Below are 55,308 nucleotides of genomic sequence, written 5' to 3' on the forward strand. Positions count from 1 at the left end.
GGCGGGACGGGGGCGGGCGCGGCGGGCGGAGCCGCAGGAACCGGCGGAGCCGGGGGCACGGGCGGCACGGCCGGCGGCGCGACGGGTGCCGTGGCCGCCTGGGCCGCCGCGGGTGCCGCTTCCTCCACCGTGACGCCGAAGTCGGTGGCGATACCGGCCAGGCCGTTGGCGTACCCCTGGCCGACCGCGCGGACCTTCCAGCCGCCGCCCCGGCGGTACAGCTCCACGACCACCAGCGCGGTCTCCGGGCCCAGCCGCGGCGGGGTGAAGACGGCCAGCACGGCGCCGGTGTCCGCGTCGCGGACCGTGCCGGTCGGCTCGGTGCCGGCGAAGGTCGCGCCGGGCGCGTCCAGGCTGGCGGTGACCACGACCTTGTCGATGTCCGCGGGCACCGCGGCGGTGTCGACCGTGATGGTGTCCCCGCCGTCCGCCGTGCTGTGGCGCACTCCCGGGCCCGTGGGCTGGTTGTAGAAGACGAAGTCGTCGTCGGAGCGCACCGTGCCGCCGGCGGTCAGCAGCAGGCCCGAGACGTCCAGCCGGACGGGGGCGGTGACGGTCACCGCGGCCCGCGCGGCGGTGAGCGGGAGGTTCGAGCCAGGAGTCATTGCGGTCATGACACGCCTAACGGTCGGTGGGCGGAGGCGGTTCCCCGTACCACCCGTCCCGGTTACCGCCGGGGCGGGCCGCACGGCCGGTCAGCGGTACGGGTCAGCGGCGGGCCCTGGAGTTGCCGAAGAGCAGCCGGTAGGCGATCAGCAGGACCAGGGCGCCGGCCACCGCGGCGATCCACATCGACGGGTCGTAGAAGTCCTTCGGTATCGGGCGGTGCAGGATGCGGGTGGAGAGCCAGCCGCCGATGAACGAGCCGGCGATCCCGATCAGGGTGGTGCCGACCAGGCCGCCCGGGTCCCGCCCCGGCAGCAGGACCTTCGCGATGACGCCCGCGATCAGGCCCAGGAGGAGCCAGCTGACGATACCCATGTGCGTTACCTCGTTCCCGCGTTGTGTGGCGCGCCCGCCCCGGTGGCCGTGCCCCTTCGGGCCGGTACCGGGCGGGCGGTGTGCCCTCAAGGACGCCGTTGACCAGGGGTGGGGTTCCGTACGGCGGTGGAATGCGGGGGAACGGGCTACTTCTGCCATATGGGCGGATTGGTGCGTGCGCCAGCCGGGCGCGCCGCTCCCGTCTACCGCGCGGGCCCGCCCGCCCCGGAGTGCCGCGCCCCCGCCGTCGTCTGACTGCCCGTCAGGTGGGCGAAGGCCACCACATTCCCCAGGTACTCCTGGCGGCTCCGGCTGAAGCCGCCGCCGCAGGTGATCAGCCGGAGTTCGGGGCGGCGGGCCGGGCCGTAGACCTTCTCGTCGGGGAAGTCCCGGGCCTCGTAGACCTCCACGGCGTCCACGGTGAAGACCGCGGTGCGGCCGTCCGCGCGGGGGATCCGCACCGTGCTGCCCTTCTTCAGCGCGCCCAGCCGGTAGAAGACCGCCGGTCCGGCGCGGGTGTCGACGTGCCCGGCGACCAGCGCGGTGCCGGTGGCGCCCGGCGGGGTGCCCTCCGCGTACCAGCCGGCCAGGTTGCGGTCGCCGGGCGGCGGCGGGGCGAGGCTGCCGTCCGCGGCCAGCCCCAGCCGGGTCAGCGGGGCGTCGATGCCCAGCGACGGCACCACCACCCGCAGCGGTGCGGCGGCGGGCAGCGGCGGGACGGCCGGGGCGGCCGGGCGGCGGCCGGTGAAGCCCTGGGCCGCGGACGGCTGGGGCGGCGCGGTGTCCCGGCTGCCCTCGGCGATCAGCCATGCCCCGGCGCCGCACGCGGCGGCGCTCAGGGCCGCGACCAGCGCCCCGGCCAGCCGCGTCCGGCCGCCCCGGGGGCGCCGGGGCGCACCGGCCGGCCGGGCGCGGTCCCGGGTCAGTACCGGCCGCCGGCCCGGCGCCGGCGGACCAGCCAGACCCCGCCCACCGCCGCGGCGGCCAGCACCCCGGCGCCCGCCGCGATCTCCTTGGTGCCCAGGCCGTCCTCGCTGGTGGAGCCCTCACCGGTCTTCATACGGCCCTTGGGCGGCATGGTCGGGCCGGTGCTGCCGCCGGACATACCGGGGTGCTCCTTGCCGGGCATCGCCGGGCCGGGCTTGGCGGACGGTGACATGCCCTGGCCCGTACCGGCCCGGCCGCCGGGGCTCATGCTCGTACTCGGGCTCGCGCTCATGCCCGGACTCGCGGAGGCGCCCGCGGCCGTGACCCGGACCGTGCCGGTGATGTCCTTGCCGTCGGCGCAGTTCCCGCCGACCCCGTAATTGCCGGGCGCGGTACCGGGTTTGACGGTCAGCTTGGCCGTCAGCGCGCCCTTGGTGGCGCCCGGCACCAGGGTGACCTTGCCGCCGCCCAGGGTGCCCGCGTCGACGCTCGCCGTGCGCCCGGTGCCGCAGCCGGTGGTGGACAGGGTCACCGTGGAGCCGGGCGCGGCGGTGGCCGGGGAGACGTCGATGGCGCCGAAGTCGCCGGCGTACGCCGCGGGGGCGGACAGGCCGAGCGCGGCGGCGGACAGCACGGCACCGGTGAGCAATCGCGTGGAACGCATGGGAACAACCTCCGCGAAGCGCGGACGTGGCACAGGTGCGCCACAGGAAGTCGGTGGAGTTCCGCGCCTCCTCCCACGAGATAAGCGCCCAGGGGGCGGGCGGTCCTGCTGGCCTACGGTGAACGGGTGAGCGGGGCCGCCCCGGTAGGCCGCACGCGCCCCACGGGGACCCGCGGCCCCCGGCTCACCCCGGCCGGACGAATCCGCACTCGTACGCCGCGATCACCGCCTGGGTCCGGTCCCGCACCCCGAGCTTGGCCAGCACCCCCGCGACATGCGTCTTCACGGTGGCCGGGCCGACGCCCAGCCGCCCGGCGATCTCCGCGTTGGTCAGCCCGGCCGTCATCAGCCGCAGCACCTCGCCCTCCCGCTCCGAGAGCCGCTCCCGCAGCCGCCGCGCCGCGTCGCCGGCGGCCCGCTCCCCGGCGTACCGGGCGGCCAGCGCCCGCACCGCGGCCGGGAACAGCAGCGAATCGCTGCCCGCCACCAGTCGCACCGCCTGGACCAGTTCCTCGGCCCGGGCCCGTTTGAGCAGGAAGCCGCTGGCGCCGGCCCGCAGCGCGTCGTAGACGTAGGAGTCGTTCTCGAAGGTGGTGACGACGAGGACGCGGGGCGGGTCGGGGGTGCCGGCGAGGATCCGCTCGGTGGCCCGGATGCCGTCGATCCCGGGCATCCGGACGTCCATCAGCACCACGTCCGGGCGCAGCGCGCGGACCAGCGGCACCGCCTCCGCGCCGTCCGCCGCCTCGCCGACCACCTCCATATCGGGCTCGGCGCCCAGGATGACGCCGAGCGCGCCGCGCACCATCCGCTCGTCGTCGGCGAGCACGATCCGGATCACCGCGCGCCCCCGTCCGCGCCGGCGGCGGCCACCGGCAGGCGGGCGGTCAGCCGCCAGACGCCGTCCGCGGCGCCGGCCGAGGCCGCGCCGCCCAGCAGCCGGGCCCGTTCGGCGATCCCGCGCAGACCGCGCCCGCCGCCGGTCCGCTCCGTACGCCCGGGTCTCGCCCCGGCCACCGGATTCTCGATCCCCAACGCCAACTCCCCGTTCTCCAGCTGTACTTGTACGGTCACCGGGACCGGCCCGGCATGCCGCAGGGCGTTGCTCAGCCCCTCCTGGACGATCCGGTACGCCTCCCGGGAGACCACCGGCGGCACCGCGGCCAGGTCCCCGGAGAGTTCCGCGGTGATCCGGACGCCCGCCGCGCGGGTCCGGTCGAAGAGTGCCGCCAGGCCGTCCAGCGCCGGGGCGGGCGCGGCCGGGCCGGTCTCGTGCTCCTCGCGCAACAGGCCCAGGACGGCGTCGAGTTCGGCGACCGCCTCCCGGGTGGTGTCCTCGATGGCGGCCAGCGCCTGGCGGGCGAACTCCACATCGCGGTCCAGGACGCGGCGGGCCGCCCCGGCCTGGAGGGTGACGGCGCTGAGCGCGTGGCCCACCGCGTCGTGGAGTTCGCGGGCCAGGCGGTTGCGGGCGGCGAGTTCGGCGGCCCGGCGCTCGGCGGCGGCCAGTTTGTCGGCGGGGGTGGGGCCCAGCAGGACCGGCGCCCAGCGGGCCAGCAGCGCGCCCGCGCCCCAGGCGGTGCCCACCACCAGGGCCAGCAGCGCCGCCCCGGTGAGCGGCGCCGCGACCCCCGCGAAGGCGGCCGGCCAGGTCAGCCCGGGCGCGTCCGCGCCGAACGGCACCGCCAGCAGCAGCAGCGCGGCCGGCGGCCCGGTCAGCGTCATCCCGCTGACCACCCCGCCGGCCAGCAGATGCGCGGTGAACCACAGGGCGCTGCGGCGCCGGGCGGCCCAGGACGCGGCCGGCCCGTCCGCCAGCCGGCCGCCGGGCACCGCGCACAGCGCCCGGACCGCCGCCACCTCCAGCGGCCGCAGCAGCGGGAAGAGCAGCCCGGCCAGCGCGGCCACCGGCAGCGCGCAGCCGAACGCGGCGAACTGCCAGACCGGCACCCGCAGCGGGTCCGCGCCGTCCACCAGCATCGGCAGGGTGGCTGACGCGAGCAGGTAGAACGGCATCAACAGGGCGCCGCCCAGGATCAGATGGACCCAGCGCCGGGCCACCCGGCCCGCGGTCAGCCGCACCGGACGGCTCCGGGCGCGCCGCCGGTCCGCTCCGCGCCGCCGGTCCGCGTCATGCCGTCCGCCCGCACGGTGACCTCCCCGTATGCCGGGCCGTCCCCCCGGCCGGTGCCGTCCGCCGCCCGTACGGTGAAGAAGTGCGCCCCGGCGGCGGCCACCAGCGTCCCCACGATCATCTGCACAGCGTAGGTGAGGTTCATCAGGGCGGTGGGCAGGGACGGATCGCCCACCGGGGCCGCCAGCGCGGTCAGCAGCAGCCAGCCGCCCCAGCCGGCCAGCGCCCCGGAGCCGGTCCAGGCCGCGGCCAGCGGTACCAGCAGCGGCAGCCGCCCGCCCCGGCGCCGGGCCCCGCCGCCGTACGCCAGCAGCCCCGCACCGGCCACCGTGACCAGCGTGAACAGCGCGAACCCGGCGTCGGTCAGCCGGTCGTCCAGGGTCCGCGCGGCGATCCGCACCGCGGGCAGCCCGGCCGTCCCGCCCGCCGCCCACCACACGTACAGCGACGCGGGCAGCAGCGCCAGTACGGCCACCGCGCCCGCCGTCAGCCGGGCCGCGGACCGGGCCGGGCCGTCCGGCAGCGCGCCCAGCGGCCCGCGCCACAGGTGCCCCCAGCGCTCCCGGGCGTACCGGACGAACAGCGCGCCCAGCGCCAGGCCCTGCACGATGAAGCCGGTGTAGACGACCGTCCACACCCACGGCGCGACCAGCGCGTCCGCCCCGCCGCCGTGCGCCCCGGTCCCGGTCCCGCCGGTGAACGCCGCGCCCACCGCCTGGACGGGGAAGACCACCGCGATCGGCGCCAGCAGGCCCGTCGCGCACCACATCGGCACCGCCAGCAGCCAGCCCGGCACCCGCCGCCCCCACGGCCGGGTCAGCAGGAACGCCAGCACGATCACCGCGGCGTCCATCAGCACCGTGAGCCCGTTGAACGCCATCAGGGTGCCGCCGTCCCGGCGCAGCGGGCTGGCGGCCGGGATGCCGAGGTGGCCGCCGCCGAGCCAGACGGCCTTCAGGGCGAGGTACGGGGCGCAGGCCGCGAGGGTCACGGCCCGCAGCACGGCCGCCGGGAGGCGGGGAGTCCGGCCGGTGCGGAGTGGCGTTGTCGTCATGTCCGCCAGCCTGGCGCCGGGCCCGCCCGCCCCGCCTCCGCCCGCCCGGGGATCCCGCTCCGCCGCACGGCGGAGGCCGGCCGCCCCCGGGGACGAGGGGGCCCGCCTCTGGGGACGAGGGATGCGGCCCCGTTAGCGAGCGGCGCGGCCCCCTGGGGCCACGGCCCGGTCGGGTCAGAGCCGCCGGGTGGCCAGCGCCAGCCGGTCCCGGGCGTCGAACAGCGCGTCCTTGATGGTCTGCTCATGGGCCGGGGTGAGCCGGGCCGCCGGCACCGAGCAGCTCACCGCGTCCCGCGCCGGGGTGCGGTACGGGATCGCCACGCCGAAGCAGCGCAGCCCGAGGGTGTTCTCCTCGCGGTCCACCGCGAACCCCCGCTCGCGGACCGTCCGCAACTCCTCGATCAGGCGCTCCCGGTCGGTGTGGGTGTGCTCGGTCAGCGCGGTCAGCACCGGCGGCAGCAGCGCCCGCACCTGGTCGTCGGTGTACGTGGCCAGCAGCGCCTTGCCCAGCGCGGTGGAGTGCGCGGGCAGCCGGCGCCCGACCCGGGTGAACGGGCGGAGGTAGTGCTGCGACTGCCGGGTGGCGAGGTAGACGACGTCGACGCCGTCGAGCCGGGCGAGGTGGATGGTCTCGGCGGTGTCGTCGGAGAGCCGGTCCAGGGCCGGCCGGGCGGCGGCCACCACCTCGTCGCCGTCGAGGTACGAGGTGCCGACCAGCAGGGCGCGGACGCCGATGCCGTAGCGGGTGCCGGTGGCGTCGGTCTCCACCCAGCCCAGCTCGACCAGGGTGCGCAGCAGCATGTACAGGCTGGACTTGGGATAGCCGACGGCTTCCTGGACGGAGGCGAGGCTGTGCATCCCGGGGCTGCCCGCGAAGTATTCGAGCAACTCCACCGTCCGTACGGCGGACTTGACCTGCCCGCCCCCGCTCCCGTCAGCCGCCATCGCCCTTGACCCCTCCGATCGGACAGCCATAGAGTCCCAGGAATTCATCATCCGGGACAGCGTTCAGCATAGAGAACGGTGGCCCGTGGGCGGCAGGGTTCGCGCGGCCCCGACTCGCCCGGGAGGGACGCATGGCGACAGCGGCGGACGCGGCACCGGCGGCACCAGTCTGGAGCGCCGGGCCCGCAACGGGGAAGCACCGGGCGCCGGTTGCGGCCGAGCCCGCGGCGCGGGCGGCCCGCGGCGCCGGGACCGCGCCGTGATCCCCGCCCCGCGGGTCCGCCCCGCCACCCCCGCCGACGCCGAGCCGATCGCCGCCCTGCACACCGCCGCCCGCGCCGCCTACCTCCGCGGCCGGGTGCCGGACGCGCCGTTCGACACCGCCGCCGAGCACGCCCGCTGGCGGGACGCCTGGACCCGGCTGCTGCACGGCGACGACACCCCCGCGCTGTGCGCGGTCCGCGACGGCGGCGTCATCGGCGCCGCCGCGTACCACCGCACCGCGCCCGCCACCGTCCAGCTGCACCAGCTGCACGTCGACCCGGCCCACTGGGGCACCGGCGCCGGCCGCGCGCTGCACGCCGCCTGCCTGGGCGCCTGGCGCGCCGCCGGCTTCTCCCACGCGGTCCTCGACGTGCTCTGGCACAACCACCGCGCCCGCGCCTTCTACGCCCGGCTCGGCTGGCACCCCGACCCCGCGCGCCGCCCCGCCCCCGACGCGACCCACCTGGCGCTCACCCTGCCCCTGGACCCGCCGGCTCCCGCCGCGCCATGAACTGCACCCGCCCGGCCGTGCGCCCCTCCGGCAGCCGCACCACCCCCCGCCGCTCCCGCACCACCGCGAACCCCGCCGCCGCCACCAGCCCCCGCAGCCGCTCCGGCGGATGGTGCCGGAACACCCCGCCGTCCTCCGCCTCGAACACCCCGTACGTCCCGTACCGCGCGGCGAACCGCTCGTACCGCTCGCGGTGGCAGGCGTCGTCCTGGAGCGGCACATCGCTGAGGTACAGCACCCCGCCCGGCCGCACCACCCGCGCCAGCTCCCCGACGATCGCCTCCTGGCCGGCGTCGTCCGGGACGCAGGTCAGCACCGCGAACAGCAGCGCCGCGTCGAAGCTCCGGTCCGCGAACGGCAGCGGCAGGCCCGGCCACCGCAGCAGCGCCAGCCCCGGGTGCTCCCGCCGCCCCCGCGCGATCAGCGCCGCCGACCGGTCCACCCCGCGCACCGCGCGGTACCCCAGCCCGGCCAGCTCGGCGGTGATCCGCCCGTACCCGCAGCCGTAGTCCAGCACCCGCGCGGACCGGGGCACGAACTCCGCCAGCAGCTCCGCGTCCAGCGGATGGGTGAACGTCTTCGCGGCCCCGGTCGTCTCCCAGAACTCGCCGGTATCGGTATCGCGCGGTGATGGCGTGCCCATATCGGGACGGTACCCCCGAAATCACCCGCCCCTGAGGCAGCCCGGCCCCGCGCCGGGAATACCCGCCCCCGCCCCGCCGTTGCACCCTCCCGTCCACCCCGGCCGGCACCGCCCGGCCGCCCCCGAGGAAAGCACAGCACCCCCCATGCGCGTAGAAATCTGGGCCGATATCGCCTGCCCCTGGTGTTACATCGGAAAGGCCCGGTTCGAGGCCGGGCTGGCGGCGTTCGCGCACCGCGACGAGGTCGAGGTCGTCCACCGGTCCTTCGAGCTGGACCGGGACGCGCCGCCGGCCGCCGGCGTACCGGTCCTGGACATGCTCGCCGCGAAGTACGGGGTCAGCCGCGCGCAGGCCGAGGAGATGGAGGCCCGGGTGGCCGAGGCGGCCGCCGGCGAGGGGCTGGCCTACCGCTCCGACCGGGGCCACGGGAACACCTTCCACCTGCACCGCCTGCTCCACCTGGCCAAGGCGCACGGCGTCCAGGACGCCCTGCTCACCGCCCTGTACCGCGCCAACTTCGCCGAGGCCCGGCCGCTCGCCGACCCGGACGTGCTGGGCGCGCTCGCCGAAGGCGCCGGGGTCCCCGCCGCTGAGGCCGCACGGGTGCTGGCCGACCCGCAGGCGTACGCCGCCGAGGTCCGGGCCGATGAGCGGGCCGCCGCCGAGCTGGGCGCCACCGGCGTCCCGTTCTTCGTCATCGACCGCCGCTACGGCATCTCCGGCGCGCAGCCCGCCGACGTCTTCCGCCAGGCCCTGGAGCACGCCCGCACCGAGTCCGCCGGACCGTCCCCCGCCGCCGCGGACGCGGACACCTGCGGCGACGGGAGCTGCGCGGTCTGAACCGGCCGGGCGGCACGGATCGCCGGCCGCCCGGTCCCCAATTCCTCAGGCGCGGCACCGGTCATAGGTGAGGAAGGCCGCTCCGCCCTGGAGGACGGTGTGGTCGCTGAGCTCCCAGAGCCGGGGGTCGAAGTCCGCGGCGCGCCCGAAGAGCGGTATGCCGGCGCCGAGGGTGAGCGGGCTGAGCTTGACGACCAGGCGGTCGATCTCCCCGTACAGCGCGCCGGCCAGTTCCGCGCCCCCGACCAGCCAGATGTCCTTCCCGCCGGTCCGCTTCAGCTCCCGCACCGCGGCCACCGGGTCGCCGGCGACCAGCTCGACGCCCGGGTCCGGGCTCTCGGTCAGGGTCCGGGAGAAGACCAGGTGCCGGAGGTGGGGGAAGGCGTTGGCCACACCCGCCGCGAGGCCGGTCTCGTAGCTCTTGCGCCCCTCGACGACGGTGTCGAAGCGGGTGCCTTCGGCGGTGACGCCGAGGGCGGTCCGGGCCGGTCCGGGCAGGGTCTCGGGGTACTCCTCGACGAGGTGCCGGATGTAGCACTCCGCGGGGGACCAGAAGCCGCCGGGGCCGGTGGGGTCCGAACCGTCGGGGCCCGCGATGAAACCGTCGAGCGTGGTGGCGACGAAGTACACGAGCTTGCGCATGGAGGCCCTTCGGTGGTCGTGTCGTTGGTCGTGCGTGGGGGGGCGGGGGCGCCGGGCGGGGGCCCCGCCGGCCGGTCGCGTGGTCAGGAGGCGTCCGGCGTCGTCCACTCGACGAACTGGACCACGACTCCGCTGGGATCGGTGATCTGGAAGAGCCGCTCGCCCCACGGCTCCTCGCGCAGCGGCATGGTGATCTCCACGCCCTCGGCGCGCAGTCGCTTCTCCTCGTCCTCGATGCCGGTGGTGGTGAAGGCGAGGATCAGGCCGGAGGCGTGCCGGTCGCGCTGGTCGGACCACCATCGCCGAGATCGCCGCCTCCGCGCGGGTCGTCAAGAAGACGGTGACCAACTACTTCGCGCGCAAGGAAGACCTGGCCCTGGACCACCAGGACGCCTTCACCGCCTCCCTGGCCCGCACCGTGACCGAGCGCCGGGCGGGCGAGTCGGCCCTGGCGGCGCTGCGCCGCGCCTTCCGCGACGCGGCCGCGGCCGCCGAACCGGTCGCCGGCTTCTCCGGCCCCGACTTCGCCCGCATGGTCGCCGACAGCCCCACCCTCTCGGCCCGCCTGCGCGATCTGCACGACCTGCGCGAGGCGGCCCTGGCCGACGCCCTGGCCGAGGCCACCGGCGCGGCCCCCGGAGACATCACCCCCCGCGCCGCCGCCGCCCTGCTCGGCGCCGTGCACCGCACCGAGCCCTCGCTCGGCGACTACGCCGCGTCCTGATCCGCGCGCCGCCCGCCGCCCACGCACCGTGGACGCCGGCCGGATGATCCAGCAGAGTGGGGCCATGCACCCCCTCATGGCAGTGGGCGGCGGCGAGTTCGCGCCCGAGACGGTCTATCTGAACTCCGCCTCCGCCGGGCTGCTGCCCGCGCGCAGTGCCGCCGCGGTGCGCGACGCGCTGGCGGAGGCGGCGTCGTACGGGACGATGGGGCGCGACTACTTCGGGCCGGCGGAGCGCGCCCGGCGGGCGTTCGCGCGGCTGATGGCCGTCCCGGAGGAGCGGGTGGCGGTGGGCAGTTCGGTCGCGGTGCGGTCGGCGTTCGTCGCCGCCACGCTGCCCGGCGACGGCGAAGTCCTGGTCGCCGAGGGCGACTTCAGCTCACTGGTCAACCCGCTCGCGGCCCGGCCCGGCCGCCCGGTGCGGGCGGTGCCGCGCGAGGCGCTGGCCGACGCGGTGCGGCCCGGTACGGCGCTGGTCGCGCTGAGCGCGGTGCACGCGCTGGACGGCAAGATCGCCGATCTGGACGCCGTACGGGAGGCCGCCCGGGCGCACGGGGCGCTGACGTATGTCGACATCACGCAGGCCGCCGGGTGGCTGCCGCTGTCCCTGGACGGCTTCGACTTCGTGGTGTGCGGGGCGTTCAAATGGCTGCTGTGCCCGCGCGGGACGACGTTCACGGTCTTCGGCGGGGAGCGGCCGGGGCCGGGGTGGCCGGAGCCGGTGCACGCGGGCTGGGTCGCCGGGGAGGACCCGGGGGAGTCGAACTACGGCGTGGTGGACCGGCCGGCGGCCACCGCCCGCCGCTACGACGAGCCGCACGCCCACCTCTCCTACGTCGCCGCCGAGCGGTCCCTGGGGCTGCTCGCGGAGATCGGGGTGGACACCGTGCACGCCCATGACACGGCGCTGGCGGAGGAGTTCCGGGCCGGGCTGGTGGCCGCCGGATTCACGCCGCGGCCCGCGCCCGGCTCGGCGATCGTCTCCACGCCGGGGCTGGCGGACGCCGCACCGCGGCTGGCCCGGGCCGGGGTGCGGGTCGCGGTCCGCGGCGGACTGCTCCGCGCCGCCTTCCACCTCTACAACTCCCGGGCGGATGTGGCGCGGGCGCTGGAGCTGCTGGTCCGGTGACACGGTGATTGCCGGAGGGTTTCCGCAGGCCAGGCGGGTGCGGGCCGGAGGCGGGCGGCTGATCTAATGGCCAAAGCGCCCGCTCGTACGCCGAGTTGGCGCCCCCTGACCCCCAGCCGAGAGGCCGCCCGTGACCACCGCGTTCGACCCGATAGAACTCGCCGGCATCCCGCTCGCCAACCGCATCGTGATGGCCCCCATGACGCGGAACAGGGCGACCGAGGACGGCGTCCCCACCCCGTCCATGGTCCGCTACTACACCCAGCGCGCCTCGGCCGGCCTGATCATCACCGAGGCCACCCAGACCGAGGTGGCCGGCCGCGGCTACCCGCTCACCCCCGGTCTGCACACCGCCGCGCAGGTGGCCGGCTGGCGCCGGGTCACCGACTCGGTCCACGCCGCCGGCGGCCGGATCTTCGCCCAGCTGTGGCACGGCGGCCGGATCGGCCACCCGGTGCTGCTGCCCGACGGGCTGGTGCCGGTCGGCCCGTCCGCCGTCCGCGCGGCCGGCCAGGGCTTCACGCAGCACGGCCCGACCGACTTCGTCACCCCGCGCGAGCTGACCGGCGAGGAGATCCGCGCGACCATCGCGGGTTTCGCGGCCGCGGCCCGCAACGCCATCGAGGCCGGTTTCGACGGCGTCGAGATCCACGGCGCCAACGGCTATCTGATCCACCAGTTCCTGGCGCCCAACGCCAATCTGCGCACCGACGAGTGGGGCGGCTCCGACGCGGCCCGGGCCCGGTTCGCGATCGAGGTCGTCACCGCCGTCGCCGAGGCGGTCGGCGCGTACCGCACCGGTCTGCGGCTCTCGCCCGGCAACCCGTTCAACGACATCGCCGAGCCCGACCCGGAGGCCACCTACACCGCGCTCATCGACGCGGTCGCCCCGCTGGGCCTGGCCTATCTGCACACCTGCGACGTCCGGGACGGGGAGCTGCTGGCCCGGCTGCGCAAGCGGTTCGGCGGGACGTTCCTGCTGAACCCGGTCACCGAGGGGCGGCCCACCGGCCCGGAGGAGCTGCCGCTCGTCGAGCGCGGCGAGGCCGATCTGCTCGCGTACGGCGCGCTGTTCATCGCCAACCCCGACCTGCCCCGCCGGCTGGCGGCCGGCGGCCCGTTCAACACGCCGGACCGATCGGTCTTCTACGGGGGCGACGACCGGGGGTACGTGGACTACCCGACGCTGGACGGCAACTGACGATACGTCAGCAAAGGTCACGGAGAACACGCGGCGGCCGCCGCACAGCCCTCCCAGGGGGCCGTGCGGCGGCCGCGCGCCGTACGGGACGGTCCGCCGGCGGTCAGCGCACCGGGGCGCGCCTCACCGCACCGGGGTGAACGGGGCCCGCGCGCCGATGTACTCCGGCCGCGGGACCGGCGCCGCGAACGGCTCGACCGCGGTGTTCTCCATGCTGTTGAAGACGATGAAGACATTGCTGCGCGGGTAGGGCGTGATGTTGTCGCCGGAGCCGTGCATGGCGTTGCAGTCGAACCACGTCGCCGAGCCGGCCTTGCCGGTGAACAGCCGGATGCCGTGCGCGTCCGCCATCTTCGTCAGCGCCTCGTCCGAGGGGGTGCCGGCGTCCTGCATCTGGAGGGACTTCTTGTAGTTGTCCTTCGGGGTGGCACCCTCGCACCCGACGAAGTACCGGTGCGACCCGGGCATGATCATCAGGCCGCCGTTGGTGTCGTAGTTCTCGGTCAGCGCGATCGAGACCGAGACCGTGCGCATCCGGGGCAGCCCGTCCTCGGCGTGCCAGGTCTCGAAGTCCGAGTGCCAGTAGAAGCCGGAGGCACCGAAACCGGGCTTGACGTTGATCCGCGACTGGTGGACGTAGACGTCCGAGCCGAGGATCTGCCGGGCCCGGCCGACCACGCGCGGGTCGGAGACCAGCTTGGCGAAGACGTCGCTGATCCGGTGGATCTCGAAGACCGAGCGGATGTCCTGCGACTTCGGCTCGACGATCGAGCGCGGATCGGCGCGCATCCCCGGGTCGTTGACCAGCCGGTCCAGCTCGGCGCGGTACACCGCGACCTCGTCCGCGGTGAGCAGCTCCGGGATGGCGAAGAAGCCGTCGCGGTCGAAGTCGGTCAGCTCGGACGCGGAGAACGGACCCTCCGCGCCGGGCCGCGACCACACCACCGGGTCCTTCCGCGGGGTGATCACCTCGGCGGTCCCACGGGTCGGGTACAGGTCGGCGGTGCGCTCGGGTGCGGTGGTCATGGTGGTGCCTTCCTCTCCTCTCGTACGGAATCCCTACGGCATCGCGGTGACGCGGCGGGGCGGGGGGCCGCTCAGCCGGCCGCGGCCGGGGCGGCGCCGGCGGCGGCCTCCGGCTCGGGCTCGGTCAGCAGCGGGTAGACGCCGTTCTCGTCGTGGTCCTCGCGGCCGGTGACCGGCGGGTTGAAGACGCACAGGCAGCGGAAGTCCTCCTTGATCCGCATGGTGTGCTTCTCGTGCCCGTCGAGCAGGTACATCACACCCGGCGTGATCAGGTGCTTCTCGCCGGTCTCGTCGTTGGTCAGCTCGGCCACGCCCTCGACGCACACCACCGCCTCGATGTGGTTGGCGTACCACATGGAGGTCTCGGTGCCGGCGTAGAGGATCGTCTCGTGGAGCGAGAAGCCAACCCGCTCCTTGGCCAGCACGATGCGCTTGCTCTCCCACGTGCCGGACTTGGCCTTCACGTGGCGGTCGGTGCCTTCGATGTCCTTGAACGAGCGGACGATCATGTGCGGGGTGCCTTTCTGTGGAACGGTGAGGAAGGGGGACGCGGGGAGCGGTCAGGCCCGGTCGCGGACCGCGCGGGCCAGGATCCGCAGGCCCTCGTCCAGCTCCTCGGGGGTCGTCGTCAGCGCCGGCAGCAGCTTGACGACCTCGCTCTCCGGGCCGGAGGTCTCGATGAGCAGCCCCAGCTCGAACGCGCGCTGCGCGATCTTCCCGGCGAGCGGTTTGTCGGTGCACTCCAGGCCCCACACCAGACCGCGGCCGCGGTACTCGGCGAAGGTGCCGGGGTGCTCCTGGACGATGGCCTTCAGATGCGATTCGACGAGCTCGCCGCGGGCCAGCGTCTGCTTCTCCATCTGGCCGTCGGCCCAGTACGTGTCCAGGGCGGCGGCCGCGGTGACGAAGGCCGGGTTGTTGCCGCGGAAGGTGCCGTTGTGCTCGCCCGGCTCCCAGATGTCCAGCTCCGGCTTGAACAGGGTGAGCGCCATCGGCAGCCCGTAGCCGCTGATGGACTTGGAGACCGTGACGATGTCCGGCACGATGCCCGCCTCCTCGAAGGAGAAGAACGCGCCGGTGCGGCCGCAGCCCATCTGGATGTCGTCGACGATCAGCAGCATGTCCTGGCGCTCGCACAGGGCGGCCAGGGCGCGCAGCCACTCGGCGCGGGCGACGTTGATACCGCCCTCGCCCTGGACGGTCTCCACGATCACCGCGGCCGGCTTGTTCAGGCCCGAGCCCTGGTCCTCCAGCAGCCGCTCGAACCACAGGAAGTCCGGGACCTGGCCGTCGAAGTAGTTGTCGAACGGCATCGGGGTGCCGTGGACCAGCGGGATGCCGGCGCCGGCCCGCTTCATGGAGTTGCCGGTGACCGCGAGCGCGCCCAGCGACATGCCGTGGAAGGCGTTGGTGAAGGAGACGATCGCCTCCCGGCCCTTGACCTTGCGGGCCAGTTTCAGCGCGGCCTCGACCGAGTTGGCGCCGGTCGGGCCCGGGAACATGACCTTGTAGGGCAGGTCGCGGGGGCGCAGGATGATGTTCTGGAACGACTCCAGGAAGGCCCGCTTGGCCGTGGTGGACATGTCCAGGCCGTGCGTGATGCCGTCGCGCTCGAGGTAGTCGAGCAGGGCGCGTTTGAGCACCGGGTTGTTGTGCCCGTAGTTGAGTGATCCGGCGCCGGAGAAGAAGTCCAGGTAGGTGTGGCCGTCCTCGTCGGTGAGGCGGCTGCCCTGCGCGCGGTCGAAGACGGTGGGCCAGCCGCGGCAGTAGCTGCGCACCTCCGACTCGACGGTTTCGAAGACGCTCAGATCAGGCTGGGTGATGGTCACAGCTTGCTCCTGGGAGATGAGTGCGAGGGGGAAGTCCGGTGGACCGGGGACCGTCGGCGTGGTCCCGGTCAGCGCCCGGCGCCGGGCGGCGGCGCGAACGGGCCTATCAGGTGCAGGACCTCCGGCTCGTGGCCCTGCTCGGGGAAGAGCCCGGCGTCGAAGAGCACCTCGCGCCGGACCGGCACTCCGTGCCGTTCGGCGAAGGAGGCGAACAGCCGGTTGGAGGCGGCGTTGCCGGGCGTGATGGTGGTCTCCACGCGGCAGATGCCCAGTTCGCCGCGGGCGCGGGCGGTCAGCCCGTCCAGGAGGGCGGCGGCCAGGCCCCGTCCGCGGTGCCGCTCGTCGACGGCTATCTGCCAGACGACGAGGGTGTCCGGGCGGTCGGGGCGGACGTAGCCGGTGGCGAACGCGGCCGGTTCGCCGGCGCCGTCGCGGGCGACGGCGGAGGTGGCCGCGAAGTCGCGGCACCACAGGAGGTAGCTGTAGGAGGAGTTCAGGTCCAGCGCCTTGGAGTCGCGGGCGATCCGCCAGATCGCGGACCCGTCCTCCACCCGGGGGGTGTCGAGCTTGAATCCCTCCGGCATTTGTCTGATATCGCTTCGGGCACCTGCATGGGCTGCTTGTGCGGCGGTCATGGAAATCAAATTTACCGAGGCGAAAAGCAAATTGCATCGCGGGCAGGGGTTACGTGAGAAGCGGTTCTGTGTTATCACGCGGGGGCGCGCGAGCGCGCGAATCGGCTGCAAAGTATCCCGATTTGACCAGGAAGTTCGGGAGGAAACGGACACGCTGTGTAGTCGGTCACAGCTCGATAACGCTCTTGTGAAGGGCCTGAATTATGAGACCGGACGCTAGCGAAATCTTTGCGTTTGAGGTCCGGGAAAGCGGGCATAAGAATACGGGAAGCTGCGCTTCTGAGGAATTGGGAATTCGCGTGCGGAAGGCGACCCGAGCGGTTCCCCCGAAAACTCGCGCGAACTCCCCGGTAAGCCCCGCTAAGCGCCCCGGCGAAGATATCGGAAGCCCCGTAAGGGCATGCACCGCGCACACGCCGCCGATTCACCGGATAAACCCCGTCCCGGACGTCCTCCGGACGCCCCCGGGCACCATGGCCGGGGCCCGCGCCGCCCGCATACAGTGCGTGCATGACGTCCATGAGCGAAGGTGCGGTGCTGCACCTCAAGGGGAGGGTCCTCGTCGGACCGCACGACGTCCGCGACGAGCTGTGGGTCGTCGGCGGCCGGGTCACCTTCGAGCGCCCGGCCCTGGCACGCGATGCCACGACGGTCACCGGCTGGATCCTGCCGGGCCTGGTCGACGCCCACTGCCACGTCGGCCTCGACGCGCACGGCCCGGTGGACGCCGCCACCAGCGAGAAGCAGGCGCTCACCGACCGCGACGCCGGCACCCTGCTGATCCGGGACGCCGGCTCGCCCTCGGACACCCGCTGGATCGACGACCGCGCCGACCTGCCGCGGATCATCCGGGCCGGCCGCCATATCGCCCGCACCAGGCGCTACATCCGCAACTACGCGCACGAGATCGAGCCGGCCGACCTCGTCGCCTACGTCGCCCAGGAGGCCCGCCGCGGCGACGGCTGGGTCAAGCTCGTCGGCGACTGGATCGACCGCTCGGTCGGAGACCTGGCCGCCTGCTGGCCGCCCGGCGAGGTGGCCGCCGCGATCGCCGAGGCGCACCGGCTCGGCGCCCGGGTCACCGCCCACTGCTTCGCCGAGGAGACCCTCGCGCCGCTGGTCGAGGCCGGGATCGACTGCATCGAGCACGCCACCGGCCTGACCGAGGACACCATCCCGCTCTTCGCCGAGCGGCAGGTGGCCATCGTCCCCACGCTCGTCAACATCGCCACCTTCCCGGACCTCGCGGCCGGCGGCGAGGCGAAGTTCCCGCGCTGGGCGGACCATATGCGCCGGCTGCACGCCCGCCGCTACGACACCGTGCGGGCCGCCTACGACGCCGGCGTCCCGATCTACGCGGGCACCGACGCCGGCGGCTCGCTGCCGCACGGACTGGTCGCCGACGAGGTCGCCGAACTGATGAAGGCCGGCCTGCCCGCCGAGGCGGCGCTGTCCGCGACGACCTGGGGCGCCCGCGAATGGCTCGGCCGCCCCGGCCTCACCGAGGGCGCCCCCGCCGACCTCGTCGTCTACGAGGCCGATCCGCGCGCCGATGTCCGCGTGCTGGCGGCGCCGCGGCTGGTGGTGCTGCGGGGGCGGGTCGTGGGGTGACCTCGCGGCCCGGCCGGGTCTGCCGGGCCCGCCCCGCCCCCGTACGGACGTGGCGGAAAAACACCCCTGTGACGGACGAGCCGGAGCGATTCGAATAAAGCGCCGGAAACCACCCTTTGGAGTGAACTCACCTCGGGTGGCCGCCCGTTCACCCATTGTGCGTACACGATGTGCGGGTCGAGGCCGTCGGTCCGCGTGATGTCCCCCATTGGCGCGGCCGGCGGCTCCATCTCACCGTGGGGGTTCCACACACGTGTCCACCAGTTCCGCCGGCACCACCGGCATGACCGGACGGATCGGCGCCGCCCTGGCCGCCGCCGTCCTGACGGCCGGTCCCGCCGTCGTCCTCGCCGCCGCACCCGCCGCGTACGCCGCCGACGCCAACGACGGCCGTACGCACGGCACTTCGGGAGCGGTGGTGCTGCGCACCGCCCTGGACGTCGGCCTGCTCGACAAGACCCTGGACGTCCCCGTCCGGGCCGTCCTCAACGAGGTCCACGCCCCGGCCTCCGCGCAGAAGACCGCGCTCACCGTCCGCCTGGACGGCATCGACGGCGGACGCCCGGTCAGCCTGCTGCGCGCCGACGCCGCCACCGCCCGGGCCACCGCCGACCGGCACACCACCGAGGGCTACGCCAACCTCGTCCGGGCCACCGTCCGGCTGCCCGGCCTCCCGGGCACCCCGCTGGCCCAGGTCCAGCAGGCCACCGCCCGCGCCGTGTGCACCGCCGGGCAGCGCCCGCGCGCCGAGGCCCAGGTGCTCGGCGACGTCGTGGTGCTGGGCAAGCGCGTGGCGCTGCGCGCGGGCGGCACCACCGAGGTCAAGGTCCCCGGCGTCGGCGACGTCCGGCTCGACCTCTCGCAGCACAGCACCACCGCCACCGGCGCCGCCGCCACCGCGCTGCGCCTGCGGGTCTCGGTCAACCCGCTGAAGCTCAACGTCGCGGAGGTGCACGGCGAGGTCACCCTCGTCCAGGCCACCTGCACCGCACCGCACGGCGGCACCCCGGCCCCCGGCACGCCGAGCCCGTCGCACTCCCCGGCCCCGCCGCACCGGCCCGGCTCGGGCGGCCAGAGCGGCGGCACCCAGGTGAACGACCACGGCGGCGGCCCGCGCCCGGCCACCGACCAGCACCTGGCCGAGACCGGCGGCAGTTCCGCCACGCCGTATCTGGCCGGGGGCGCCGCCCTGCTGGTCGCCGGGGGCGCGGGGGCGCTGGGGTACGCCCGGCACCGCCGTAACGCCGCCGCGAACGGCCGCGGCTGACGGTCCGTCCTGGGGTGTGCCCGGTGCCGCTCGGCCGTACGGCACACCCCAGCCCGCCGGCCCCGGCGTACGCCCCGGGGCCGGCGGGGTCTGTCCTACGGGCCCCTAGCGTTCGCCCGCCCCCGCCAGCACCTCCGCCAGCGCGGCCGTGAAGCGGTCCGTCGTCGCCCGGTCCCGGACGGCCAGGCGGAGCCAGTCCGGGCCGAGGCCCGGGAAGGTGTCGCCGCGGCGGACCGCGAAGCCGCGGGCCCGGAGGGCGGCGCGGACCGCCGCCGCGCCGGGCAGGTGGACGAGCACGAACGGGCCCGCCGCCGGGCCGGCCACCGCCACCTCCGGGAAGGCCGCCAGCCGGGCCAGCAGATGGGCCCGGTCGGCGGCGATCTCCTCGGCCGCGGCGGCCGCCTCGGCCAGCGCCGCCGGCCCGCAGCACGCCTCCGCGGCGGCCAGCGCGGGACTGGACACCGGCCACAGCGGCTGCGCCCGCTCCAGCGCGGCCACGGTCTCCTCGCCGGCCAGTACGTAGCCGATCCGCAGCCCCGCCAGCCCCCAGGTCTTGGTGAGGCTGCGCAGCACCACCAGCCCCGGCAGCTCACCGGCCCGCCCGGCCAGCGACTCGCGCTCCCCGGGCACCGCGTCCATGAACGCCTCGTCCACCACCAGCGTGCGGCCCGGCCGCGCCAGCGCCGCCACCGCGCCCGCCGGATGCAGTACCGACGTGGGGTTGGTGGGGTTGCCGACGACCACCAGATCCGCGTCGTCCGGCACCGCCGCCGGGTCCAGCCGGAAGCCGTCCCCTTCGGTCAGCAGCACCCGCCCGACGTCGTACCCGGCGTCCCGCAGCGCCGCCTCCGGCTCGGTGAACTGCGGGTGCACCACCACCGGCCGCCGGGCCCGGACCGCCCGCGCCAGCAGCACGAACGCCTCCGCGGCGCCCGCCGTCAGCAGCACCCGCCCCTCGGGCAGCCCGTGCCGGACGGCCACCGCCCGGCGCGCCGCCCGGCCGTCCGGATACGCCGCGAGCCCGTCCAGCGACGCGGCGATCCGGGCCTTGAGCCAGGCCGGCGGCGTGCCCGTCCGGACGTTGACCGCCAGGTCCGTCAGCTCCGCCGGATCCGCGCCGCGCACCTCGGCGTCCCCGTGGTGCCGCAGATCCGGCTCCGGTACCCGCACCGTCCCCGTTCCGCTCATGCCCGCTCCCCGGCCGCCACCGGCGCCGCCACCGACCGGTAGCGCTCCCAGACCACCTCGGCCAGCTCCGGCGCCGCCCCGACCGGTTCGGCGACCCCCACCTCGGCGTCCGGGTGGGCCGCCGCCCAGCCCTCGGCCTGCATGCGCAGCCGCTCCAGCAGGTCGCCGGCGAAGAAGAAGTACGGCAGCACGACCGTCCGGGCCGGGCCGGGCGCGCCGGGCGCCGCGGCGGCCAGTATCCGGCACCGGTCCAGCCCGGCCGGTACGTCCGGCGCGGCCAGCGTCACGAACGCGGTCTCCACCGCGGCGAACCCGCGCCCCTCCCACAACAGCCGCGCCGCGCGGGCCACTTCGGCGTTGGCGTGCGGATCGGCCGCGCCCCGCCCGACCAGCAGCACGGTGGTCCGCGCCCGGTCGCCGGGCCGCCGGGCGCCGCCGCCCAGCGCCTCGTCCAGCCGCCGCTCCAGCACCGCCAGCAGCCGCGGATCGGGGCCCGGTTCGGGCGCGCAGCGCGCGGTCAGGCCCGGGTGCGCCGCGGTGGCCGCGGCCAGCGCGTCCGGCAGGGCCTCCGGCAGCGGGCCGGCCGGCGCGAGCAGCAGCGGTACGGCGACGAGGCGGTCCGCGCCGCGCGCGGCCAGTTCACCGACCGCGCCGGACAGCGGCAGCGGCGACGCCGGGGCGCCGAAGAACCCGCCGGCCACCGGCACGTCGGGGTGCCGTTCGGCGAGCCGGCGCACCAGCGCGCGCACGGCGTCCGCGGCCCCTTCGTGACGGGTGCCGTGGCCGGCGACGAGCAGTGCGGGAGGGGAGGTCACGATGTCTCCTAGGGGACCGGTGATGTCGCTGCCGGCGGCCGGGCCGCCGGTATGGGCCGCCCGCCGCCGGGCCGCGCCGGGGCGCGGCGGGCCGGGGGAGGGGACGACGATAGCGGCACCCGCCGCGGGGAGTGCGGGCGCGCCCGCCGTACCGGAGGTAAGGGCGGCGGCGTCCGGCCTGTCCGGTTCCGCCGGGGCCGCCAGCGCGCAGGTCGCCGCGCCCGGCCGCCCCGGCGGCGCGGAGACCCGCTTGCCGGCGACCAGCCGCGCGCCCGGCCCGGCGGCCAGCAGCGCGGCCGCCTCCGCGACGCTCGGGGTGCCCACCGCGGCCCGGACGGCGGCGGACGGCGCCGGGACCCGTACGGCCGCCAGCCGCCCGGCCGGGTACGCCCACAGCGGCACCCCCAACTCCCGTGCGGCGCCCAGGAGTCCGGGCTCACCGGCCTTCGCGGCGACGGTGGCCAGCCCGGCCAGCGCACCGGGCTCCGCGCCCGCCGCCGCCAGCGCCGCGGCGATCAGCTCGACCACCTCCGCCGCCGGCACCCCGCGGCGCGCGCCCACCCCCGCGACCAGCGCCGCCGGGCTCACCGGGCCGGCCGGCTCACCGGGCACCGCCCCCGGCCGGCTCCGGCCGCCGGGCCGCGCCGGCCACCAGCCGGGCCGCCGCGGACGGCTCCGCCGCCCAGTGCAGATGCAGATACGAGGCGTGCACCCCGCCGGACACGAAGCCCTCCACCCCGCGCCGGGGGTGCGTCACGCCCCACGCCGGGGACGGACCCGCGCCCGGCTCCAGCACGGTCCGGTGGAACTCGTGGCCGCGCACCCGGGTCCCGGCCGCCGCCAGCGCGTTGTCCGCCAGCGCCACCGCCTCGCGGTAGCCCAGCGTCAGCCGCTCGGTCATCCGGCCGTCGGCGGGCAGCACCCCGCACATCGGCTTCCCGTCCAGCGAACGGGACAGGTACAGCAGCCCGGCGCACTCGGCGGACACCGGCGCCCCGGACGCCGCCAGCCGGGCCACCTCGGCCCGCAGCGGCGCGTTCGCCGACAGCTCCGGCGCGTACACCTCGGGGAAACCGCCGCCGATCACCAGCCCGCGGGTCCCGGCCGGCAGCCGCTCGTCGCGCAGCGGATCGAACGGCACCACCTCGGCGCCCGCCGCGGCCAGCAGCTCGGCGTGCTCGGCGTAGGTGAAGGTGAACGCGGGCCCGCCGGCCACCGCCACCACCGGCCGCCCGCCGCCCCCGGCCGCCGGCGCCACCGCCGCGGCGGGGTCCCACGGCCGGTCCGGCAGCTCCGGCACGCTCCGGGCCAGCGCCAGCAGCGCTTCCAGATCGCACCCCTCGCGCACCCGCGCGGCCAGCGCCCGTACGGACTCCAGGGCCTCGGCGCGGCGTTCGGCGACCGGCACCAGGCCCAGGTGCCGGGACGGGGTCCGGGCCAGCTCCGTACGGCGCAGCGCGCCGAGGACCGGCACCCCGGAGGACTCCATGGCGTCCCGCAGCAGCTCCTCGTGGCGGTCCGAGCCGACCTTGTTGAGGATCACCCCGGCCAGCCGGACCTCCGGGTCCCAGGAGGCGAAGCCGTGCACCAGCGCGGCCACCGACCGGGACTGCGAGGAGGCGTCCACCACGAGCACCACCGGTGCCCGCAGCAGCTTCGCCACCTGCGCCGTGGAGGCCAGTTCGCCGCGCCCGGAGGCGCCGTCGAACAGCCCCATCACGCCCTCGACCAGCGCCAGGTCCGCGCCCGCCGCCCCGTGCAGGAACAGCGGCGCGATCCGCTCCGGACCGCACAGGAAGGCGTCCAGATTGCGGCCCGGCCGGCCGGTGGCCAGCGCGTGGTAGCCGGGGTCGATGTAGTCCGGCCCCACCTTGTGCGGCGAGACCGTAAGGCCCGCCTCGGCGAACGCCGCCATCAGGCCGGTCGCCACCGTGGTCTTCCCCGCGCCGGACGACGGCGCGGCGATCACCAGCCGGGGCACCCCACCCGTGCTCATCGCGCGCTCTTCCCGTTCACCATCCGCCGTTCACCATCCGCCGTTCACCTGCCGCCGTTCCCGCCGTTCACCACTCGATGCCCCGCTGGCCCTTCTGGCCCGCGTCCATCGGGTGCTTGACCTTCGTCATGTCCGTCACCAGGTCCGCGTAGTCCAGCAGCGGCTGCGGCGCGCCGCGCCCGGTGATGACCACGTGCTGCGCCCCGGGGCGGTCCCGCAGCACCGCGACGACCTCCTCGGCGTCCACCCAGCCCCACTTCAGCGGGTACGCGAACTCGTCCAGCACCAGCAGCTTGTACGTCTCCGCGGCCAGATCCCGCTTGACCTGCTCCCAGCCCTCCCGGGCCGCCTCCTCGTTGCTGAACTGCGAGTCGCGCTGCACCCAGGACCAGCCCTCGCCCATCTTGTGCCAGTCGACCGTGCCGCCCTCCCCGGAGGCGCCGAGCACCTTCAGCGCGCGCTCCTCGCCGACCTTCCACTTCGCCGACTTCACGAACTGGAACACCCCGACCGGCCAGCCCTGGTTCCAGGCGCGCAGCGCCAGACCGAAGGCGGCGGTCGACTTGCCCTTGCCCTCGCCGGTGTGCACCAGCACCAGCGGGCGGTTGCGGCGCTGGCGGGTGGTGAGCCCGTCGTCCGGTACGACGCTCGGCTGTCCCTGCGGCATTACGCGGCCTTCCTGTTGGAGGATCCCGGTCGGTGGGCGGCCCGCCCGGCGCCGCCGCCGGTCCCGGGCCTGCCCTGTACGGTCCGTACGAGCGCGGAGACGCGGTCCGCGCGCAGTTCGTCGAGGGTCACGGCGGTCCCGCGCAGCTCCCGGGCCAGCTCGCCGGCCAGGCCCAGGCGCACCGGGCCCGCCTCGCAGTCCACCACCACCGACGCGGTGCCCGCGGCGGCCAGCAGGGCCGCCGCCCGGTGCGCCCGGACGCGCGGCTCGGGGCCGCCGGTGGCCCGGCCGTCGGTGACGACGACCAGCAGCGGGCGGCGGGACGGGTCCCGCATCCGCTCCACCCGCAGCACCTCCTGGGCCCGCAGCAGCCCCTCCGCCAGCGGCGTCCGGCCGCCGGTCGGCAGCCGCTCCAGCCGGGCCGCGCCGGCCTCCACCGACGAGGTCGGCGGCAGTGCCAGCTCGGCGCCGGAGCCCCGGAAGGTGATCATCCCGATCTTGTCGCGCCGCTGGTACGCGTCGAGCAGCAGCGACAGCACCGCGCCCTTGACGGCGCCCATCCGCTTCCGCGCCGCCATCGACCCGGACGCGTCCACCACGAACAGCACGAGATTGCCCTCGCGCCCCTCGCGCACCGCCTCGCGCAGATCGTCCCGGCGCACCACCAGGCCGGGGCCGCGCCGCCCGCGCGCCTTCTGGTGCGGGGCCGCGGCCTGCACGGTGGCGGCCAGGTGGAGCTTGCCCAGGGCGCCCCGGGGGCGGCGGGCGCCGGTCGTCCGGCCGTGCGCGGTACGGGCCCGGGAGCGGCGGCCGTCGGCGCCCTCGCCGAGACCCGGGACGTCCAGCCGCCGGGTGCGGAACGGCTCACCGGCCGCCACCGCGGGCGCCTCGGCGGCCGCGCCGCCCTCGGGCCGGGACCCGGCCTCGTCCTTCGCGGGCGCCGACTGGGCCTCTTCCTCGCGCTGGTGCGGAACGGGCGGCTCCTGGCGGCCGTCCGCCTGGGGAGCGTCCTCCTGCGGCGGCAGCCCGCCGCCCGGACCGTCCCCGTCCGGCCCGCCGTCCGGGCCCCCGTCCGGGCCCCCGTCCGGACCGTCCGGCTCCGGATCGTCCCCGCCATCCGCCGGGCCGTCCGGCCCGTCCTGGCCCTGCTGCTCCTCCTGGCCCGCGAACTCCTCCAGCGTCCGGTCGAGCAGGTCCTCGTCCAGACCGGGGGCGTCGAACGGCGCCCGGCGGCGGCGGTGCGGCAGCGCCAGCAGCGCCGCCTGCCGCACGTCCTCCTCCCGGACCTCGGTCCGCCCGGCCCACGCGGCCAGCGCGGTGGCGGTGCGCGCCATGACGATGTCCGCGCGCATGCCGTCCACCTCGAACGCCGCGCAGACCGCCGCGATCTGCCGCAGCGCGGTGTCCCCGAGCGCCACCGCGGGCAGCAACTCCCGGGCCGCCGCGATCCGTTCGCGCAGCGCCCGTTCCTCGTCCGCCCAGCGCGCCGCGAAGCCCGCCGGATCGGCGTCGTACGCCAGCCGCCGGCGGACCACCTCGACCCGCCGCGCCGGCTCCCGGGAGGCCGCGACCTCGACCGTCAGCCCGAAGCGGTCCAGCAACTGCGGCCGCAGCTCGCCCTCTTCGGGGTTCATGGTGCCGACGAGCAGGAAGCGGGCGGCGTGCCGCACCGAGACCCCCTCGCGCTCCACGTAGGAGGCGCCCATGGCGGCGGCGTCCAGCAGGAGGTCGACCAGGTGGTCGTGGAGGAGGTTGACCTCGTCCACGTAGAGCACACCGCGGTGCGCGTCGGCCAGCAGGCCCGGCTCGAACGCCTTCACCCCCTCCGACAGCGCCCGTTCGATGTCCAGCGCGCCCACCAGGCGGTCCTCGGACGCGCCGACCGGCAGCTCCACCATCCGCGCCGGCCGCGACTCCGCGGCGGCCGCGCCGTGCGGTCCGTCCGGGCAGCCGGGGTCCGGCGCCTGGGGATCACAGGAGAACCGGCAGCCGGCGACCACGTCCACGGCCGGCATCAGCTCCGCCAGCCCGCGCACCATCGTCGACTTCGCGGTGCCCTTCTCGCCCCGCACCAGCACCCCGCCGATGGCCGGCGAGATGGCGTTCAGCAGCAGTCCCAGCCGCATGTCGTCCATGCCGACGACCGCCGTGAACGGGTACTGCCGGGTCGCGTTCCGCGTCATTGCCATGCCCTGTCGTCCTCCACCTGTCCGGCCGGCTCCTGTCGTCTCCCGCGCCGTGCTCACGGCGCTCCCGGAGGCACGAACGGCAGCCCCTCCGGCACCCCCTTCTCGATCAGCCGCAGCAGCCCGTCCGTGTCCGCGTGTTCCTCGATCAGATCGCCCAGCCGGTCCAGCTGCTCCTCGCGCAGCGCGCCGAAGCGGGTGTCCGGCGCCGGTACGAAGCGGCGCCCGGCCGCCCGCGCCACCTCGCGCAGGAACGCCCGCCGGAACCCGTCGCTCTCCAGCGACCCGTGCCAGTGCGTGCCCCACACGGCGCCCACCCGGCAGCCGTCCAGGAACTCCTCGTCCCCGCCCGCCACTTCGGCGACGCCGTGGTGGATCTCGTACCCCTCCACCGGCTCGCCGAGCGCCGTACCGGACGGCCGGGCGAGGGTCTTCTCCACCGCGAACCGCACCCGGACCGGCAGCAGGCCCAGCCCCTCGACCGTGCCGGCGCGCGACTCGACCTCGTCCTCGATCCGTTCGCCGAGCATCTGGAAGCCGCCGCAGATGCCGAGCACCGGGCGGCCCTCGGCGGCCCGCCGGGCCACCGCGTCCGCCAGGCCGCGCGCCCGCAGCCACTCCAGGGCCCGGACCGTGCCCCGGGTGCCCGGCAGCACGACGAGATCCGCGTCGGCCAGCTCCTCGGGCCGGTCCACGAACCGCACCACCACGCCCGGTTCGGCGGCCAGCGCGTCCACGTCGGTGAAGTTGGACATCAGCGGGACGGCGCAGACCGCGACCCGGAGGATGTCCTCGCCGGCCGGCGGCGCCACCACCGACTCGCGGACCGCCCCGCGCAGCGACACGTTCAGCCCGTCCTCCTCGTCGATGCCCAGCCCGTGGGCGTACGGCAGCACGCCGAAGGTCTGCCGCCCGGTGAGCGAGCGCAGCATCTCCAGACCGGGCTCCAGCAGCGTGACATCGCCGCGGAACTTGTTGACGAGGTACCCGGCGAGCAGGCCCTGGTCCTCGGCGGACAGCAGCGCGGTGGTCCCGAAGAACGACGCGAAGACGCCGCCGCGGTCGATGTCGCCGACCACCACGACCGGGAGGCGGGCGGCCCGGGCCAGGCCCATGTTGACGATGTCGGTGCGGCGCAGATTGATCTCGGCGGGGGAGCCGGCGCCCTCGCAGATCACCGCGTCATGGGTGCGCCGCAGCTCCGCCAGGCAGTCGGTGACGGTGCCGAGCAACTGCTCCTGCCGCCCCTGGTGGTAGCCGCGCGCACTCAGCTCGCCCACCGGCTTGCCGAGCAGCACCACCTGGCTGGAGCGGTCGCTGCCCGGCTTGAGCAGGACCGGGTTCATCAGCGCGGTCGGCTCGATCCGGGCCGCGGCGGCCTGCATCGCCTGCGCCCGGCCGATCTCCGCGCCCTCCCGGGTCACGAAGGAGTTCAGCGACATGTTCTGCGCCTTGAACGGCGCCACCGAGACGCCCTGGCGCACCAGCCAGCGGCAGATGCCGGCGGTCACCACGCTCTTGCCGGCGTCGGACGTCGTCCCGGCGACCAGCAGCCCGCCGCCCTGGGGTCCGCCGCCCACTTGGCCGTTCACCTGTTGCCCGTTCACCGGGGTGTCCTCCCGCTCTCGCTCCCGCGCCGCAGCGCGCCCGCCGCCAGCCGTCCGGCGACCGTGGCCCCGAGGGCCAGCAGCCCCACCCGCCGGGAGAGCCGCACCGCCCGCTCGATGTCGGGCACCGCCGGCGGCCGCGCCCCGCCGTTGAGCACCGGCCGGTGCTCCACCCGCCCGCCGTACGCCAGCGTGCCGCCCAGCCGGACGCCCAGCGCCCCGGCGAACGACGCCTCCACCGGGCCCGCGTTCGGGCTCGGGTGGGACGGGCCGTCCGCCCGCCAGGCCCGCAGCGCACCGCGCCGGTCCGGGCCCGCCAGTACGGTCAGCGCCGCGGTCAGCCGGGAGCCGGGCCAGCCGGCGACATCGTCCAGGCGGGCCGCCGCCCAGCCGAACCGCCGGTAGCGCGGCGACTTGTGACCGACCATCGCGTCCAGGGTGTTCACCGCGCGGAACGCCACCAGGCCGGGCACGCCGCCCAGCGCGCCCCACACCAGGGCGCCGACCACCGCGTCGGAGGTGTTCTCGGCGACCGACTCCACCACCGCGCGGGCCATCTGCGGCCCGTCCAGCGCCTGCGGATCGCGGCCGCACAGATGCGGCAGGCGGGCCCGCGCCGCCGCCAGGTCGTCCGCGGCCAGTGCCGCGCCCACGGTCCGGGCCTCCCGGCCCAGCGAGGTGCCGCCCAGGACCGCCCAGACCGCCGCCGCGGTCAGCGCCGTGCGGGCGCCCGGCCGGTGGCGTACGGCGCGCTCCAGCGCCCAGGCGCCGGCGGCCGCGCCGCCCGCGCACAGCGCCGTGTGGAGGGCACCACAGCCGCGGTGGTCGCGCCACAGGCGGCGTTCGGCGGCGGCCGCGGCCCGGCCGAACGCGGCCACCGGATGGCCGCGCCGGGGGTCCGCCGCGATCAGGTCACCGAGGAAGCCGAGGGCCGCGCCGCACGCATATCCCGCGTGTTCGCCGCGCATCGGTCAGGCCGCCGTCCGCCCCCGAAGGGACCCTGCGGCAGCGGGCAGTGGGGCTCTCGACGGGCAGCCGGGCATGGTGGTATGTCCTCACTCAGGGTCCGCGCCCTGGCTCGACGTGACGGCGACCAGAGTCTCCTGGCTCCCGGATCGGCGCCGCCCCCTGGCCTTCCCGCCCGTAGCGCGTACGGGCCGTGGCCCTCTTTCGGAGGGGCGCTCCCCGGTGACAGTGGCGGGACCGCGCCGGATTCGCACCGGACTTCCTCTGCTGTCGCCGATTGGCCCCGGCAGTCCACCACGGTCCGCGAAGGCCCGTCAACTCGCCCTTGACCTGCGACGCTGCCCCGCCGCCCGCCCTGTGTCCGACACCACAGGCCGCCGCTGCGCGGACGGGGCGCCCGGGGGAGCGGCCGCAGCCGCGCCCACCGGACGCCCCGTCCGCCGCCGGATCCGCCGGCGCGGGTGCTCAGGTGGCGACGATGAGGTAGATCCCGTACGCCACCGCCGCCGCGCAGAGCGCGAAGGCCACCAGGGCCCCGGCGCGCGCCCCGGCGCCCGGCGCCGTCGTGGCCGCCGCCTCGCCGTCCGCGGCCGGCTTGCGGGAGGTGCCGACGATGCCGACGGTGAACAGGCCCACGATCCCGACCGTCACCGCGAGGCTGACGCCGAAGACCTGGCCGAGAGCTGCCCAGTCGATGTGCATGAAGGAGTCCTTGGGGTCCGTGGAAGGGGTGGCCGGGCCGTCAGGGGGCGGTGGCCGGAGCGGGCCGGGCGGCGGCCGCCACGGCGTCGGAGGCGGTCAGCGCGTCGGAAGCGGACGGGGTGTCCACGGCCCGTACGGCCGCGGCGACCGGGCCGGCCGGGGGCGGGGAGACGGTCTGCAGCGCGGTGGTGACGACACCGGCCGGCTCGGCCGCCGGGCCCTCGTTGACGTTGGTGTGGTCCACCGGCTTGCGCCGGGACGCCGCCCAGATGCCGCCGCAGACCGCCAGGGCCAGGACGGCGACCGCCGCCACGCCCCAGGTGCCCTGGTCGGCGAGGAACGCCGCGCCGGCCGAGACCAGACCGGCGGCCGGCAGCGTCAGCCCCCAGGCCGCGACCATCCGCCCGGCCGTGGACCAGCGCACCACCCCGCCCTTGCGGCCCAGGCCCGAGCCCATCACCGAGCCGGAGCAGACCTGGGTGGTGGAGAGCGCGAAGCCGAGGTGCGAGGAGGCCAGGATGGTGGCCGCGGCGCCGGTCTGGGCGGCGAAGCCCTGCGGCGGCTGGATGTCGGTGATGCCCTTGCCCATGGTGCGGATGATCCGCCAGCCGCCGAGGTACGTGCCGAGCGCGATGGCCAGGCCCGCGGAGGCGATCACCCACATCGGCGGGTCGGAGTGCGGGGCGATGACCCCGCCGGTGATCAGCGCGAGGGTGATCACGCCCATCGTCTTCTGCGCGTCGTTGGTGCCGTGGGCCAGCGAGACCAGCGCGGCCGAGGCGATCTGCCCGGCACGGTAGCCCTTGGCGGTGTCGGCCTCGGCCCGGCCGCGCGCCAGCCGGTAGGTGAGGCGGGTCGCCGCCATCGCGGCCAGACCGGCCACGAACGGCGCGGCCACCGCGGGGATGAGGACCTTCATCACGACGGCCTCGCCGTGCACGCCGCCGGTGCCCACGGACACCAGCGTCGCGCCGATCAGACCACCGAAGAGGGCGTGGGAGGAGCTGGAGGGGAGGCCGGCGAGCCAGGTCAGGAGGTTCCACACGATGGCCCCGACCAGGCCGGCGAAGATCACTTCGGGCCGGATGCCGGCGCTTTCGTCGATGATGCCGCCGGAGATGGTCTTGGCCACCTCAACGGAGAGGAACGCCCCGACGAGATTGAGTCCCGCCGACATCGCCACCGCGGCCTTGGGTCGCAGAGCCCCGGTGGAGATGGTGGTGGCCATTGCGTTGGCCGTGTCGTGGAAGCCGTTCGTAAAGTCGAACACCAAGGCCGTGACGATCACGATCCCGATGAGAAGCGTGATGTGTTCCATTCACCCAGGCAATCCGTTCGATGGTCAGTGTCGTCGGGACCGTACGGACGGCGGGTGAACGGGAGGTGAACTGGGCCGGGCGCCGCGGTGACACCCCCGCAGGGTTCACGCGGAGGTGCCTCAGCCGTCACTTCCGCCTCATCCGTTGGCGAACTTCCTGAGCTGCGCCGGGGTCCCGTTCCAGCGGTCCTGATCACCGGGCAGCGGCCCGCGGGCGGCGTACTGCCGGATGCTCGCCACTCTCCAGCCGGCCGGCGGCCGCGCGGCGCCGGTGTAGTCCGCCAGCCACAGCGGATGGGTCGCGCCGAAGGCCCGGCTGCCGCCGGTGCAGCGGTTCCACCAGGGGGCGGTCGTGTAGATCACCGGACGCCGGCCGGTGGCGCGCCGCACCTCGTCGCTGAACGCCCGTATCCAGCGCACCAGCGCCGCCCGGCCGAGCCCGTAGCAGGGCTTCCCGGCGCGGTACGGGTTGCGCTCGATGTCCAGGGCCGGCGGCAGCGTCCAGCCGTCCCGCTTCCAGTGGCCGCCGTGGGCCAGGAAGAACCGGGCCTGCCGGGTGCCGGACGAGGCGCTGGGCACCGCGAAGTGGTAGGCGCCGCGCAGCAGTCCGGCCGCCCGCGCGCCGCGGGACTGCGCGGCGAAGGACGGGCTGCGGTAGCTGTGCGACTCGGTGGCCTTGATGTAGACGAACCGCGCGCCCTTGGCGCGCGCCGCCCGCCAGTCGATGTGCTTCTGGTGCGCGGAGATGTCGTGCCCCAGGGGCCGGGCGTCGGCCCGCGCGGGCTGTGCGGTGAGTGCGGTACCGGCCAGGGACGCCGCGGCTATCGCGGCCGCCAGTCCGGCCCGGGAGGTGGAGAGGTCACACGTCATGGATTCCCCCTTGGCGAGGACATGTGGGGGGTGGCCGTTCACTCGACGTTAACGGATGATCGACGCAAGGTGGTCGATCTCCGGCCAATCGCCCGTAGCGTGCTAGCTCTCCCCATATGGCGGATACCGGACAGGTGGTGCCGTGGCGTACCGTGCCCCGGCCCGCTCGTACGGTGTCGTGCACCGCCCTCGTGCGTATCCAGCACGCCCGCCGCACCGCACCGGAGGACCCATGCAGGACCACCCCGAATCCCTCGCCGACGCCTGGGCCGAGCTCGTCGCCACCGCCCGCCGCACCGCCGCCGACGGCCTCGTCGCCGGCACCTCCGGCAACGTCTCGGTCCGCGTCCGGGACACCGTCCTCGTCACGCCCAGCGGCGTCCCCTACGACCGGCTCCGCCCCTCCGACGCCACCGCGGTCGACCTCGACGGCCGCCAGGTCATCGGCCGGCTCCGCCCGACCAGCGAACTCCCGCTCCACCTGGCCGTCTACCGCGCCACCACGGCCACCGCCGTGGTGCACACCCACGCCCCGCACGCCACCGCCGTCTCCACCCTCGTCGACGAACTCCCGGCCATCCACTACATGGCCGGCGCGCTCGGCGGCCCGGTCCGCGTCGCCCCCTACGCGCTCTACGGCAGCGACGAGCTGGCCGCCCACGCGCTCACCGCCCTGCGCGACCGCAGCGGCGTCCTGCTGCGCAACCACGGCACCCTCACCCACGGCACCGGCCTCGCCCAGGCCCTGGACCGCACCGCCCAGCTGGAGTGGATGTGCCGGGTCTGGCTCCTGGCCCGTTCGGTGCCCGGTCTCACCCCGACCCTGCTCTCCGACGCCGAGCTGGCCGAGGCCACCGAACGGCTGCGCGGCTACGGCCAGCCCGCCGACGGCCCCGCCTGAGCGGCCGCACCGCCTCCGGCCGTCCCCACGCGCCGTACAACGCCGCTGGTCCGGGCCCCGGTACCGACGCCCGGTGGCCGGGACCGGCGGGTCATGCGCACACTGGAGGGGTGCGACTGGGGACCGTGGCGGCGGCGACCGCCACCACCGTGATCGGTGCCGGCGCGGCCGCCGTGGCGGCCGGCCGGTACGCCGGAGCGATTGCCCTGAAACCATCGCCCGGCCATCCGCTGCCCGGCGACTCCCGCCTCACCGTGCACTCCGCCGCCGGCGACCACATCGTCCTCACCCGCAGCCTCGCGTCCCTCCGGCCCGGTACGTACGGCCTGGCCGGCGCCGGCTGCCACGCCGTCGTCGGACCCGTCGTGCACGGCACCCCGCACCCCCCCGACACCGTCGTCCGCCGCCTGGAACGGGTCACCCGCGGCGCCCTGCGGCCCGGCGCGCGGATGCGGCTGACCCCGCAGGTGCACGTCGGCGGCCCCCGCGAGGCGTTCGGCATCGACCACACCGACGTCGCCGTCCCCGGCGAACTGGGCGACCTGCCCGCGTGGTTCGTCCCCGGCGACCGCGACACCTGGGTCATCGCCGTCCACGGCCTGGGCACCACCCGCGAACACCCCCTGGTCGTCCTGCCGTTCCTGCACCGCCAGCGCTTCCCCGTCCTGGGCCTCGGCTACCGCAACGACCCCGGCGCCCCGCGCACCGGCGACGGCCTGCACCACCTCGGCGACACCGAATGGCGCGATGTGGACGCCGCCCTCCGCTTCGCCGCCGGCCACGGTGCCCGCGCGGTCGTCCTGCACGGCTGGTCCACCGGCGCCACCATGGCGCTGCGCACCGCCACCCGGTCCGCCCTGCGCGACCGGATCTCCGGCCTGGTCCTGGACTCCCCGGTCCTGGACCGGCACACCACGGTCCGCGCGCTGGCCACCGCCCGGCACGTCCCGCGCGCCCTGCTCCCGCTGGCCGTCCGCGCCGCCGAGGGCCACACCGGACTCCCCGTCGACCGCCCCGAGGACGCCGTCGACCCCGGCGAACTGACCGTGCCCGTCCTCCTCTTCCACGGCTCGGAGGACACCCTCGCGCCCTGGGCGGCCTCCCGCCGCTTCGCCTCCCGCCGCCCCGAGCTGATCACCCTTCAGACCGTCCCGCAGGCCCCGCACGCCGCCATGTGGAACGCCGACCCGGGCCGCTACGAGGAGACCCTGCGCCGCTTCCTCATCCCGCTGATGTGACGCCCCCGGCCCGGCGGCGCGGGGCCGGCCCGGGACCGGAGCGCCGGGGTCCGCCGTCCGATTGGGCTTTCGGGCCGTCAGCGGCAAGACTGCTCCTGTGACGTCCCGTACACCGCGCGACTCCCGGCTCCGACTCGTCCCCCGACAACCGATTGCGGCCGCCCGCCGGGCGGTGAGCACCCGGGCCGCCCGCCCGGCGCCCCGGCCCCCCGAGGGCACCCCGCCGCCCGCGGAACTGGCCCGCCAGGCCCGCGCCGTCCTGGCCGGCGCGGCCCGCCTGGCGCGCTGGGCCGACCGGACCGGCAGCCTGCGCGCCGGCCCCCGCGGAGCGCTCCCCGAGGACGCCGTGGCCGGCGCCGCCGGCGCCCTGGGCCTGACGCCCCACCAGGTCCGCGCCGACTGGGACCGGGCCCGGCTCGCCGGCCTCATCGAGCTCCACGACGGCCTGGCCCGCCCCGGCTGGCGGCTGCGCGCCTGGGACCGCGACGACACCGCCGTACTGCGCGGCTGGGTCGCGCTCTTCGACGCCTGGTCGCTGGCGCTGCCCGCCCCGGCGGACGCCGGCCCCACCCTCGTCGCCGAGGTCGTCGAGGCGGTGCCGCAACTGCTGTCCCTGCTGCACCTGTCCGCCGGCCCGGTCCGGCTCCCGGTCCTCCTCGACATGCTCGAACAGCGCGTCGCGGAGCTGCGCACCGAGCGCTGCGAGGTGCCCTACGGACCGGACCCCGACCCGGACGGCGCCGCCGCCGACGGGCCGGCCTGCGACGCCGCGGGGGCGCCGCTGGCCGGTCTGCTGGCCTGGGCGCTGGACGCCCTGCGCGCGGTCGGCGCCCTGATGCCGGCCCCGGAGCACGGCACCGGACCGGCCGACGAGGCCCAGCTCACGCCGCTCGGCAACTGGTCGGTGTGGGTCAAGCTGGAGCAGATCTGCGTCGCCGCGCAGAGCCCGGCCGGCCATATCGAGCAGTCCGCGGAGGCCATGCTGCGCGGCTGCGCCCGGCTGACCCCGGGCCCGGCCCGCGCCGAGTACCGCGCCTGGCTCGCCGCCCGGTCCGTCGGCGCGGCCGTCGAGGAGCTGCTGGCCGCCGCCCGCGGCGAGGACGCGCTGCTGCGCGGACTGGCCTTCGAGGCGCTGCGGGCGGTCGGCGCCCCCGCCGAGCCCGCCGTCCGGGCCGCCGCCGCCGAACAGGTCCTGCGCCCGTACGCCCTGCTGTGGCTCTTCGAGCACGAGGGCGGCGACCCGGAGACCGCGGCGGACGTGCTGACCCGCGAGGAGTCGACGTGGCTGTGGGTGGACACCGCCGCGGCCGTCGCCGACCACGGCGAGACCCAGCTCCTGGTCCGCCACCTGGACTCCGCCGTGCAGGGCTCGGTGCCCCGGCTGCTGGCGGAGGTCCGCGCGGTCGGCCACCCCCGCACCGTGCAGGTGCTGGTGGCGCTGGCCGCCGCCCACCCCGACCCGGCGCTCGCCAAGGCCGTCCGCCGGGCGGCCTTCCAGGTGCACACCGGCGGCGCGTAACGGCCCTCCGGACCGCCCCGGGCGGCGCGGCCCACCGGCCCGCCGCCCGGCGCGAGTTGGGCGTACGGCACCCCGCCGGGCCGCCCCCGCGCGCCCGTTGTGGCCTGCCTCACAGTCCCGCGGCGGGCTCCCCTCGCGCCGGAAATCGACTTGCACCGGCCCGTTAGACTGCCTGCATGGCAGTTCTCCTCTGGGTTCATTAGACGGCGCAGACCGCTTCGGACCGTCCCACCCGCCGTCTTCCTGCCCTGGAGTTTTTCCGTGATCACCGCTTCCGGCCTCGAGCTGCGCGCCGGCGCCCGCGTCCTCATCGAGTCCGCCTCCTTCCGCATCGCCCGCGGCGACCGCATCGGCCTGGTCGGCCGCAACGGCGCCGGCAAGACCACCCTCACCAAGGTCCTGGCCGGCGAGGGCATGCCGGCCAGCGGCCAGGTCGCCCGCTCCGGCGAGGTCGGCTATCTGCCCCAGGACCCGCGCACCGGCGACCTCGACGTACTGGCCCGCGACCGCATCCTCTCCGCCCGCGGTCTGGACACCGTCCTGCGCCGCATGCGCGAGAACGAGGACCGGATGGCGAACGGCAAGGGCGCCACCCGCGAGAAGGCCATGAAGAAGTACGAGCGGCTGGAGACGGAGTTCCTCACCAAGGGCGGGTACGCCGCCGAGGCCGAGGCCGCCACCATCGCCGCCAGCCTGGGCCTGCCCGACCGCATCCTCGCCCAGCCGCTGCACACCCTCTCCGGCGGCCAGCGGCGCCGCGTGGAGCTCGCCCGGATCCTCTTCTCGGACGCCGACATCCTGCTCCTGGACGAGCCCACCAACCACCTCGACGCCGACTCCATCGCGTGGCTGCGCGACTACCTCAAGACCTACCGCGGCGGCTTCATCGTCATCTCCCACGACGTCGACCTGGTCGAGACGGTCGTCAACAAGGTCTTCTACCTCGACGCCAACCGCGCCCAGATCGACGTCTACAACATGGGCTGGAAGCTCTACCAGCAGCAGCGCGAGGCCGACGAGAAGCGCCGCCGCCGCGAGCGGGCCAACGCCGAGAAGAAGGCCGCCGCCCTGCACTCCCAGGCCGACAAGATGCGCGCCAAGGCCACCAAGACCGTCGCCGCCCAGAACATGGCCAAGCGCGCCGACAAGCTGCTGGCCGGCCTGGAGGCGGTGCGGGTCTCCGACAAGGTCGCCAAGCTGCGCTTCCCGGAGCCGGCCCCGTGCGGCAAGACCCCGCTCACCGCCGAGGGCCTGTCGAAGTCCTACGGCTCCCTGGAGATCTTCACCGACGTCAGCCTCGCCATCGACAAGGGCTCCCGGGTCGTCATCCTGGGCCTGAACGGCGCCGGCAAGACCACCCTGCTGCGCCTGCTGGCCGGCGTCGAGACCCCCGACACCGGCGAGGTCCGCCCCGGCCACGGCCTCAAGCTCGGCTACTACGCCCAGGAGCACGAGACGCTGGACCCGGACCGCACGGTCCTGGAGAACATGCGCTCCGCCGCCCCCGACATGGATCTGGTCGAGGTCCGCAAGGTGCTCGGCTCGTTCCTCTTCTCCGGCGACGACGTCGACAAGCCCGCCGGGGTGCTCTCCGGCGGCGAGAAGACCCGGCTCGCGCTGGCGACCCTGGTCGTCTCCTCCGCCAACGTCCTCCTCCTCGACGAGCCCACCAACAACCTCGACCCGGCCAGCCGCGAGGAGATCCTCGGCGCGCTGCGCACCTTCACCGGCGCGGTGGTCCTGGTGACCCACGACGAGGGCGCCGTGGACGCGCTCGCCCCGGAGCGGATCATCCTGCTGCCGGACGGCGTCGAGGACCTGTGGGGCCAGGACTACGCGGACCTGGTCGCGCTGGCCTGACCGCGGCCGTACCGGTCCGGCGGTACCGCTCCCGCCGGATGGATCACGCCGGATGGATCATTCGGCCCATGGGTGATCCATCATCTGAGTGAGAACGGCTGGTACCCCGGCGAGCCTGCCGGACCCGGCAGGCTCGCGCGGACCCGTCCGCCCTGTGACTCACGGCACACCCCCTGACCTGGCACTTCTCCCGGAACGGGACGTACCCGGCGGCCGCCGGGCGCTCGGAAGCGGGCATTCCGGCCGCCCCGGACACCCCCGGCACGGCAAAGGATGTGCCACGTACCTCGCGGAATGGGTGGCCAGGAAGCCGGGGAGGGGTGATCATGAGAGTCCAGAGCGCACTTCCCACGAGGAGGCACGGGTGGCCGAGACTCTGAAGAAGGGCAGCCGGGTGACCGGCGCCGCGCGCGAGAAGCTCGCGGCAGACCTGAAGAAGAAGTACGACTCCGGAGCGAGCATCCGGGCGCTGGCCGAGGAAACGGGCCGCTCCTATGGATTCGTGCACCGGATGCTCACCGAATCCGGAGTGGTCCTGCGCGGCCGCGGCGGAGCCACGAGGGGCAAGAAGGCCGCCTCGGTCTAGAGGGCATCCGGCTCCGGGTGCCGCGGTACCCCCGGCCGTCCGAGCCGTCGGCCGGGAGGTTACCGTTCAGTCACTTACGCACGCAGGTGCGGTGGCTGACTCGGAGGCGCCCTCATGACTCTGCTCGACAGGCACGGAGTACGGCTCACCGTGGACGACGCGATCGCCACGGTGACCCTCGCCAACGCGGCAAAGCGCAATGCGCAGTCCCCCGCCATGTGGCGGGCGCTCGCCGAGGCGGGCTCGCTGCTGCCGGGGAACGTCCGGATCGTGGTGCTCCGCGGGGAGGGCGTGTCCTTCTCCGCGGGGCTGGACCGGCAGGCGTTCACGCCCGAAGGGTTCGACGGCGAGCCGTCGTTCCTCGATCTGGCGCGCGGTTCGGACGAGGCGCTGGACGCCACCATCGCCGAGTACCAAGAGGCGTTCACCTGGTGGCGGCGGAACGACCTGGTCTCCATCGCCGCCGTCCAGGGCCACGCCATCGGCGCGGGCTTCCAGCTCGCCCTCGCCTGCGATCTGCGGGTCGCCGCCGAGGACGTCCAGTTCGCCATGCGCGAGACCAGCCTGGGCCTGGTGCCCGACCTCGCCGGCACCCACCCCCTGGTGGGCCTCGTCGGCTACGCCCGCGCGCTGGAGATCTGCGCCACCGGCCGCTTCGTACGGGCCGAGGAGGCCGAGCGGATCGGCCTGGTGAACCTCGTCGTCCCCGGTGGCGAACTGGACGCCGCGACCGCCGATCTGGCCGCCGCCCTCACCGCCGCGCCCCGGGACGCCGTCATCGAGACCAAGGCCCTGCTGGCCGGCGCCGCGGGCCGCACGTACGAGGAGCAGCGCCGCGCCGAACGGGCCGCCCAGGCGCGGCGGCTGCGCGATCTGGCGGGGGTGGGGGACTGAGGCCGGACGGGGGCTGAGGGGCCGGGCGGGGCTGAGGGGCTGCCCCGTCAGGCGGCGTCCACCGCTGTGACCAGGACCGCGGCCGTGACCAGGGCTGTGTCCGGTCCAGTGGTCGTGTCCGGCGCAGCGGTCGTGTCCGGTCCAGTGATCGCGTCCGGCCCCGGCGCGGGTGCGGTGAGGGCCGAGCGGACGGCGCGGGCCACGTCCAGCGGGCGGTAGCCGGGCGCGGTCGCCAGCTGGACCAGCGCATGGCCGCCGGACCGGGCCACGCCCCGCGAGCGCCCGGCGGTGGCCGGCGCGAGCCGGGCCACTCCCGGCACGGCCAGCACCCGCGCGGCCAGCTCGTCCGCGCCGCCCGGGGCCGGGCTCGCGCCACCGCCGCGCGGGGGCTCGGCCACGGTTTCGTAAGGGGACGCCGTCGTACCGGCGGACGAGGTGCCGGGGGCGGGGACCGGGCCCGGCGGCGCGTCCAGCAGTCCTGTGACGCGGAGGTCCGCCGCGTCCACCACCAGGCCCAGGGCGTCCTCCGCCGCCGTCAGCAGCGCGGTCCGCAGGGCGCCGGTGAGCGCGGGCAGCGGGCGGCCGGGCGGGGCGGTGACGTCCGCGGTGAGGCGCAGCGGGCCCGGCGGCAGGGCGCCCGGCGGCGCCGGGACGGCCGGTGCGGGGGTGCCGTCCGGATCGGCGAGCGAGAGGCGCAGCGCGTCCAGGCGTACGCCGGGCGGGAGGCCGGGGGCGCGCAGCAGCGCCGCGCGGGCCGCCCGTTCGGTGATCCACGCCCCGTCCGCCGGCCCGCCGAGCGGCAGGATCCGGCCGGCCCCGACCTGCTCCCGTACGGTGCGTGCCAGCTCGTCCGCGGCCACCGCGCCACCCCTTTCCCATCCGTCCCGGTGCACGTCCCCAGCCTGCCCCAGGCGGCCCGCCGGGGCAGGTCGCGGCACTCCGCTGCCACGTTCCCGGAGCGCGTCCCGGCATCCGCCCCTACCGTGGATCGGGGCGAAAGGAGCATTTCGCCCGTAATCGAACGGTCGGCGGTCGCAGCCGGCCGCCGTACGGCGTCACCGGCAGCAGGCGGAGAAGGGACGGACGGCCATGACGACCCCTGGTCAGCAGAGCGCGGACGTGGCGGAACCGCTGGTGCGGCGGGGCGGCGGCGACCCCGCGATACGCGGCCGGACCACCATCGCGGTCGGCGTGGTGGAGAAGATCGCCGGGCTCGCGGCCCGCGAGGTGCCGGGCGTCCACGCCATGGGCAGCGGCTTCGCCCGCACGCTCGGCGCGGTGCGCGAACGGGTGCCCGGCGGCCGGGCCGGCACCGCCACGCGCGGGGTGAAGGCCGAGGTCGGCGAGGTGCAGACCGCGCTCGACCTGGGCATCGTGGTCGAGTACGGCGTCCCCATCGCCGACCTGGCCCGGGACGTGCGGGAGAACGTGATCTCCGCCGTGGAGCGGATGACCGGCCTGGAAGTCGTCGAGGTCAACATCGCGGTGAGCGATGTGAAGCTGCCCGACGAGCCCGACGAGGAAGCGGAACCGGCGCCGCGGATCCAGTGACCGGGCCCGGCCGGAGCGGTTGAGCGAAGGAGCGCAGGATGAGCATGACCGTGGTCGGCCTCGTGGCCGGGATGGCGCTGGGCTTCGCCGGGTACTTCGGCGGATTCGGGGCGTTCATCCTGGTGGCGGCGCTGGGCGCCATCGGGTTCGTGGCCGGGCGGTTCCTGGACGGGGACGTGGCGGCCTGGGAGTTCCTCCGCGCCCGTACCGGCGACCGCGACGACCGGCGGCGGTGAGCCGGGATGGCGACGGCGACCCCGCCGGCCACCGGCGGCGGCGTACCGGAGGGTGAGCGCGGCGCGACCCGGATCGCCGACCGGGTGGTCGCCAAGATCGCCGCGCGGGCGGCCCGCGAGGCGCTGCGCACCGCGTCGCCCGGCGCCCGCACCGACGCCCATGCGACGGTGACGGTGGCCCGCCGCGAGGTCCGCCCGCCCTTCGGCGAGGCCCGGCTGCGGGTCGCGGTGGAACTGCCCTACCCCGCCCCCATCGGCGCGCACTGCGGCCTGGTACGCCGTCAAGTGACCGACCGAGTCAAGGCGTTGGCGGGTATGACGGTGGCCGAGGTGGCGGTGCAGGTGGAGCGGCTGACCTCGCCGCTGCTCGCCGAGCGGAGCCGGGAGCGGGTGCGGTGAGCGGGCCGGGGAGCGGGCAGGCGAGCGCGCCGGAGCCGGCGGGGCGGGACACCACCGACGCCCTGGACACTGCCGGCCCCGAGGCGGCGTCCCCCGACGCCCCCGGCAGCGGGGAGCGGCAGCCGGGCGGAGGCGGGCGGACCGGCCGGTTCTGGTCGGCGCGCCGGGTGCCGGCCGCGGTGGTCGCCCTGGTGCTGCTGGGCTGCACCGGCCTGCTGCTCTACGACGTGGCCGCGGTGCGGGCCGGCCGCCCGGCGATGGCCTGGCGCCGGTGGCTGGCGGACGAACTGGCCACCCGGCACCTGGACGACGTGTGGGTGCTGGGCGCCGCGGCGCTCGCGGTGGCCCTCGGGATCTGGCTGCTCGTACTGGCCGCCACGCCCGGACTGCGGGCGGTGCTGCCGATGCGGCGCACGGCCGGGGTCCGGGCCGGACTGGACCGGCCGGCCGCCGCGCTGGTGCTGCGCGACCGCGCCATGGAGGTCTCCGGGGTGCAGTCCGTACGGGTCGCGGTCGGCCGCCGCCGGGCGCGGGCGCGGGCGGTGGCGCACTTCCGGGAGCTGGACGCGGTCCGCGGCGACCTCACCACGGCGCTCGGCGAGGGCCTGCGCGAGCTGCACCTGACGCACCCGCCGCGGCTGCGCGTCGACGTCCGGCGCCCGAAGAGGAGGTGAGCGCGCGATGCGCGGCGTCCGCACGGCGGTCAACCGGGTGCTGCTCGGGCTGACCGGCCTGCTGCTGCTCGGCACCGGCGGCACGGTCCTGCTGGGCGGTCTGGACCTGCCCGCCCGGTGGGGGCTCGACCTGCCGTCCGGCTGGCCGTGGACCGGCCCGGACGGGGTGCTGCTGACCGCGGCGGACCGCACCCGCTTCACCGGCCGCGGCTGGTGGTGGCCGGCGGTGATCGCCGCCCTGGCCGTGCTGGCGGCGCTGCTGCTGTGGTGGCTGCTGGCGCAGCTGCGGCGGCGCCGGCTCGGCACGGTGCTGGTCGACAGCGGCGACGGGACGGGCGCGACGGTCCGCGGCCGGGCGCTGGAGGAGGCGCTGGCGGCCGAGGCGGAGGCGGTGCCCGGGGTGGACCGGGCGGGCGTGGTGCTCACCGGCCGCCGCACCGCCCCCCGGCTGCGCGCCCTGCTCCGGCTGGCCCCGCACGCCGACCCCGGGACGGTGCTGCGGCGGCTGTCCGAGGGGGCGGTGGCGCACGCCCGGACCTCGGCGGGCCTGGACGAGCTGCCCGCCGAGGTCCGGCTCCGCGCCGTCCGCCACCGCGCGGAGCGGGTCAGCTAACGGGCGGAGCGGGTCGGCCAGCCGTCCGCACCCGCAGACCCCGAGCCGTACGCACCGTCAGCCCCCCGCCGTACGTACCGTCAGAACCCCCGCCGCGCCCCGCCGTCCACCGGGAGCATCACGCCCGTCAGATACGAGGCGGCGGGGGAGAGCAGGAAGGCGGCGGTGCGGCCGAACTCCGCCGGGTCGCCGTAGCGGCGCAGCGGGATCGCGGCGGTGTTGCGGGCCCGGGAGCCTTCCGGGTCGCCGGAGGCGGCGTCCAGCTGGGTCATCCGGTCGGTGGCGATCCGGCCGGGCAGCAGACCGACGACGCGGACGCCGCGCGGGCCCAGTTCGTCGGCGAGGGATTTGGCGAAGCCGGCCAGGCCCGGGCGGAGGCCGTTGGAGACGGAGAGGCCGGGGATCGGCTCGTGCACGGAGCCGGAGAGCACGAAGCCGATGACGCCGCCCGTGCCCAGCTCCTCCGCGGCGGCGCGGGCCAGCCGGACCGCGCCGAGGAAGACCGTCTCGAAGCCGGTCCGCCACTGGTCGTCGGTGGTGTCGGCGGCGCCGCCGGGCGGTGGGCCGCCCACGCTGATCAGGATGCCGTCGAAGCCGCCGAAGCGCTCCCGGGCGGCCGCCACCAGGCGGGCCGGGGCCTGTGGGTCGGCGTTGTCCGCGGCCACGCCCAGGGCCCGTTCGCCCAGGGCGGCGGCGGCCTTCGCGGCGGTCTCCTCGGTGCGTCCGGTGAGCACCACATTGGCGCCGTCGTCGATCAGCGCGCGGGCGGCGGCGTGGCCCAGGCCCCGGGTGGCGCCGGTGACGAGATACGTCCGGTCGGTGAGTCCAAGATCCATGGCCCTAGTCTGCCCCCGGCCCGCCGTCCAGCGCGAAGGCGGTCCCGACCAGGCCGATATGGCTGAACGCCTGCGGGAAGTTGCCCCACTGGCGCCGGGTGGCCGGATCGTACTCCTCGGAGAGCAGGCCGACGTCGTTCCGCAGCGCCAGCAGCCGTTCGAACAGCTCCCGGGCCTCCCGGCGCCGGCCGGTCAGCAGCAGCGCGTCCGCCAGCCAGAACGAGCAGACCACGAACGTGCCCTCGCCGCCCGGCAGCCCGTCCACCGACGCGCCCTCGGTGCTGTACCGGCGCACCAGGCCGTCGTGGGTCAGCTCCCGGCGCACCGCGTCCACGGTGGAGACCACCCGCGGGTCGTCGCCGGGCAGGAAGCCGACCCGGGGGATGAGCAGGGTCGCGGCGTCCAGTTCGGACGAGCCGTAGAACTGGGTGAAGGTGCCCCGCCCGGCGTCGTAGCCGCGCGCGCAGACCTCGCGGTGCACCTCGTCGCGCATCGCCCGCCACCGGGCGAGGTCGCCGCTCAGCCGCGGCTGCCGCTCCAGCGCCTTGACCGCGCGGTCGGCCGCGACCCAGGCCATGACCTTGGAGTGCACGAAGTGCCGGCGCGGCCCGCGGATCTCCCAGATGCCCTCGTCGGGGTCGCGCCAGGCGGACTCCAGGTAGTCCACCAGCGTCCGCTGGATGCTCCAGGCGTGCGGTTCGGCGGGCAGCCCGGCGGCGCGGGCGACGTGGAACGAGTCGATCACCTCGCCGTAGACGTCGAGCTGGCGCTGTTCGACGGCGGCGTTGCCGATCCGGACCGGCTGCGCCCCGCCGTACCCCGACAGCCAGGGCACCTCGGACTCCGGCAGCCGCCGCTCCCCGCCCAGCCCGTACATGATCTGCAGGTCCTCGGGCGCGCCGGCCACCGCGCGCAGCAGCCAGTCCCGCCAGGCGCCGGCCTCCTCCAGATAGCCGGCCCGGATCAGGGAGTTCAGGGTGAGCGTGGCGTCGCGCAGCCAGCAGTAGCGGTAGTCCCAGTTGCGGACGCCGCCGGGGTCCTCGGGCAGCGAGGTGGTGGGGGCCGCGACGATGCCGCCGGTCGGCGCGTAGGTGAGCGCCTTGAGCGTGATCAGCGAACGGACCACCGCGTCGCGGTACGGGCCGTCGTAGCGGCAGCGGGCGGACCAGGCGTGCCAGTCCTCGGTGGTGTCCGCCAGCGCCCGGAACGGGTCGATCGGCTCGGGCCGGGGCTCGTGCGAGGGGTGCCAGGTCAGCACGAAGGCGGTGCGCTCGCCGGCGCCGACGGTGAAGTCCGAGCGGGTGCTGAGGTCCTTGCCGTACGTGGTGGCCTGGGACGGGGTGCGCAGCCACACCGAGTCCGGGCCGGCGACCGCGACCCGGCAGCCCTCGGCGGCCCGCACCCACGGCACCACCCGCCCGTAGTCGAACCGCAGCCGCAGCACCCCCCGCATCTCCACCCGGCCGCGCAGCCCCTCGACGATCCGGACCACATCGGGCACCCGGTCGCGCTGCGGCATGAAGTCGGTGACCCGGACGGCGCCCTCGGGCGTCCGCCAGACCGTGTCGAGGATCAGCGAGTCCCCGCGGTACGCCCGGCTGGCGCGGGCCTCGGGGGAGCGCGGCGCGAGCGTCCAGTGGCCGTTGTCCCGCCCGCCGACGAGCGCGGCGAAGCACGCCGGGGAGTCGAAGCGGGGCAGGCACAGCCAGTCGATCGAACCGTCCCGGCCGACGAGCGCGGCGGTCTGCAGATCGCCGATCAGCGCGTAGTCCTCGATACGTGGGTGCACGCCGCGCCTCCTTCCCGGCGGGCGGGCGGGCTACGCGGGGGTGCGGCCGTCCGGACTAGGAAGCGGTGGTGGCGCCCGCGGCCGCCTTGGGTCCGTCGCCACCGGCCCCGGCCTCGTCCCCGTCCGATCCGTCCGTCCCGCCGTCCCCGTCCGGTCCGGCACCGCCGGAGCCCCCGGCGTCCCCGTCCCCGGCGGCCGCCGCCAGCCGGTCGCGGCGCTCCCGGCGGACCAGGACCACCCAGCCCACCGGCACCGCCGCCGCGAACAGCCACCACTGGATCGCGTACGCCATATGCGGCCCGATGGAGTCGTGGTCCGGTTCGGGCACCTGCTCCGGGCCGCCCGGCTGGTGCGGCGCGGTCTGCTCGATGTAGCCGCCGAGCATCGGCCGGCCGGTGCGCTCGGCCTGCTGGCGGCTGTTGATCAGCATGACCTGGCGGGGCGGCAGGCCCTTGGTGTTCTTGATGCCGCTGGCCGCGGTGGTCTCGTCGGCCATCAGCCGGCCGGTGACCGTGACGGTGCCCTTCGGGGCGGCCGGCACCGTCGGGAACTTGGTCAGGTCGTCGCCGGCCGGGATCCAGCCGCGGTTGACCAGCACGGCCTTGCCGTCCGCCAGCACCAGCGGCGTGACGACGTAGTAGCCGATGGTCTGCTCGTCGGCGGCGGTCCGCTGGCGGACCACGACCTCGTGCGCGGTGTCGAAGCTTCCGGTGGCGGTGACCCGGCGCCACATCTCGTCGTGCGGCAGCGTCCGGCCGACCTCGGCCAGTTGGGAGACCGGCACCGGGGTCGCGGCCAGATTGCGGGCGATCAGGGCGTTCTGCGCCACCTTGTGCTCATGGCGGTGGAGCTGCCAGAACCCCAGCTTGATCATGACCGGGATCAGGACGAGGCCCACGAGGGTGAGGATCACCCACTGCCGGGACAACAGGAAGCGGTACACGGCTGCGACGGTACCTCGCGTCCCCTCCGGCGCCCGGTCCGGGGTCCCCCGCCGGGGCACCGGGGCGCGCGCCGGTCCGGGCGTCAGACCCGGTCGACGATGCCGACCTTCCCGGCCGAGCGGGCGCAGTGCGCACCGCAGTACCACTTCCCGTCCGCCTCCACGCCCTGGCCGATGATCTGCACCCGGCAGTGCTCGCAGATCGGCGCCATGCGGTGGATCGCGCAGGAGAAGCAGTCGAAGACGTGCACCGCGCCCTGCGCGTGCACCTCGAACGTCATGCCGTAGTCGTTTCCGCAGACCTCACAACGTGCCATGCGCCACAGCGTGCGGGCGGGGCGGCCGCCGGGCGCGCTGCCGGCGGGTGTGTTGGCCGCGCTTCACCCGGACGCAGGCGCCGGCCGCACGTCCTGGAGCAGCTGCATGAACGCCGCCTCGTCGATCACCGCCGTGCCGTACGCGGCGGCCTTGACGGTCTTGGACGTGCGGGCGTCCGGGTCGTTGGTCACCAGCAGGCTCGTCAGCCGCGACACGCTCGACGCGACGTGCAGCCCGGCCTCGGTCGCCCGGTCCTCCAGCAGCTCGCGGTCCACCGAGGTGTCGCCGGAGAACGCCACCCGCATGCCCTGGACGAGCGGGCCGCCGGGCTCGTAGCGCCCCGGATTGGGATACGGGCAGGCCGGGCGCTTCCGGGACGGCCGCCACGCCGACGGGCGGTAGGCGCCGCCGCCGCCGGCGCGCGGGCGGGGCGCCGGGGCGTCCGACCACTCCGTCAGCGGCTGGCAGGTCAGCAGCGGCAGCCGCAGGCGCTCCCGCGCGGCCCGGTGCAGGCTCGGGCGGAACGCCTCGGCCAGCACCCGGGCGTCGTCCAGCGCGTGGTGGGCGCGCTCCTGTATGACGCCGAAGTGGGCCGCCAGCGACTCCAGCTTGTGGTTGGGCAGCGGCAGGCCCAGCTCCTTGGAGAGCGCGATCGTGCACAGCCGCCGGCGCACCGGGGGGAGGGCCGCGGCGCGGGCGTACTCCCGGGCCAGCATCGACCAGTCGAACATCGCGTTGTGCGCCACCAGCACGCGGCCGTCGAGGCGCGCGGACAGCTCCGGGACGATCTCCTGGAAGAGCGGCGCGCCCTCCAGCACCTCGCTCGTCAGACCGTGGATCCACACGGGGCCGGGGTCGCGCTGCGGGTTGACGAGGGTGTACCAGGAGTCCTGGAACTCGCCGCGGGCACCGAGCTGATACACGGCGGCGGAGATGATCCGGTCGTCGCGGGCCAGGCCGGTGGTCTCCACGTCGACCACCGCGTATCCCTCGGGATAGCCGTCCGGCCAGTCGGCCGGCGGCGTCTGCGGGCCCGGCTGCCGGCCGATCGTCGGCGCGATCCGGTGAGCGGCTGCGCCGCGGTCTTCGAGCATGGTCACTGAGGATACGGGCCGCCACTGACAGCCACCGCGGGGTGGTCGCCGCCCGGCGCCCGCGCGGTCCGGCCCGGCCGGGGGCTACCGCCGGTACCCACCGGGCGCCACCGCCGGTACCGACCCGGGGCTACCGCCGGTACACCGCTGACACCCCGTCTCACATACTTCTCGGTAACTCCCCCTAGCGGGACGCCCGTCGGCCCACTTATCGTGCGGGGCATGCCGCACCTGCCCGATGTCGTGTTGTGGTCCGTGCCCGCCTTCGTCCTGCTCACCGTCGTGGAAATGGTGAGCTACCGCCTGCACCCCGACGAGGACGCCGCCGGCTACGCGGCCAAGGACGCGGCCACCAGCGTCACCATGGGCCTGGGCAGCCTGGTCTTCGACGCGCTGTGGAAGATCCCGATCGTGGCGATCTACTCCGCCGTCTACGCGCTCACCCCGCTGCGCGTCCCCGTCCTGTGGTGGACGCTGCCGCTGATGCTGCTCGCCCAGGACTTCTTCTACTACTGGTCGCACCGCGGCCACCACGTCATCCGCGTCCTGTGGGCCTGCCACGTCGTCCACCACTCCAGCGAGAAGTTCAACCTCACCACCGCGCTGCGGCAGCCGTGGACCACCTGGACGGTCTGGCCCTTCTACGTCCCGATGGTCGCGCTGGGCGTCCACCCGGCCGCGATCGCCTTCACCTCCGGCGCCAACCTCGTCTACCAGTTCTGGGTCCACACCGAGCGGATCGGGAAGCTGCCGCGCCCCGTCGAGTTCGTCTTCAACACCCCCTCCCACCACCGCGTCCACCACGCCTCGCAAGGCGGCTACCTGGACCGCAACTTCGGCGGGATCCTCATCATCTGGGACCGGCTCTTCGGCTCGTTCGTCCCCGAGACCGAACGCCCCGTCTACGGCCTCACCAAGAACATCAAGACCTTCAACCCCCTCCGGGTCGCCACCCACGAGTACGCCGCCATCGCCCGCGACCTCCGCGCCGCCCCCACCTGGTCCGAACGCGCCGGCCGCCTCTTCCGCGGCCCCGGCTGGCAACCGGCCCGCCTCCGCCAGGCGCCGCCCGCCAACTCCCCGGTACCGCCGGCCAGTTCACCGTCCGGCGAGGCCCCCGCCCCCGCCGCACGGGAGACCGCCGCGTGAGCAGCCCCCTCACGCCCCGCCCGAGCCCGCTGAGGCCCCGGCTCAGAGGGTTCACGCCCCACCCCCGCGCCGCCCGCGCCCTCCTCCTCGCCTTCGCCGCCCTGGCCGCCGTCCACCTCACGGGCCTGGCCGCGTACGCCGCCGCCCCCACCGGCAGCGCCCCGGCGGCCCTCGCCGACACCGCCGTCCACCTCACCAAACCGGCCCTCATGCCGCTGCTCGCCGCCCACACCCTGGCCCGCGGCGGCCCGCCGCTGCTGGCCGCGGCGCTGCTCTTCGGCTGCGGCGGCGACACCTTCCTCCAGATCGGCGGCTCCGCCTTCCTGGTGGGCATGGCCTCCTTCGCCGCCGGCCACCTCTGCTACCTCCGCCTCTTCGCCCGGCACGGCACCCCGCTCACCACCCGGCTCGGCGGCCGCCGCCCCCGCGCCGCCGCCGTCACCGCCCTCTACGCCGCCGCCCTGACCGCCACCGTCCTCCTCCTGTGGCCCGGCCTCCCCACCGGCCTGCGCCTCCCGGTCGCCGGCTACAGCCTGCTGCTCACCGCCATGGCCTTCACCGCCCTCCGCACCGGCCCCCGCGCCGCCGCCGGCGGCCTCCTCTTCCTCCTCTCCGACACCCTCATCGCCACCGGCCTCGCCCACTGGCCCCAGCCCCCCGCCCCCCAACTCTGGATCATGCTCACCTACACGGCGGCCCAATTCGCGCTGGCGATGGGCGTACTGGCGGCCGCGACGCCACCGGCCGTCCCGGTGCGCCCCCGGTCGCGCGCGGCGGCCGCCTAGGGGCCCCGCCCCCGTAACGGGACCCCCGCGCCGCTGCTCCGCCCCTACTCCACCGCCTTCAGCGCGTTGACGATGCCGTAGCCGAAGTGGCTGTTGAGCTGGGGGGTGCCGGTGCAGGTGCGGTCGGTGGCGGGGCAGCCGGGGTTGTCGGCCTGCTGCTTGAGGAGCCACTGGATCTCCTGCGGGCCGGCCTTGGGGTGCGCGCTCTTCAGGAGCGCGGCGACGCCCGCGACGTGAGGGGAGGCCATCGACGTACCGGCGTAGAACGCCCAGTCGCCACCGGGGATGGTGGAGAGGATGTTGCCGTTCTTGGCGGGGAGGTCGGGCAGCTGCTTGGAGTCGCCGCCCGGCGCGGCCACGTCGATCTGGTTCAGGCCGTAGTTGGAGTAGCCGGACTTCAGGCGGTGCGAGCCGGTCGCCGCGACCGTCACCGTGCCCGGCAGCTGGGTGGGCACGTCCCAGCAGGTCTTGGGGCTCAGGGTGCGGGTGACCGGAGTGGAGTCGTTGGGGCTGCCGGTGTCGGTGAGCTTGTCGGCCGCCAGGTCGGCGTTGGCGTTGCCCGCCGCGGCGACGTTGACCACGCCCTTGTCCTGCGCGTACTTCGCCGCCCGGCCCACCGCGTCAACGATGGCCGCCTGGTCGGCGTCGTCCTTGCAGTTGAACATCCACGGGTCCACGTAATAGCTGTTGTTGGTGACCTGGACGCCGTGGTCGGCCGCGAAGACGAACGCGCACACCACGCTCTCCGCGTAGAAGAGGCTGGTCTTCGGCTCGCTGACCTTGATGGCGGAGACCTTCACGCCCGGGGCCACACCGGCCACCCCGACGCCGTTGCGGGCCGCGGCGATGGTGCCCGCCACGTGGGTGCCGTGGGCGTCCTCCACCGGGTCGTAGGGGCGCCAGGCGCCGGGGGAGGTGTCGGGGACGCCGCCGACGCAGTTGGCGGACTGGCGGGCCGAGAAGTTCGGCTTGAGGTCCGGGTGGGTGTCGTCCACGCCGGTGTCGATGACCGCGACGGTCACCTTGCGGCTGCCGGGGTTCACCTTCGCGGCCTGGTCGGCCTTGATGGCGGGCAGGTCCCACTGGAGCGGCTCCAGCGGCTCCCCGCCCTTGGCCTTGGCGGTCCGCTCCGCCGCGGCGAGCTGGGCCGCGGTGATCCGCTGGGGCTTGCCGACGTCGTCGGTGCCGGTCTGCTTCAGCGGCGCGGTACGGGTCGCGCCCGCCGACTGCACGCCGGGGGTCGTCCGCAGGGTGGCGGCGAAACGGGGGTTGGCCGAGTGGGCGACGATCACGCCTATCCGCTCATGGGCGGTGATCACCTTCCCGCCGGCCCGGTCTATCGCCCGCTCGACCGCGCCGACCGTGGCGTGGTCGGGGACGGTGTTCACGACGTACGACAGCAGCGGGCCGCTGTCCGCCGGCGCGGCGGCGCCGGCCGCGCCCGGGAGGAAGCCCAGGGACGCGGTCAGCGCCAGCCCGACCGGTACGGCCAGGGCCCGCAGACGTCTCTTCCGGGGATGTGCAAGGGGACGTGCCATGGGAACTCCACCTCATCCGTCGGACCGCCCGTACGCGGTGCGCGCCCGGGCGGATACATGACAGGGGAAGCTATCGGCGATCACCGGTGCGCGGCAATGGTGTCCCGGAGTCCCCTGTGGGGGATGGTGAAGTGACGGTCCGTCAGGTATCGGTGGTGTCAGTCCCTGCGGCCGGCCTCGTCCCGGCTCCCCGCCTCGTCGCGGCGGCGCAGGGTGCCCATGCTCAGGGGCGGCAGGGGGATGCGCGGGCCGTACCAGCGCCGGGCGTCGGCCCCGGGGCGCGGGCGGGCGGGGGCGGCGGCGACCGGCGCGGGCAGCCGGACGCTGCCGTACGGGCGCCGGCGCGGGGCGTACGGCGGCGGGTCCTGCTGGGGCGGCGGCGTCATGACCGGCTCAACGAAGCGCCGCGCGCGCGGTGGCGGCCGGTGCGCCCATTCCCCCGTTTTCTTCAGGAATTCAACCATCCACCGTCTGTCGCCCCGCGTCCGGCGCCTCTACGATGCGTGATCCATGTCACTTATCCGGGTCTTATCGCGGGCCCGGCCACCAGCTCGCCGAGTGTCAGGAGACTTCGTGACCACCGCACCGTCCGCCGACCCGGGACCGCACGACCCGCCCGACTACCGCCAGGTGCAGGCGAGCGCCGAGTTCGCCGAACTCCGGCGCGCGCACCGCTCGTTCGCCTTCCCGCTCACCGCCGCCTTCGTCCTCTGGTACCTGGGCTACGTCCTGCTGTCCAGTTACGCCGGCGGGTTCATGGCCACCAAGGTGGCGGGCCACCTCAACGTCGCCCTGGTGCTCGGCACCGCCCAGTTCGCCACCACGTTCCTGATCGCCTGGTGGTACTCCCGGCACGCCGCGACCCGGCTCGACGCCCGCGCCGAGGCCCTCAAGGCCCGGCTGGAGGCCCCGACCGCCGTCCCGCGGGCCGCCGTCCCGCACCCCGGCACCCCGGAGGAAGGCCCCGAACCGACCGGAGTCCAGGAGGCCGGCGCATGAACCTCACCCACCACCTCGCCGCCGGCGCCGCCGGCGAGCACCGCACCCTGATCATCACCCTCTTCGCGGTCTTCGTCGCCGCCACCCTCGGCATCACCGTCTGGGCCGGCCGGCAGACCAGGGGAGCGGACGACTTCTACGCCGGCGGACGGCAGTTCAGCGGCTTCCAGAACGGCCTGGCCATCTCCGGCGACTACATGTCCGCCGCGTCCTTCCTCGGCATCGCCGGCGCCATCGCCCTCTTCGGCTACGACGGCTTCCTGTACTCCATCGGCTTCCTCGTCGCCTGGCTCGTCGCACTGCTCCTCGTCGCCGAACCGCTGCGCAACTCCGGCCGCTTCACCATGGGCGACGTGCTCGCCTACCGGATGCGGCAGCGGCCGGTCCGCACCGCCGCCGGCACCTCCACCATCGTCGTCTCGATCTTCTACCTGCTCGCCCAGATGGCCGGCGCCGGCGCCCTGGTGACCCTCCTCCTGGGCATCACCAGCGAGGCCGGCAAGATCCTCGTCGTCGTCCTCGTCGGCATCGTGATGATCCTCTACGTCACCATCGGCGGCATGAAGGGCACCACCTGGGTGCAGATGGTCAAGGCCGTGCTGCTGATCGCCGGCACCCTGCTGATCACCTTCCTGGTGGCCTGGCGGTTCCACTTCAACCTCTCCGCGCTGCTCGGCGCCGCCGCCGAGAACAGCGGCAAGGGCTCCGCCTTCCTGGAGCCGGGCCTGAAGTACGGCGCCACCGCCACCTCGAAGATCGACTTCATCTCGCTGGGCCTGGCCCTCGTCCTGGGCACCGCCGGCCTCCCGCACATCCTCATCCGCTTCTACACCGTCCCCACCGCCAAGGCCGCCCGGACGTCGGTGAACTGGGCGATCGGCATCATCGGCGTCTTCTACCTGATGACCCTCGCCCTCGGCTTCGGCGCCGCGGCCCTGCTCAAGCCCGGCGTGATCACCCACGACAACAAGGCGGGCAACACCGCGGCCCCCCTGCTCGCCCAGGAGATCGGCGGCGGCGCGGGCTCCACCGGGGGCGCGGTCCTGCTCGCCGTGATCTCCGCGGTCGCCTTCGCCACCATCCTCGCGGTGGTCGCCGGCCTCACCCTGGCCTCGTCCTCCTCGTTCGCCCACGACATCTACGTCAACGTGCTGCGCAAGGGCCGGGCCACCGAGCAGGAGGAGGTCCGCGCGGCCCGCTGGGCGACCGTCGGCATCGGCGCGGCCGCCATCGTCCTCGGCGTCTTCGCCCGCGGCCTGAACGTCGCCGGTCTGGTGGCGCTCGCCTTCGCCGTCGCCGCCTCCGCCAACCTCCCCACCCTCCTCTACAGCCTCTTCTGGAAGCGCTTCACCACCGGGGGCGCCCTCTGGTCCATCTACGGCGGGCTGGCCTCCTCGGTCCTCCTCGTCCTCTTCTCGCCGGTCGTCTCCGGCAAGGAGAGCTCGATGTTCCCCGGCGCCGACTTCGCCGTCTTCCCGCTGGAGAACCCGGGCCTGATCTCCATCCCGCTCGGCTTCCTCCTCGGCTGGCTCGGCTCGCTGCTCTCCCGCGAGCAGCCCGACGCCGCCAAGTACGCCGAACTGGAGGTGCGCTCCCTGACCGGCACCGGAGCGCACTGAGCCATCTCTACAGGGCCGGGGCGGGGTGGCGTCGTAGATCCGTACGAGGCCACCCCGCCCACCTCGTGCTTCTCACGCCTCCTCACTGTCGGACCCATCGCGTAGTCTCGAAGACGTACTGATCGAGACGATCCACACCTTCGGGGAGGGGGCCCAGTGCTCATCGACACCTACGGCCGCGTGGCCACCGACCTGCGGGTCTCACTGACCGACCGGTGCAATCTGCGGTGCACGTACTGCATGCCCGAAGAGGGCCTGCAGTGGCTCGCCAAGCCCGATCTGCTCACCGACGACGAGATCGTCCGCCTGATCGGCATAGCCGTGCGCGACCTCGGCATCGAGGAGGTCCGCTTCACCGGCGGCGAGCCGCTGCTCCGCCCCGGCCTGCCCGGCATCGTCGAGCGCGTCGCCGCGCTCACCCCCCGCCCCCGGATGTCGCTGACCACCAACGGCATCGGCCTGGAGCGCACCGCCGCCGCCCTGCGCGACGCCGGCCTGGACCGCGTCAACGTCTCCCTCGACACCCTCCGGCCCGAGGTCTTCCAGGCCCTGACCCGCCGCAAGCGCCACGCCGACGTGCTGCGCGGCCTCGAAGCCGCCCGCGCCGCCGGCCTCACCCCCGTCAAGGTCAACACCGTCCTGATGCCGGGGCTCAACGACGACGAGGCCCCCGACCTCCTCGCCTGGGCGGTGGAGAACGACTACGAGCTCCGCTTCATCGAGCAGATGCCGCTGGACGCCCAGCACGGCTGGAAGCGCGACGGCATGATCACCGCCGGTGACATCCTCGCCTCGCTCCGCACCCGCTTCACCCTCACCCCCGAGGGCCAGGACGAGCGCGGCTCCGCCCCCGCCGAGCGCTGGATCGTCGACGGCGGCCCGCACCGCGTCGGCGTGATCGCCTCGGTCACCCGCCCGTTCTGCGGCGCCTGCGACCGCACCCGGCTCACCGCCGACGGGCAGGTCCGCACCTGCCTGTTCGCCACCGAGGAGACGGATCTGCGCGCCGCGCTGCGCTCCGGCGCCCCCGACACCGAGATAGCCGGGATCTGGAAGACCGCCATGTGGGGCAAGAAGGCCGGCTCCGGGCTCGACGACCCCGCCTTCCTCCAGCCGGCCCGCCCGATGTCAGCCATCGGAGGCTGACGGCCGCCGCTCCCAGTCCTCCAGCGCCACCACGTCCTTGAGGAAACCGCGCACGGCCAGGAATTGGGAGAGGTGCTCCCGGTGCGCGTCGCACGCCAGCCAGGTCTTCCGCCGCTCCGGCGTGTGCAGCTTGGGGTTGTTCCAGGCCAGCACCCACACCGCGGCGGTACGGCAGCCCTTGGCCGAGCAGATGGGGGCGCTCTCGCCGGTGGCGTTCTCGGAAGCGCGGGAATCGTTCGGGGAGTTCACGCCTCAACCCTACGTCCCGCGGATCATCACCCGGCTCGCGCGGACATGGCGACGCCGGGCAGCCACGGGGGGAGCCGCCCGGCGTCGGTCCGTCGCTCCGACGGGGGATGCGGAGCGCGTACGCAGTATGTCATGGGGGATGGTGTGCGGTGCACCGGAACCGCGGGATTGATCTGAGCTTTTCTTGAGCTTTGCTGAGCGACCGCCCGCGCCGGACGCCTCAGCCGCCGTCCCCGGAAGTCTCCGACGCCTTCGCCGCCGGCCGTTCCGGAACGGATTCCGGTGCGCCCGAGGTCAGCATGGGCCGCACGGGCTTGATGAACGTCGACGGCAGCGAAGGGGCGTTCTCCCGGCCCGCGTTGGCGATCACCACCGCGATGTACGGCAGCCCGATCCCGAGCACGAGCGTTGCGATGGCAACGGGCCGCTCGATGTTCCACAGCACGGCCGTGAGCACCACGGCCACGCTCCGCACCGCCATCGAGATCACATACCGCCGCTGGCGCCCCCGCACGTCCTCGGTGAGCCCCTGCCGCGCTCCCGTGATCCGGAAGGTCTCGGCCTCACTGTGCTTCCGCATCCCGTTCCACCACCCGCTCCCTAGCGCCGGACTCACCCCGCAATCCGGTCCCCTTCCACGGTACGCCGCCTCCGACCGGCCGACGAGACCGGGTCATGTCACTGGCGTAGGCAAGGCCCCGCCGGGCGCCGTAGTCGTAGCCGTTGCAAAGCGTGCGGGGCGGGGCGGCCAACGCAGCCGACTGCCCCGCCCCGCACCTGCGCCCGAGGGCGATGCGCTACCGCCCGGTGATCTGGGCGAGCTTGCGGCCCGCCTTGAGGTACGCCGCGCCCCCGTCCGCCGGGAGCCGCTCCGCCAGGACCTCCGCCAGCGGGCGGATCGCGTCGGACTCGGCGAGCACCACCGCGGACTGGCCGGACGCGCCCTCGACGACCAGCCGCAGCGCGTTCTGCTTCGCCAGCCGCCGGGCCGCGGAGGCGCTGGGCGTGAACTCCAGGACCGACGTCAGC

The 55,308-nt window shown here is 75.5% G+C and carries 56 protein-coding genes, 4 pseudogenes and 1 riboswitch (1 of these 61 only partly in view); of the genes and pseudogenes, 23 read left to right on the forward strand and 37 right to left on the reverse strand.

Annotation, left to right across the window (positions count from 1 at the left end; all coding sequences use genetic code 11):
- From ADL22_RS13370 to ADL22_RS13405, 8 genes are all read right to left on the reverse strand, one after another.
- The coding region (locus ADL22_RS13370; protein WP_199836288.1) for a TerD family protein at window positions 1-605 on the reverse strand (605 nt) is incomplete at its 3' end.
- Window positions 606-708: 103 nt separating this feature from the next.
- Window positions 709-981, reverse strand: a complete 273-nt coding sequence (locus tag ADL22_RS13375; RefSeq protein ID WP_066977700.1) for a GlsB/YeaQ/YmgE family stress response membrane protein — start codon at window positions 979-981, stop codon at window positions 709-711.
- A 203-nt stretch (window positions 982-1,184) separates the two neighbouring features.
- A complete protein-coding gene (locus ADL22_RS13380) occupies window positions 1,185-1,844 on the reverse strand; it encodes a class F sortase (RefSeq protein ID WP_066977703.1) in 660 nt (219 codons plus the stop codon).
- Between the two features lie 59 nt (window positions 1,845-1,903).
- Complete coding sequence (locus ADL22_RS13385; protein ID WP_066977706.1) at window positions 1,904-2,572, reverse strand: hypothetical protein; 669 nt, start codon at window positions 2,570-2,572, stop codon at window positions 1,904-1,906.
- A 184-nt stretch (window positions 2,573-2,756) separates the two neighbouring features.
- Window positions 2,757-3,413, reverse strand: a complete 657-nt coding sequence (locus ADL22_RS13390; protein ID WP_066977709.1) for a response regulator transcription factor — start codon at window positions 3,411-3,413, stop codon at window positions 2,757-2,759.
- Complete coding sequence (locus ADL22_RS13395) at window positions 3,410-4,648, reverse strand: histidine kinase (protein ID WP_066977919.1); 1,239 nt, start codon at window positions 4,646-4,648, stop codon at window positions 3,410-3,412. The genes ADL22_RS13390 and ADL22_RS13395 overlap by 4 nt, the downstream gene beginning before the upstream one ends.
- Entirely contained in the window at window positions 4,645-5,760 is a 1,116-nt protein-coding gene (locus tag ADL22_RS13400) for a hypothetical protein (RefSeq protein WP_234430682.1), read from the reverse strand. Before ADL22_RS13400 ends, ADL22_RS13395 begins: the two co-directional genes overlap by 4 nt.
- A gap of 174 nt (window positions 5,761-5,934) precedes the next feature.
- Window positions 5,935-6,705 carry an IclR family transcriptional regulator gene (locus ADL22_RS13405; RefSeq protein ID WP_066977715.1) on the reverse strand — a complete coding sequence of 257 codons (771 nt, stop codon included), beginning with the start codon at window positions 6,703-6,705 and terminating at the stop codon, window positions 5,935-5,937.
- A 259-nt stretch (window positions 6,706-6,964) separates the two neighbouring features.
- Here ADL22_RS13405 and ADL22_RS13410 point away from each other — a divergent pair, with 259 nt between their 5' ends.
- Window positions 6,965-7,480 carry a GNAT family N-acetyltransferase gene (locus ADL22_RS13410; RefSeq protein ID WP_066977719.1) on the forward strand — a complete coding sequence of 172 codons (516 nt, stop codon included), beginning with the start codon at window positions 6,965-6,967 and terminating at the stop codon, window positions 7,478-7,480.
- Here ADL22_RS13410 and ADL22_RS13415 read toward each other — a convergent pair.
- On the reverse strand, window positions 7,440-8,123 hold the full coding sequence (locus tag ADL22_RS13415) for a class I SAM-dependent methyltransferase (protein ID WP_066977722.1): 684 nt from the start codon (window positions 8,121-8,123) through the stop codon (window positions 7,440-7,442). The genes ADL22_RS13410 and ADL22_RS13415 overlap by 41 nt on opposite strands.
- 145 nt (window positions 8,124-8,268) lie before the next feature.
- Here ADL22_RS13415 and ADL22_RS13420 point away from each other — a divergent pair, with 145 nt between their 5' ends.
- Window positions 8,269-8,964, forward strand: a complete 696-nt coding sequence (locus ADL22_RS13420; RefSeq protein WP_066977725.1) for a DsbA family oxidoreductase — start codon at window positions 8,269-8,271, stop codon at window positions 8,962-8,964.
- Window positions 8,965-9,009: 45 nt separating this feature from the next.
- On the opposite strand, the gene ADL22_RS13425 is transcribed toward ADL22_RS13420, so the two are convergent.
- Together ADL22_RS13425 and ADL22_RS13430 are read right to left on the reverse strand one after the other, a co-directional pair.
- A complete protein-coding gene (locus tag ADL22_RS13425; RefSeq protein ID WP_066977728.1) occupies window positions 9,010-9,606 on the reverse strand; it encodes a dihydrofolate reductase family protein in 597 nt (198 codons plus the stop codon).
- An 83-nt stretch (window positions 9,607-9,689) separates the two neighbouring features.
- Window positions 9,690-9,899 (reverse strand): annotated as a pseudogene (locus tag ADL22_RS13430) (VOC family protein); the annotation flags it as partial.
- Here ADL22_RS13430 and ADL22_RS13435 point away from each other — a divergent pair.
- From ADL22_RS13435 to ADL22_RS13445, 3 genes and pseudogenes are all read left to right on the forward strand, one after another.
- Window positions 9,896-10,294, forward strand: a pseudogene (locus ADL22_RS13435) (TetR family transcriptional regulator); the annotation flags it as partial. The pseudogenes ADL22_RS13430 and ADL22_RS13435 overlap by 4 nt on opposite strands.
- 100 nt (window positions 10,295-10,394) lie before the next feature.
- On the forward strand, window positions 10,395-11,459 hold the full coding sequence (locus ADL22_RS13440; protein WP_066977731.1) for an aminotransferase class V-fold PLP-dependent enzyme: 1,065 nt from the start codon (window positions 10,395-10,397) through the stop codon (window positions 11,457-11,459).
- A gap of 130 nt (window positions 11,460-11,589) precedes the next feature.
- Window positions 11,590-12,660, forward strand: coding sequence for an alkene reductase (locus ADL22_RS13445; protein ID WP_066977734.1), 1,071 nt, complete (start codon window positions 11,590-11,592; stop codon window positions 12,658-12,660).
- 123 nt (window positions 12,661-12,783) lie between these two features.
- Here the strand turns inward: ADL22_RS13445 and thpD are convergent, their stop codons facing one another.
- The 4 genes from thpD to ectA all read right to left on the reverse strand — a co-directional run bounded on the left by thpD (window position 12,784) and on the right by ectA (window position 16,099).
- Window positions 12,784-13,686 carry an ectoine hydroxylase gene (thpD, locus tag ADL22_RS13450; protein ID WP_066977737.1) on the reverse strand — a complete coding sequence of 301 codons (903 nt, stop codon included), beginning with the start codon at window positions 13,684-13,686 and terminating at the stop codon, window positions 12,784-12,786.
- Between the two features lie 71 nt (window positions 13,687-13,757).
- Window positions 13,758-14,195, reverse strand: coding sequence for an ectoine synthase (locus ADL22_RS13455; protein WP_066977740.1), 438 nt, complete (start codon window positions 14,193-14,195; stop codon window positions 13,758-13,760).
- Between the two features lie 51 nt (window positions 14,196-14,246).
- A complete protein-coding gene (ectB, locus tag ADL22_RS13460) occupies window positions 14,247-15,515 on the reverse strand; it encodes a diaminobutyrate--2-oxoglutarate transaminase (protein WP_066977742.1) in 1,269 nt (422 codons plus the stop codon).
- A gap of 68 nt (window positions 15,516-15,583) precedes the next feature.
- Complete coding sequence (ectA, locus tag ADL22_RS13465) at window positions 15,584-16,099, reverse strand: diaminobutyrate acetyltransferase (protein WP_066977745.1); 516 nt, start codon at window positions 16,097-16,099, stop codon at window positions 15,584-15,586.
- A 570-nt stretch (window positions 16,100-16,669) separates the two neighbouring features.
- Here ectA and ADL22_RS13470 point away from each other — a divergent pair.
- Entirely contained in the window at window positions 16,670-17,761 is a 1,092-nt protein-coding gene (locus ADL22_RS13470) for an amidohydrolase family protein (protein WP_107116293.1), read from the forward strand.
- A 253-nt stretch (window positions 17,762-18,014) separates the two neighbouring features.
- On the forward strand, window positions 18,015-19,028 hold the full coding sequence (locus ADL22_RS13475; protein ID WP_079064099.1) for an SCO1860 family LAETG-anchored protein: 1,014 nt from the start codon (window positions 18,015-18,017) through the stop codon (window positions 19,026-19,028).
- A gap of 105 nt (window positions 19,029-19,133) precedes the next feature.
- On the opposite strand, the gene cobC is transcribed toward ADL22_RS13475, so the two are convergent.
- From cobC to ADL22_RS13525, 11 genes and pseudogenes are all read right to left on the reverse strand, one after another.
- Complete coding sequence (cobC, locus tag ADL22_RS13480; RefSeq protein ID WP_066977751.1) at window positions 19,134-20,216, reverse strand: Rv2231c family pyridoxal phosphate-dependent protein CobC; 1,083 nt, start codon at window positions 20,214-20,216, stop codon at window positions 19,134-19,136.
- Window positions 20,217-20,251: 35 nt separating this feature from the next.
- Window positions 20,252-21,034: pseudogene (locus ADL22_RS35730) on the reverse strand (sirohydrochlorin chelatase); the annotation flags it as partial.
- 255 nt (window positions 21,035-21,289) lie between these two features.
- Window positions 21,290-21,643, reverse strand: a pseudogene (locus ADL22_RS35735) (cobalamin biosynthesis protein); the annotation flags it as partial.
- Window positions 21,633-23,027: a cobyrinate a,c-diamide synthase gene (locus tag ADL22_RS13490; protein ID WP_066977753.1), complete on the reverse strand. Its 1,395-nt coding sequence runs from the start codon at window positions 23,025-23,027 to the stop codon at window positions 21,633-21,635. The pseudogene ADL22_RS35735 and the gene ADL22_RS13490, both read right to left, overlap by 11 nt.
- Before the next feature lie 67 nt (window positions 23,028-23,094).
- Complete coding sequence (gene cobO, locus ADL22_RS13495) at window positions 23,095-23,694, reverse strand: cob(I)yrinic acid a,c-diamide adenosyltransferase (protein ID WP_066977756.1); 600 nt, start codon at window positions 23,692-23,694, stop codon at window positions 23,095-23,097.
- Complete coding sequence (locus tag ADL22_RS13500) at window positions 23,694-25,883, reverse strand: putative cobaltochelatase (RefSeq protein ID WP_234430683.1); 2,190 nt, start codon at window positions 25,881-25,883, stop codon at window positions 23,694-23,696. The genes cobO and ADL22_RS13500 overlap by 1 nt, the downstream gene beginning before the upstream one ends.
- Window positions 25,884-25,936: 53 nt before the next feature.
- Window positions 25,937-27,472 carry a cobyric acid synthase gene (locus tag ADL22_RS13505; protein WP_107116295.1) on the reverse strand — a complete coding sequence of 512 codons (1,536 nt, stop codon included), beginning with the start codon at window positions 27,470-27,472 and terminating at the stop codon, window positions 25,937-25,939.
- Window positions 27,473-27,483: 11 nt separating this feature from the next.
- Window positions 27,484-28,455, reverse strand: coding sequence for a cobalamin biosynthesis protein (locus ADL22_RS13510; RefSeq protein WP_066977764.1), 972 nt, complete (start codon window positions 28,453-28,455; stop codon window positions 27,484-27,486).
- 128 nt (window positions 28,456-28,583) lie between these two features.
- Window positions 28,584-28,719, reverse strand: a riboswitch (cobalamin riboswitch).
- A 199-nt stretch (window positions 28,720-28,918) separates the two neighbouring features.
- On the reverse strand, window positions 28,919-29,155 hold the full coding sequence (locus ADL22_RS13515; RefSeq protein WP_066977766.1) for a hypothetical protein: 237 nt from the start codon (window positions 29,153-29,155) through the stop codon (window positions 28,919-28,921).
- Window positions 29,156-29,195: 40 nt separating this feature from the next.
- Window positions 29,196-30,473: an inorganic phosphate transporter gene (locus ADL22_RS13520; protein WP_066977769.1), complete on the reverse strand. Its 1,278-nt coding sequence runs from the start codon at window positions 30,471-30,473 to the stop codon at window positions 29,196-29,198.
- A 138-nt stretch (window positions 30,474-30,611) separates the two neighbouring features.
- Window positions 30,612-31,343, reverse strand: a complete 732-nt coding sequence (locus tag ADL22_RS13525) for a GH25 family lysozyme (protein ID WP_066977772.1) — start codon at window positions 31,341-31,343, stop codon at window positions 30,612-30,614.
- A 232-nt stretch (window positions 31,344-31,575) separates the two neighbouring features.
- Here ADL22_RS13525 and ADL22_RS13530 point away from each other — a divergent pair, with 232 nt between their 5' ends.
- From ADL22_RS13530 to ADL22_RS13555, 6 genes are all read left to right on the forward strand, one after another.
- On the forward strand, window positions 31,576-32,244 hold the full coding sequence (locus ADL22_RS13530; protein WP_066977777.1) for a class II aldolase/adducin family protein: 669 nt from the start codon (window positions 31,576-31,578) through the stop codon (window positions 32,242-32,244).
- A 110-nt stretch (window positions 32,245-32,354) separates the two neighbouring features.
- A complete protein-coding gene (locus ADL22_RS13535; RefSeq protein ID WP_066977781.1) occupies window positions 32,355-33,482 on the forward strand; it encodes an alpha/beta hydrolase in 1,128 nt (375 codons plus the stop codon).
- A gap of 97 nt (window positions 33,483-33,579) precedes the next feature.
- Window positions 33,580-35,001, forward strand: a complete 1,422-nt coding sequence (locus ADL22_RS13540; RefSeq protein WP_079064101.1) for a hypothetical protein — start codon at window positions 33,580-33,582, stop codon at window positions 34,999-35,001.
- 261 nt (window positions 35,002-35,262) lie between these two features.
- A complete protein-coding gene (locus tag ADL22_RS13545; protein ID WP_066977787.1) occupies window positions 35,263-36,861 on the forward strand; it encodes an ABC-F family ATP-binding cassette domain-containing protein in 1,599 nt (532 codons plus the stop codon).
- A gap of 364 nt (window positions 36,862-37,225) precedes the next feature.
- On the forward strand, window positions 37,226-37,447 hold the full coding sequence (locus ADL22_RS13550; RefSeq protein WP_066977790.1) for a helix-turn-helix domain-containing protein: 222 nt from the start codon (window positions 37,226-37,228) through the stop codon (window positions 37,445-37,447).
- Between the two features lie 114 nt (window positions 37,448-37,561).
- Window positions 37,562-38,341: an enoyl-CoA hydratase/isomerase family protein gene (locus ADL22_RS13555; protein WP_066977793.1), complete on the forward strand. Its 780-nt coding sequence runs from the start codon at window positions 37,562-37,564 to the stop codon at window positions 38,339-38,341.
- 47 nt (window positions 38,342-38,388) lie between these two features.
- Here ADL22_RS13555 and ADL22_RS13560 read toward each other — a convergent pair whose 3' ends face one another.
- A complete protein-coding gene (locus ADL22_RS13560; protein ID WP_066977796.1) occupies window positions 38,389-39,201 on the reverse strand; it encodes a hypothetical protein in 813 nt (270 codons plus the stop codon).
- Between the two features lie 229 nt (window positions 39,202-39,430).
- On the opposite strand from ADL22_RS13560, the gene ADL22_RS13565 reads away from it, so the two are divergent.
- Genes ADL22_RS13565 through amaP form a run of 5 tightly spaced genes read left to right on the forward strand, consistent with a single transcriptional unit; the run spans window position 39,431 to window position 41,814 of the window.
- Complete coding sequence (locus tag ADL22_RS13565) at window positions 39,431-39,892, forward strand: Asp23/Gls24 family envelope stress response protein (protein WP_066977799.1); 462 nt, start codon at window positions 39,431-39,433, stop codon at window positions 39,890-39,892.
- Between the two features lie 38 nt (window positions 39,893-39,930).
- Window positions 39,931-40,128 (forward strand): hypothetical protein, encoded by a 198-nt coding sequence (locus tag ADL22_RS13570; protein ID WP_066977802.1) that lies wholly within the window; start codon window positions 39,931-39,933, stop codon window positions 40,126-40,128.
- Window positions 40,129-40,134: 6 nt separating this feature from the next.
- A complete protein-coding gene (locus ADL22_RS13575; protein ID WP_066977805.1) occupies window positions 40,135-40,527 on the forward strand; it encodes a hypothetical protein in 393 nt (130 codons plus the stop codon).
- The gene (locus ADL22_RS13580) at window positions 40,524-41,201 is read left to right on the forward strand and encodes a DUF6286 domain-containing protein (RefSeq protein ID WP_066977808.1); all 678 of its coding nucleotides are present in this window, start codon (window positions 40,524-40,526) and stop codon (window positions 41,199-41,201) included. Before ADL22_RS13575 ends, ADL22_RS13580 begins: the two co-directional genes overlap by 4 nt.
- Window positions 41,202-41,208: 7 nt before the next feature.
- Complete coding sequence (gene amaP / locus ADL22_RS13585) at window positions 41,209-41,814, forward strand: alkaline shock response membrane anchor protein AmaP (protein ID WP_066977811.1); 606 nt, start codon at window positions 41,209-41,211, stop codon at window positions 41,812-41,814.
- Window positions 41,815-41,894: 80 nt separating this feature from the next.
- Here the strand turns inward: amaP and ADL22_RS13590 are convergent, their stop codons facing one another.
- The 5 genes from ADL22_RS13590 to ADL22_RS13610 all read right to left on the reverse strand — a co-directional run bounded on the left by ADL22_RS13590 (window position 41,895) and on the right by ADL22_RS13610 (window position 46,794).
- Window positions 41,895-42,650, reverse strand: coding sequence for an SDR family oxidoreductase (locus ADL22_RS13590; RefSeq protein WP_066977814.1), 756 nt, complete (start codon window positions 42,648-42,650; stop codon window positions 41,895-41,897).
- A 4-nt stretch (window positions 42,651-42,654) separates the two neighbouring features.
- Window positions 42,655-44,439, reverse strand: coding sequence for a glycoside hydrolase family 15 protein (locus ADL22_RS13595; protein WP_066977817.1), 1,785 nt, complete (start codon window positions 44,437-44,439; stop codon window positions 42,655-42,657).
- A gap of 55 nt (window positions 44,440-44,494) precedes the next feature.
- A complete protein-coding gene (locus ADL22_RS13600; RefSeq protein ID WP_066977820.1) occupies window positions 44,495-45,382 on the reverse strand; it encodes an SURF1 family protein in 888 nt (295 codons plus the stop codon).
- 83 nt (window positions 45,383-45,465) lie between these two features.
- Complete coding sequence (locus tag ADL22_RS13605; protein WP_066977823.1) at window positions 45,466-45,699, reverse strand: hypothetical protein; 234 nt, start codon at window positions 45,697-45,699, stop codon at window positions 45,466-45,468.
- A gap of 63 nt (window positions 45,700-45,762) precedes the next feature.
- Window positions 45,763-46,794: a DEDDh family exonuclease gene (locus ADL22_RS13610; RefSeq protein WP_066977826.1), complete on the reverse strand. Its 1,032-nt coding sequence runs from the start codon at window positions 46,792-46,794 to the stop codon at window positions 45,763-45,765.
- Between the two features lie 222 nt (window positions 46,795-47,016).
- On the opposite strand from ADL22_RS13610, the gene ADL22_RS13615 reads away from it, so the two are divergent.
- Window positions 47,017-47,943 carry a sterol desaturase family protein gene (locus ADL22_RS13615; RefSeq protein ID WP_066977829.1) on the forward strand — a complete coding sequence of 309 codons (927 nt, stop codon included), beginning with the start codon at window positions 47,017-47,019 and terminating at the stop codon, window positions 47,941-47,943.
- Window positions 47,944-47,972: 29 nt separating this feature from the next.
- Complete coding sequence (locus ADL22_RS13620; protein WP_066977929.1) at window positions 47,973-48,728, forward strand: lysoplasmalogenase; 756 nt, start codon at window positions 47,973-47,975, stop codon at window positions 48,726-48,728.
- A gap of 44 nt (window positions 48,729-48,772) precedes the next feature.
- Here the strand turns inward: ADL22_RS13620 and ADL22_RS13625 are convergent, their stop codons facing one another.
- Window positions 48,773-50,266 (reverse strand): S8 family serine peptidase, encoded by a 1,494-nt coding sequence (locus ADL22_RS13625; protein WP_066977832.1) that lies wholly within the window; start codon window positions 50,264-50,266, stop codon window positions 48,773-48,775.
- Window positions 50,267-50,424: 158 nt separating this feature from the next.
- Window positions 50,425-50,652, reverse strand: a complete 228-nt coding sequence (locus ADL22_RS13630; RefSeq protein WP_066977836.1) for a hypothetical protein — start codon at window positions 50,650-50,652, stop codon at window positions 50,425-50,427.
- Between the two features lie 187 nt (window positions 50,653-50,839).
- Here ADL22_RS13630 and ADL22_RS13635 point away from each other — a divergent pair, with 187 nt between their 5' ends.
- The 3 genes from ADL22_RS13635 to moaA all read left to right on the forward strand — a co-directional run bounded on the left by ADL22_RS13635 (window position 50,840) and on the right by moaA (window position 54,030).
- Complete coding sequence (locus tag ADL22_RS13635) at window positions 50,840-51,265, forward strand: DUF485 domain-containing protein (protein ID WP_066977839.1); 426 nt, start codon at window positions 50,840-50,842, stop codon at window positions 51,263-51,265.
- The gene (locus tag ADL22_RS13640) at window positions 51,262-52,884 is read left to right on the forward strand and encodes a cation acetate symporter (RefSeq protein WP_066977842.1); all 1,623 of its coding nucleotides are present in this window, start codon (window positions 51,262-51,264) and stop codon (window positions 52,882-52,884) included. Before ADL22_RS13635 ends, ADL22_RS13640 begins: the two co-directional genes overlap by 4 nt.
- 156 nt (window positions 52,885-53,040) lie before the next feature.
- On the forward strand, window positions 53,041-54,030 hold the full coding sequence (gene moaA, locus ADL22_RS13645) for a GTP 3',8-cyclase MoaA (RefSeq protein WP_066977846.1): 990 nt from the start codon (window positions 53,041-53,043) through the stop codon (window positions 54,028-54,030).
- Here moaA and ADL22_RS13650 read toward each other — a convergent pair.
- The 3 genes from ADL22_RS13650 to tyrS all read right to left on the reverse strand — a co-directional run.
- Window positions 54,013-54,279, reverse strand: coding sequence for a hypothetical protein (locus ADL22_RS13650; RefSeq protein WP_066977849.1), 267 nt, complete (start codon window positions 54,277-54,279; stop codon window positions 54,013-54,015). The two genes, moaA and ADL22_RS13650, sit on opposite strands and share 18 nt — an antisense overlap.
- A gap of 220 nt (window positions 54,280-54,499) precedes the next feature.
- Window positions 54,500-54,859: a DUF3099 domain-containing protein gene (locus tag ADL22_RS13655; protein ID WP_066977852.1), complete on the reverse strand. Its 360-nt coding sequence runs from the start codon at window positions 54,857-54,859 to the stop codon at window positions 54,500-54,502.
- A gap of 217 nt (window positions 54,860-55,076) precedes the next feature.
- Window positions 55,077-55,308, reverse strand: the 3' end of a protein-coding gene (tyrS, locus tag ADL22_RS13660) for a tyrosine--tRNA ligase (protein WP_066977855.1). It continues 1,172 nt past the right edge of the window; only the last 232 of its 1,404 coding nucleotides appear in the window; its start codon lies beyond the right edge, outside the window; it ends in the stop codon at window positions 55,077-55,079.

This window comes from Streptomyces sp. NRRL F-4489, from assembly GCF_001509485.1.
Lineage (GTDB): Bacteria > Actinomycetota > Actinomycetes > Streptomycetales > Streptomycetaceae > Streptomyces.

What these genes read in the sequence shown, in the direction of transcription:
- ADL22_RS13375 (WP_066977700.1), bottom strand. Translation starts at nt 981, where the DNA reads ATGGGTATCGTCAGCTGGCTCCTCCTGGGCCTGATCGCGGGCGTCATC.
- ADL22_RS13385 (WP_066977706.1), bottom strand. Translation starts at nt 2,572, where the DNA reads ATGCGTTCCACGCGATTGCTCACCGGTGCCGTGCTGTCCGCCGCCGCG.
- ADL22_RS13400 (WP_234430682.1), bottom strand. Translation starts at nt 5,760, where the DNA reads ATGACGACAACGCCACTCCGCACCGGCCGGACTCCCCGCCTCCCGGCG.
- ADL22_RS13405 (WP_066977715.1), bottom strand. Translation starts at nt 6,705, where the DNA reads ATGGCGGCTGACGGGAGCGGGGGCGGGCAGGTCAAGTCCGCCGTACGG.
- ADL22_RS13415 (WP_066977722.1), bottom strand. Translation starts at nt 8,123, where the DNA reads ATGGGCACGCCATCACCGCGCGATACCGATACCGGCGAGTTCTGGGAG.
- ADL22_RS13420 (WP_066977725.1), top strand. Translation starts at nt 8,269, where the DNA reads ATGCGCGTAGAAATCTGGGCCGATATCGCCTGCCCCTGGTGTTACATC.
- ADL22_RS13425 (WP_066977728.1), bottom strand. Translation starts at nt 9,606, where the DNA reads ATGCGCAAGCTCGTGTACTTCGTCGCCACCACGCTCGACGGTTTCATC.
- ADL22_RS13440 (WP_066977731.1), top strand. Translation starts at nt 10,395, where the DNA reads ATGCACCCCCTCATGGCAGTGGGCGGCGGCGAGTTCGCGCCCGAGACG.
- thpD (WP_066977737.1), bottom strand. Translation starts at nt 13,686, where the DNA reads ATGACCACCGCACCCGAGCGCACCGCCGACCTGTACCCGACCCGTGGG.
- ADL22_RS13455 (WP_066977740.1), bottom strand. Translation starts at nt 14,195, where the DNA reads ATGATCGTCCGCTCGTTCAAGGACATCGAAGGCACCGACCGCCACGTG.
- ectA (WP_066977745.1), bottom strand. Translation starts at nt 16,099, where the DNA reads ATGCCGGAGGGATTCAAGCTCGACACCCCCCGGGTGGAGGACGGGTCC.
- ADL22_RS13470 (WP_107116293.1), top strand. Translation starts at nt 16,670, where the DNA reads ATGAGCGAAGGTGCGGTGCTGCACCTCAAGGGGAGGGTCCTCGTCGGA.
- cobC (WP_066977751.1), bottom strand. Translation starts at nt 20,216, where the DNA reads ATGAGCGGAACGGGGACGGTGCGGGTACCGGAGCCGGATCTGCGGCAC.
- ADL22_RS13490 (WP_066977753.1), bottom strand. Translation starts at nt 23,027, where the DNA reads ATGAGCACGGGTGGGGTGCCCCGGCTGGTGATCGCCGCGCCGTCGTCC.
- cobO (WP_066977756.1), bottom strand. Translation starts at nt 23,694, where the DNA reads ATGCCGCAGGGACAGCCGAGCGTCGTACCGGACGACGGGCTCACCACC.
- ADL22_RS13500 (WP_234430683.1), bottom strand. Translation starts at nt 25,883, where the DNA reads ATGGCAATGACGCGGAACGCGACCCGGCAGTACCCGTTCACGGCGGTC.
- ADL22_RS13510 (WP_066977764.1), bottom strand. Translation starts at nt 28,455, where the DNA reads ATGCGCGGCGAACACGCGGGATATGCGTGCGGCGCGGCCCTCGGCTTC.
- ADL22_RS13515 (WP_066977766.1), bottom strand. Translation starts at nt 29,155, where the DNA reads ATGCACATCGACTGGGCAGCTCTCGGCCAGGTCTTCGGCGTCAGCCTC.
- ADL22_RS13520 (WP_066977769.1), bottom strand. Translation starts at nt 30,473, where the DNA reads ATGGAACACATCACGCTTCTCATCGGGATCGTGATCGTCACGGCCTTG.
- ADL22_RS13525 (WP_066977772.1), bottom strand. Translation starts at nt 31,343, where the DNA reads ATGACGTGTGACCTCTCCACCTCCCGGGCCGGACTGGCGGCCGCGATA.
- ADL22_RS13530 (WP_066977777.1), top strand. Translation starts at nt 31,576, where the DNA reads ATGCAGGACCACCCCGAATCCCTCGCCGACGCCTGGGCCGAGCTCGTC.
- ADL22_RS13555 (WP_066977793.1), top strand. Translation starts at nt 37,562, where the DNA reads ATGACTCTGCTCGACAGGCACGGAGTACGGCTCACCGTGGACGACGCG.
- ADL22_RS13565 (WP_066977799.1), top strand. Translation starts at nt 39,431, where the DNA reads ATGACGACCCCTGGTCAGCAGAGCGCGGACGTGGCGGAACCGCTGGTG.
- ADL22_RS13570 (WP_066977802.1), top strand. Translation starts at nt 39,931, where the DNA reads ATGAGCATGACCGTGGTCGGCCTCGTGGCCGGGATGGCGCTGGGCTTC.
- ADL22_RS13575 (WP_066977805.1), top strand. Translation starts at nt 40,135, where the DNA reads ATGGCGACGGCGACCCCGCCGGCCACCGGCGGCGGCGTACCGGAGGGT.
- amaP (WP_066977811.1), top strand. Translation starts at nt 41,209, where the DNA reads ATGCGCGGCGTCCGCACGGCGGTCAACCGGGTGCTGCTCGGGCTGACC.
- ADL22_RS13590 (WP_066977814.1), bottom strand. Translation starts at nt 42,650, where the DNA reads ATGGATCTTGGACTCACCGACCGGACGTATCTCGTCACCGGCGCCACC.
- ADL22_RS13605 (WP_066977823.1), bottom strand. Translation starts at nt 45,699, where the DNA reads ATGGCACGTTGTGAGGTCTGCGGAAACGACTACGGCATGACGTTCGAG.
- ADL22_RS13610 (WP_066977826.1), bottom strand. Translation starts at nt 46,794, where the DNA reads ATGCTCGAAGACCGCGGCGCAGCCGCTCACCGGATCGCGCCGACGATC.
- ADL22_RS13615 (WP_066977829.1), top strand. Translation starts at nt 47,017, where the DNA reads ATGCCGCACCTGCCCGATGTCGTGTTGTGGTCCGTGCCCGCCTTCGTC.
- ADL22_RS13625 (WP_066977832.1), bottom strand. Translation starts at nt 50,266, where the DNA reads ATGGCACGTCCCCTTGCACATCCCCGGAAGAGACGTCTGCGGGCCCTG.
- ADL22_RS13630 (WP_066977836.1), bottom strand. Translation starts at nt 50,652, where the DNA reads ATGACGCCGCCGCCCCAGCAGGACCCGCCGCCGTACGCCCCGCGCCGG.
- ADL22_RS13640 (WP_066977842.1), top strand. Translation starts at nt 51,262, where the DNA reads ATGAACCTCACCCACCACCTCGCCGCCGGCGCCGCCGGCGAGCACCGC.
- ADL22_RS13655 (WP_066977852.1), bottom strand. Translation starts at nt 54,859, where the DNA reads ATGCGGAAGCACAGTGAGGCCGAGACCTTCCGGATCACGGGAGCGCGG.